This window comes from Anaerobiospirillum sp. NML120511 (assembly GCF_023050955.1).
In the GTDB taxonomy this organism is placed as follows: domain Bacteria; phylum Pseudomonadota; class Gammaproteobacteria; order Enterobacterales; family Succinivibrionaceae; genus Anaerobiospirillum.
The window spans coordinates 1-50,886 of sequence record NZ_JALKIK010000036.1; the positions used below are offsets into that span (position 1 = coordinate 1).

Here is a 50,886-nt window from a genome sequence, read left to right on the forward strand (position 1 = left end):
CCACTGTATGCAGTAGCCTCTTTATCAGATTTCTTGACCAAGTGTCAGGGTTATGAGCTTAAACCTTTAGCACAATGCAGCTCATTTAAACTTGAACAGATTTTTAACAGGTCTGATTTATGCTTTGCCGAGTCAGCATGATTTATGTGATCTGGATCAAGGCGTGTGTTTCCCCTATCCATGCAATAGATGCTGCCATGAATGCAATTATCTGCAAAGAGTGCAACATACGGGTGAGTCATTGGATGCAGGGATGTATAAGGGTAAGTGACCATTGACCAGGTGGTTATTGAATGGGGTTCATGCAACATTTGCTGCAAGGAATGCAATTCGTTGCAAAATATGCAACCCCAATTGCGAACATTGGCTGCGTACCTGTTGCAAGGGAGGAGCAGTTAATCTGGCGATAATTGAACATCATCCATGCAACGATTGCTGCAAGAAATGAAATTTTCTGCAAAACATTGTAAATCCTGGGAGCTGTCACCACGGCATACAACACGGCGTTCACTTAGGTGGTCCCGATCCTTCTTGCTGGCATCTGCTGATTCATGATGTTCAAGGCCAATCATTACTCACCAGCCACTCATCTCAGCATGCTCTTACCAGGCCTCAGGCTGTACCAGCCCTCAATGTCCAGTCATACCACTGCAGAGCAATCCGTACACGAAGTAGCCTGAGCAGCTAATGCACACAACTTACAGCCTCTGTATGGCAATCTGAACCTGTAGCTCAGATGGCATCATTGGCTATGTGGGTAATGGATCCTGAGGATCTGGCTGCTTACATGGCATGCACTCCTGGCGGGGATCTGCAGATTACTGCACCTGTACTTCTATGGCGTTGCCCATTGATATGAAGTACATCGGTAGCTTGCATCCCAACAGCCTAAATGGCTACACGAGCACTACCGTAACCCGGTGTCTATGCACTTATGCACGGCAGCATGGTAAATTAATTTGCCCTTAGTCAGTTGCCTGTCAGCTTTAATGCCGTGCTGTACTGTTGAACCTGAAGCCTGGAATCTTATGCTGAAAAGCACCTGAAAATCCAGCCAAAAGATACTTTCTAAAAGTTTTATTAATAATCAAAAGCCACTCCCCACATCCAGCTCAACAGTACAAACTCTCAAGTGCCCTGTCTAATTGCTGCTAACCAGATGTTGTAATGGCAGCCAAATGAGCAACTGCCTGTATCGACATCATATCGTGCCCTTAGTCCTGCCCAAAGCCACCTGAAAAGCCCCTTTCTCAGCCTTATCCGGGCTCATAAGCATAGGCGGAAATCTTTGTCGTTTAGGGCCGTGGGATTAACGTATTCCTCATAAGAGGCCTGTTTCCATCTGCCCGTGGCAGAAAAGCCCATGTCCTAAGCCGCACCATTCACCCTCACCTGACTGCCATTTAGGCCTTCTTGCTTAACCTGCAAAACAGTAAAGCGGCAAATCACAAATTCACTAACGTGTCTGTACAGATTTACTGGTTTGAAAATACTTTACAAAGTGTTATGAATTTTCCACTTGTTCTCAGCCGTATTGCGTCTTTCTCCAGAGACACTTCTCATACTTCATCCAGTAAACGGTTGGTCCTGAAGAATAATATGAATCATGGAAGGGACTTATTGCTGTGGCTGGCTGTATGAATGTGGGGACTTTGGAGGGACTTATCAGGCAGGCTGCATTGCGGGCAACATTGCAGTTGTCACTAAGAATTAGGCCGGACAGGTGCTGCCTTGGCAGCAGGGATGTGTTTGAACTCTCTGCCACATGAAGCAGCAAGCCCTCGTATCTGATGCAGATACGAGGGCTTGAGATTACTGGTGATTTTTGCTGTTTTGAACTGTGGTTGCTGTGGCTGCTGGCATGCTGGCCTGCGGTTTTAGCGGTTGGTAGCGTTGAGGGCAGGACGCAGGAGGCGGGCTTCGGCTGTTTCGGTGTATTTGCCCTCTACACGGTCAATAAGGCGGTTAATAGCCAGCTCGGCTGCCTTGACCAGAGGATGGGTAATGCTGGCTACCTGATATGGCAGGATGCTCAGCCATGCCGGGTTATCAAAGGTAAAGATACGAAGATCCTTATTGATTTCAATGCCCTGGTCATAGCAGGCCTGCAGTATACCGGCAGCAATGGAGTGGTTGGCTGCAATAAATCCGTCTATTGGCTGGCTGGCACGGCAGCTTTCCGGAGTGGCACTGGTTGGCAGCAGGATATCGCTGCAGTCATCGGCAAGAGAGGCAGTTGTTTTTGATTTGCGTGACTTGCCTGAGCCTTTGCGGCCACCTGCTGCCGGGGCAGCAGCATCGGCAGATGCTGAGGCTGAGGCTGAAGTGCCTTTGCCATTGCTCTGGGCAGCTGAGCTGCTGTCTTTTGATCTTATGACTCCAGTGCAGGTGTTAATAAGGCTGCTGGTCAGACGGCGGGCATCATTGATAAGGCCGTCGGCATTGACGTCCTTGATGAAAAAGGAGCTGTACTCAATATCATCATAGGCACACTGGGTCAGGGCCAGATGACGTGATTTAAATGAGGAGATACGGTCGATATTGCCAAATACTACGGCAAGATGACGACAGCCCTGGTCACGCAGGTAACTGGTGGCCATCTGCATAGCGGCAGTATCATCCATGCGGAACTCATCATTGATGTTGGTAGAGGTACTGCGGTCGAGCTCTACTACAGGGATATTGTTGATGGCAGGCAGCAGTGAGGCTGTAGCCGATGAAGGAATAATGACTACACCACAGGCATTGAGCACAAGCAGACGTTCAAAAGACTCACGCTCCTTGACCGGGCTTTCATCTGTGGAGAGCAGTACCGGAAAGTAGCCACGCTTGTAGGCTGTGTCCTGCATGATATTGGCTGCCTGTGCAATGAGAATGTCGCACAGATCATTGACCACAATACCAATGGTGCGGGACTGCTGCTTGCGCAGATTGCGGGCTGAGATATTAGGGTGATAGCCAACTTTCCTTGTGTACTCCAGAATCTTCTGTCTTGTTTTAGGTGAGACCTTTTCCGGAGCCGATAAGGCACGGGAGACAGTTGATGGAGCTACTTTCAGGGCTCTGGCTATGTCGGTAATAGACTCTGGCATACTGTGTCTCTCCAGATTAATGCAAACCTTTGTTGTGGCTGCAAAGTTGATTAAACAGGTATTCCTGCACTGCCATTTTCATTATTGCAGGGCAAATTACTGACAATTTGCTGCAATATGTATACAGCTTACAGCACTTTTGCAGCAACTAGTACTAAAAAAGGGGGATTGAGCCAATTTTGCCACCGGTGTCACGTATTAAGACATTTACAGCCCTAATCTCGGGCCATAATGCCCCAGATGACCACACCACCACAGCAAAGACCATGTGGCCATGCCCGGAGCCATAAGATCATCAGCAAGCTGGGCGCTGCAACAATTCAGTCATTCCCCACATCCGCACAGCAAAGCAGCGGCATAGTAACTCACACCCCACACAGGCAAGGTAGTGCAACTGCACAGGTCCACCATACCACACACAGGTAGTGCAACTGCACAGGTCCGCCACACCACACACAGGTACTGTAGGGCAATAGACATCTCAGCCTCACCCCATACTGGCACAGAAGTGCAATTGCAAAGCTTAGTAACACCCCACATTGGCACAGTAGGGTAACAGCTCAGCTTCACTAAACCCCACATCAGCACAGCAAAGCAGCGGCATAGTCAGCCACACTCCACACTGGCATAGTCAGCCACACTCCACACTGGCATAGTCAGCCACACTCCACACTGGCATAGTCAGCCACACTTCACACTGGCACATTAGTGCAATGAATACTGCTTGCCCACCACAAGAGCCCTCCGGGTCAAAGGCCATCTTCACCCGAAAAGCACCTTCTGATACTGCTGCCCTTGAGCCATGCAATGCACTGCCGCAGCTTTTATTGAAAAGCTATTTTCAGCAGCTGCCCCATGGTCTCTAAGCGGCGATTTTCAGCCCAACCATCGGCTCAAAAGACGGCCATTACCACTTATCTCAGTACAGTTGCCGTGCTCTGCCTTAAAGGCAAATACTCAGTCCCAGCACTGCAATAGTCTGACTGCCAGTCATCTAACCAATAAATCATCACCACTGTCATCCATTTCACCCATTAGCTTGCCGTATGAATACATATCTGGCTGCAGACCTGCAAGACCATCAGCAAGCAAGTCAGCAAGCTGAATGTATGCTTTCTGCTTTCTTACTTTCATGGCAGTCTCCAGGTCTGACCTTTGTGGTGGAAATGAGCTTGTTTTCCCGATAAACACGGTATTTGAGCAGCATGGAAGACTTGCCCCATCTGAGCTCATGAAGTCACTGAGTTGCGTAAGCCACTCGAGCTGCTCAAGCTGTTTGAGCGTCTATGTCCACCGTCTCAACCAGTCTCAGTCGTGCTAACCCATGCTCAAAGTAGTCCCTTTTGACCCCAGGCCGCTGCAGTGCCTGCGGCTCTGCAGCGGCAATAGCAAAGGCATCTAACCAAACTCCCTTTATCATTTAGGCCAGTGCTGGGCATGACCAGAGTACCCAGCTGCAAAAGCAGGCAAGTCAATCACCGCACCGCAGCAAGCCAGTCTCTCTGGAGCCATGTATAGGTCCCTGTCTGCACAGGCCTCTGTGAGCTTCGTTCATGGCAAAGATTCCTGTCCTTATGATCATGCTGCTTCACTGGCTTTTGCCTGTGGCTGGTCCTTTGACCTGATGCTGTCCTGTAATGCTGCCTTTGCAAAAACTTTAGCTGTGCCCTTGCTCAGCCAGATGAGGTTGATACGTGCTGCCTGAAACAGCACGTATCGTCATCTGCCCCAGAGGCCAAAGCTACAGCCACAGTTTCAGGACCAGCTGCGGCACCTGCACGTGCACCTTTATCTTCATGATGAGGCTGCAGCTACTGTGATTGCATCCTTTGAACAGTGGCTGTGGTACATGCATCTTCTTTCTCAGGCAGTGCTGCGAACCTTATCCGTTCTAATCAGCTGGGCAACGGCAGCGTATCCAGCACCATCACCCTCTGGGAAGTGTCTGCGTAAATGTGCAACTGTGCTGCAGCATGGGCCATGGGATTGGCAATGGCATTTGCAATGGCTTGATCACGGCTCAGTCCATAGCTCTTATGGCTTAAACAGTGGCTGAATTTGCTTAGAGAGCCTGACAGATGGTGGTATTGCGGGCCGTTTTTCGGGCTGCCGTTCAGTGGCAGAGGCCGTGGTGATGGAATGTTGGGATGTTGGGCGGCGGGGTTGTTTGGTGGGGAGATGTGGGGTGTGGCCGGGTACGGACTTTTGGGTGACAAATACGATACTTATGCTGATAGCAACGTTACCAGTATTTTGGGGCTGTTAGGGGATAAAAAGTTGGGGTCTTGCTGTTGTTGAGGTGTGAAAATCTTTGCAAAAGGTGGTAGGGGTGTTTTTGGTTGTTTTATAAATGGCTTATATAAGCCTGTTTTGGTGGGGTGTGCCAGGATCAGGAAATTTTTTGAAAAATGTGATCTCGATGCGGTTTCATGCAATCGTTTGCATAGTCAATTCTCTAAGTGAGATGTAAATCTCATTTTTCAGGGGCGGCTGTTTATACAATTACCTTTGGTGCTGTGTACAGCATCAACCTGGCCAATAAATGAGGGCTGTGCTATGGAAAATGCCACTAATCCACAGACTGCTGCAGGGCAGAAAGAGACAGTAGTAAAGCTGTCACGTATCTGTAAGTCATTCAATGGCGTACCTGCTCTGGTTGATGTTGATTTTGAGCTGCGCAAGGGTGAAGTTCTGGCTTTGCTCGGAGAAAACGGCGCAGGCAAATCAACTCTGATGAAGATATTAAGCGGTATTTATACCCGTGACAGCGGCGATATGGAGATCTTCGGTAAGAGCATCAGGGCTCAGACTGGTGATCTGGCCCGTGAACAGGGTATTGCCATCATCCATCAGGAACTTAACATGTGTCAGCACCTTACAGTTGCTGAGAACATTTTCCTTGGCCGTGAGAAAGCATCAGCAGGTGGTTTCTGGCTGCGTCAGAGTGAAATGAACAATGCTGCCCGTGAAGTTCTTGACCACCTCAATGTAGATTTCCCTCCTACTGCCATCACCTCAACCCTTTCTGTTGCCAAACAGCAGATTGTGGAAATTGCCAAGGCCCTGTCCTGCAATGCCCGCATTCTGATTATGGATGAGCCTACCTCTGCTCTTACTTCCAATGAAATTTCCGATCTGTTCGATATGATCAGACGTCTCAAGAGCGAAGGCGTATCCATTGTCTATATCTCCCACCGTCTTGAAGAGCTCAAGCACATAGTAGACCGTGTCTCCATCATGCGTGATGGTCACTACATCACCTCCATGGATTTTGGCGAGAACAAAATGGATCAGATCATTGCCCATATGGTGGGCCGTGAGATTACTGACCGTTTCCCTCGTGTGGAGTGTGAGGCCGGTGAAGTGCTCTTTGAGGTTAAGAACCTCAATGCCGGACGTATGGTACGTGACGTCAACCTCAAGGTACGCCGTGGCGAGATTCTTGGTATAGCAGGTCTGATGGGCGCAGGTCGTACTGAGACTACCAGGGCCATTTTCGGTGTGGATCCTAAGGAGTCCGGTGAGATTATCGTCAATGGTCGGGAAGTAAAGATTAATAATGTGGCCGATGCCATTAAGGCCGGTATTGTGCTGGCTCCTGAGGACCGTAAGCGTGACGGTCTGTGCACCAAGCTGCCAATTAGAGAAAACATTGGTCTGCCAAATCTCGACTGGATGTCATCAGCTCTGGGGCTTGTTATCCGCAAGGCCGAGAAAGAAGCTGTAGACAAGGAAGTAAGAGATCTGGCCATCAAGGTTTCCAATGTAGAAAACGATGCCGCGTCACTGTCAGGTGGTAACCAGCAGAAAGTGGTTATCGGCAAGTGGCTGGCACGTGACTCTAAGGTTGTAATTTTCGACGAGCCTACCCGTGGTGTTGACGTGGCTGCCAAGGTCGAAATTTACAACATCATGAATCAGCTCAAGCAGCAGGGTGTAGCCGTTATGTTCGTCTCATCGGAGCTGCCTGAGGTTATGGGTATTGCCGATCGCATTATCGTGATGTGTGATGGCAGAGTAACAGGTGAGCTGATGGCCCGTGAGGCCACTCAGGAGCAGATCATGAAGCTGGCTACTACCTTTGAAAACAAGCTGGCCTCTGATCAGGAATCCAGAGACGCATCATAGGCTGCAGCGCAGCAAATCCATCAGTAAAGCGGCATGAGCCTCAGGTGCATGCCAGATGATTAACCGCCACCTGCAAATAATACATTTCAGCGCAAATCAGACCTGCGACAGCGGCCCATGGCCGCAGTCGCAGCAGCTGCCGTAAGCAGTAGCTGCAGTAAGCAGTGGCAACGGCCACTGCAGCGGCAGCATCAGTTGTGCAGCAGACATGGCCTCACAGGGCTGGGCTGCTGCAGGGAAGACATCAAAAGGTAAGCCCCTTTCCCAGGGGCTGTCAGCTATCAGGGCCGTTCATGCCAGACGGCTGTCGTGGCTCAATGTGGCTCAGCAGGCAAGGCCTGCAGGCAAGCAGGCCTGTAGACCATATCCAGCAGCCGGCAGCCTGGTGTAGGCTGGCTGCAGCTGGGCCTCATGCTCAGAGCCGGCAGTTGCCGGCTCAGTCGAGCCTGTTTCCAGCAAGCCAGGCTGGCATACAGCAGTCTTGCAGGCTTTTGTGTATGCTGCAGCTGTCTGCACATGCAAAGGGCCGGGGTGTCATGCAGGCGATGGAAGTAATGGAGTCCATGAGCTGTATGGCAGCATGGCAGCATGCATTGCTCTGATGTACCTGATGTCATGGATATCATCGATGTCCCTGATATCAGGTACTCTGTTCTTACCTCAGAAGCGCTGTGAGGCAGTTTGCTGCCTCAGACAATTGAATATACTCTGCTCGTGTTTGCTTATTCAGGGATACTATTATGGAAAACCAGAGCTTCATTGCCCGTATTTTTGCCATTCGTGGCATGGGTCAGGTTGTTACCGTAGGCCTGGGCCTTGTCATTTTATGTCTGGCCTTCTCCTATCTGAATCCTTACTTTGCCACCAGCCGTAATGCTGCCAATCTGCTCCGTCAGATTGCTCCAATCCTTCTTATCGGTATTGCTCAGTCCTATGTGCTGATCACAGGTCAGATTGACCTGTCCATCGGCTCGGTAGTGGGCATGTCCTGTATGATTTCAGCCACCCTTATGACCAGGGGATTTGACCCATGGATGGCCTCAGCTATTGCTCTGGCCTGCTGTATGGCTGTAGGTCTGGTCAACGGTATCCTGGTATCCAAATGCAAGGTGGCAGCCTTTATTGCCACGCTGGGAACCATGACCATAGCCCGTGGTATTGCCCAGATCGTCAATAACAACTTCAATACCGATTCCATTGGCGATGGTGCCGAAGTCTTCCGTAATTTCTTCTACTATGGCAAGACCATGGGTATCTACAACACTATCTGGATTGCCCTGATCTTATGGTGTGTCTTTGCCTTCCTGCTCTCCAGAACCCGTACCGGTCGTCACATTTATGCCGTAGGTTCCAATATGGAAGCTGCCCGTCTGTCAGGTGTATCCGTTCCACGTACCATTACCACTGCCTACCTTATCTCCAGCTTCTGTGCCGGTGTCGTAGGTCTGATTACCTGTGCTACTGCCGGTATGGGCACCATGGACTCAGGCAATATGTATGAGCTCTATGCCGTTGCTGCATCCGTAATCGGCGGTGTCTCCACCTTTGGTGGTCAGGGTCTGCTGCTGGGTACCGTAATCGGTGCTGGTATCTGGGGTGTGCTCCAGAACGGCCTGCAGTTTGCCGGTGCTCCACTGGCTATCCGTAATATCGTAATCGGCATTATTGTGGTAGTATCAGTATTGCTTGATGTAATGCTTCGTTCCGGCAGCATCAAGAACTTTACCAGGAACTTCAAGTTCCTCCATCCTGTTAAATAATTACCGTGCCCCTAAGGGCACAAAGTGAAAGAGCCTGCCTCTGTCGGCAGGCACCTAAAAAGGTAAACACAGGGGCCCTGCAGCCTGCCTCACATCCAGTGCGGTGCTGCAGGGCCGCAAAATGCCGTCACGCAGCCCGCAACTGGCATGCGCGACAGCAGGACACCAGTCCAACAGGTCACCAGGTCAGCCAGACCGAAAAATTGCCAGATCCTGGCTCATGCCAGATCATGGCCCATGACAGTCTCCTTGTCCATGTCAGTACCAGTGCCGCCATGTACTTCCCATACATGCGCAGCATGCACCAGGAACAGGCACCCTGACATTCAGGTACAAGGGCATTCAGTCACCTGCATCCCAGGCAGTGACGTGCTTAGTGACCAGTCGCTCACAATGCACCGTAGCGGCTACCTGCAGCTCACCTTGCACCGCGATGTTGTGCTGTGCAGATCGCCGTGACGTAAGGTGCCATAATATGCAGGTCAGCTCCGATAACAAGGCCAGGCAATTATGCACAGCTTCCCACTGTGCAGTGTATGACCGGACGCAACTTGCTGCAGCCATATCTGTGCATGGCTCAGCCTCTCCACATTCAGCCCCGCAGTTTGCTGCGCAACCTGCAACGTCAGGGAGGTCAGAGCGCGAGGACGCCAGTCGTCCCTTCGTGTGTACTGGCCTGAAATACTATAATGAAAGCATCAGCACAAGCATGAGTGAATGTCTGAATGAATACAGACAGGCATGAGCACATTCCTGAGTACATGCCTGCACTGAATCCATGAGCGACATGTCCAGCCTGCTGCTGAGGGCGTGACCACGCCCCCATATGGCAGACAGGCCAGCCTGCATGCCAGCCATGGCCAGCCATGACTGGCATGCACTGCGTGCCCGGAGTACCGGCATGACCATCAGACATATGGTGTCCCGGCATGATCATCAGGCATATGATGCCCCGGTATGACCATCAGGCATATGGTGGCCCGGCATGGCCATCAGGCATATGGTGCCCCGGCATGACCATCAGGCATATAGTGCCCCGGCATTACCATCAGGCATATGATGCCCCGGCATGGCCGGCAGGCATATGGTGCCCCGGTATGGTGGTGCTGACAGTGTCCCTTTGCTTACCTGTGAAAAAGAATTTATCTGATCCTTGCGCCTGCCGGGCGCGGCTGCGGAATTATTTGCACCCGCAGCTGTGAGCGCCTGGTCTGCAGAACAGTCAGGAGTATCCTGAACGTGGCGCAGGAGGATCATATAAATGGCCTGAGCGTGCCACGAGGTGCGGTTACGCTCTGAGCAAACTCTTAGATATATTCAGGAGCTTTTACTATGAAACTTTCTCGTCTCGTATGCGGTCTCTTTGCAGCAGCTGCCTTAACCTCCTCTTCCATGGCCATGGCCGAAGATTACAACGTATTCTTAATCACCATGGACCAGAACGATCAGCACTGGGTTCGTGTTAACGCCGGTGCCGCCAAGGCAGCCGAAGAACTGGGCAATGTAAAGCTGCAGTGGAATGCTCCAGATCTCAAGGACGACGCCAAGCAGATCGAGGTTGTTAACAATGCCGTTGCCGCAGGCGCTGACGTAATTCTTCTCGCCGCCAATGGTCCTACAGCTGTTACCGCTGCCTTAAAGGAAGCTGACGCTCAGGGCGTAAAGATCATCTATGTTGACTCCCCAGCTGACTTCCCTGGCTTAAAGACCTTTGCTACCGACAACAAGGCTGCCGGCAAGACCGCCGGCGAGAAGCTCATTGAGACCTTAAAGGCCAATGGCATTGAAAAGGGCCGTATCGGTATCGTAGGTGTTAATGCTGCTACCAACTCTACTGTTAACCGTGAGCTGGGCTTCCGTGAGGCCTTCAAGGGCACTGACTTTGAGGTGCTGCCAACCCAGTACTCTGACGGTGACACCGCCAAGGCTAAGGACATCGCTGCCAACTACTTCAACCAGGGCTGCGTAGGCATATTCGGCACCAACGAGGGTTCATCTGTAGGCGCCGGTAATGCCGTTAAGGAGTTCGGTGAGGGCGTTTACGCTGTAGGCTTTGACAAGTCCAACATGATTCTCTCCCTGGTAAGAGGCGGTCAGTTAAGCGCCGTTATGGCTCAGAACCCTGAGGTCATGGGCTATGAGGGTGTTAAGGCTGCCGTTGACGCCATGCAGGGCAAGGATCTCGGTGAGAAGTACGTTGACACCGGCGTTTCCGTAATCACCAAGAAGAACATGGCTGACTTCCTCTAATCTCTGATTAAAGGCAACAATCAAAAAAGTCTGCTACTCAACCTGCCAGCCACCTCAGGCCCCTCCTGAGGCGACTGACATGCACAGGGCCGCACATCGCAAGATGCGCGGCCCTGTAGCTATATCGCCCCAGACAGAAGAACAGATCAGGCCCGGCCCGGTCCCGTCCGGCACGGCCAGGTCGGCCAGCTCTGTCCCGGACCGGTCAGGCCAGTCATGTCCCGGACCGGTCAGGGGGTGTTTCTTTAGATTCTGCTTGGGAGGAGCAGTATAAGTCGTGACAGGCACGGTAACTGACTTCAGTGGAGCTGCAGATGGGTACAGGGGACAGTTCAGTAGATTACTTTTTCATCATGGCAAGACTACATGGCTGACAGATCTTGATCAGGTGTCTTGTCTCGGTAGCAGTCCCTGTGAGGCTCAAAGATTTGCTCCATGAGTATGAACCCTGCACTTAGTTTCTGTGGCTTCAAGATGAGATACATTAGAAAGCACTCAGGCACAACAGGTGTCGCTTGCATATAAGCTCAATGGTATTGATCAAGGGGCTATAACATATGTCTGGTCACAGGTTCATGTCAGCTGCTTATTAAGCTGCGTCAAAATGAAGTTATACGATACAGCCATCATAATTTCGAAAAAATCCTGCAGCTCATTTGCAAATCTGTTCATAGGTATATTTATCCCAACGTAAAAGGCGGTTTTGGAAATCCAAAAACCGCCTAAAATATTTTGTAAAGCATCTAACCGGTATTATGTTCTTGCTTGGGACTCATTCCTTACACATGAGCTTGCCTATCATATGCAGGAAATCTGTCGTGGCATTGAACTCAGTTCCAGGCTATATGCTTTATAAATTGTTTTGGTTTTTCGTCTGTGTGCAACGATCTGATAACAGCTTTCCTGAGTAATGGTTCCCAGGAAATTGTGATTTGGCATCACCACCAGACGCCGGGGCTGCTGCCCCGGCTACGGTGACAATGAATATCACAAACTGTTATTAGAATACGTAGCGTACAGTTGCGTTAGCACCGAACTCCTTGACGTTGGAAGAACCTGTGTAGTTCAGGCCAACACCCAGGCCGAGGTTGCCAGACTTGGCTGCTACGCCGATGGCAGTGCCATAGGTGAAGCTGTCCATAAACTCAGTCTTAACGTCGGTTGCCAGGTTTTCTACGCCAGTCCAGTGAACAGTACCATCAGCAGTGTCGTCACCAAAGTTACCGGTTAAGGTAAGGTCGAATGCTGGCTTAACTGTCCAGGTGTCCATGACGTATTCCTTGGCGATGGATACACCGACAGGGATAGAGAAGACATTGGCAGCTGATGTGGCAAAAGATGCTACTTCAGTTGAGTCAAGATCTACGGTGTAGTCATCCATGTCAATACGGGTGAAACGCAGACCGGCGTGTGGGGTAACCTCAACACCACCGAGGTCCATGGCGTACTGACCGGTTACACCAAGTGACATTGTGGTAGTGTCAAATGAGGAGCTCAGCTTACCGGAACTGCCACCAGCCTCTACGTCAGAGTCAACAGTGGTGTATGAGAGGTCAGCAACAATAGACAGAGCGTCCATGCTGTAGCCGGCATACAGAGCACCACCGAAGTAGTTGAACTCATTGGTTACAGCAGATGCTGCACCCTGACCATCAGCATCACCAGAGCCAATGTTGATCATGGCACCGGCGCGCAGACCGTTACCTAATGAGTAGTCACCACCAAGAGCAACGCCAAAGATGCTTACATCTGAGCCGTAATCAACACCCTCTGCACCGAAGCCGTCAGAGTCGGCAGAGCGGTAAACAGGGGTTACCCACATGCCAGTGCCCTGACCATTGTCAGCATAAGTAAGGGATGCGGCAGCATTGCCCATACCAAAGCGACCGGATACGGCGTCAGAGGTGGTGGAGGTTGCAGTCAGGGCTGCCTGAGAGGCACCACCGAAAGCACCCAGACGTGCAGCATTTTCAACTTCACGGCCGGAGTGGCTGTTGATGGCTACGTAGTCAAGCAGAGCGTTGCCAGCCTTGTAGTAGACAGTCTCAGTAGTGTCCTGACCCATATCTACATAGAAGAGCTGATCCAGAACGTCCTTCTTGGTAACTTCGGTGTCATCAGCAGCATTAAGGATCTTGCCACCAACATACTTGTACTCACTGGCAATGCCATTGTGCAGAGCATCAATTGGGGCATCAACATCAGTGCTGTCCCAGTTGTGGTTCTTAGCAGCATAGGTGAAGAGGGTCTGACGTACTGGCTCAGAGGCATCAGAGAACATGGTCTTGACAGCTTCCTTGTTGATCTCAAGATCAACAGAGCCAACAGTGCCGGTCTTAAGAACGGACTGCAGCAGACCATTTACGGTCTCAACAACCAGCTTGCCGTCAACACCGCCTTCGCCCTTACCCACAGTCAGATCAACATCAGTGCCGGTTACTGCACCCTGTGGATCAGCCTGGCCATTGTCCTTGAACAGGTTGACTGAGTTGTAAACACTCCAGCCAGCGCCGGTCAGCAGAATCTTGGCACCGTCCTCGGCGTAGATGGTGGCCTTATCGTCGTTAAACTCTACGGCATAACGGCCATCATCGTTTACAGATGCAGTGCGGCTTACAGCCAGAGCTGAGTTGGCACCAATATAGACATTGTTGCCAGTCTTGGCCTGGTAAGCTGTTGCGTCTGCATCAGTTCCTGCAGACAGCTTGGCAAAGTTCTCATGGCCAATCTTGGCGTCAACAGTAAGATGGTCGCCGGAGTCCATGGTCAGAGACTTGTTGATGTAAGCAATAGCGCCAGTCTTGTCAGCAGACAGGGAGCCGTTTTCATCGAGTAAAGAGGCAAAGTCGTACTGAACCTGGCTCTGTGCATTGGCTGTATCAACACCGAGAGCAACGATGGAGTTTTGCAGTACTGCCAGATCACCGTTAAGCTTGCCGGCACGTACCTTCTCATCAGCCTGATTGAGATCCTTGAACTGCTTGACAGCAACCAGGGAGGCCTTCTGACCATAGGCTGGGTCAACAATCATAATGCCGCCGCCCAGGTTGAGAGTATCAACCAGTAAGGTGGCACCGGCACCATTTGGCAGCTCTTTGGAGACATCAGAGCCTACCAGCAGCTCGCTGTCAGCAGCACCAAGGGTCAGAGAGGTGGCAGCAGTGGTACCTGCAGCAATATGACCATCCTTGGCTAAGGTGGCATCACCAATCTTGTTATTCTTACCTGAGAGAGTTACAGCATCGCTGAAAGCAGCCTTAGTCAGGTTAAGGTCACCGCTCAGAACGGCAACATCATTAAATGAAGCATCCTCAGCATTGATGCGGCCGGCAAAGTCGATCTTCTTAACGCCTGCACCATCGCCGTTCACAACCAGCTTCCTGGCAGTTAAGGAGGCAGTGGCAGCGTTGGCGGCATCAGAGGTCAGGAACTTAACAGTGGTGTCACCAGAGGTAACAGTAAGGTCCTTGCTCAGGTCCAGGGTGTCAACATTAACGCCCTTGGCCACGGTGGTAGAACCATTGATTACCAGAGAGGCAGAGCTGCCATCAACTTTGTCGAGCACAGTGGCACCGGCATCAGAGTTAACAGTCAGCTTGGCATTCTCACCCAGGGTGATCTTGCCGGCCTTACCGCCATTGTTCAGCTCCAGGTTAGTGTTCTTGTCAGCCTTAAGACCGAGAACTTCACCAGCGCCGTTAACAGCAAATACCTTCTCGCCATTTACAGTAACAGCGTTGTTCAGAGAGGTATTGTAGTTAACGCTAAGCTGAGCACCGGCCATGGCATCCTCGGACTTGACTGAGCCCCAGTGACCGGTAATGGTCTCTGATGAGTCAACCTTGGTCAGCTGAGCCTGCATGTACTCTTCATTGGTGATGTTTGGCAGAACATCCTTGAAGCCTGCGGCATTGCCCTTCCACTCTACGGTACATGGCTGACCCTCTGCTGCTGGTGGGGTAACAGTCAGACCTGAGACAGAGCCCAGACCAAGGTTAAGAACACCGGCAAAAGCACCGCTGAAAATCTCGGACTTTAATGACTCAATACCTTCCTTCTTAAAGGCTACGCCCTTATCGAAGTTGAAGTTGATCTTGGAACCGGCAGCAGTGGCATTGATAGAGCCAGAGGCAATAACATCGTCATTGACAGAGATTGCCTCAATAGCGTCCATCTTACCTGTGGTGATGCTGAATACACCCTTCTCAGTGCCAGCAGCGTCATAGAAGCTGTTGGAGATGTTGGAACCAAAGTTCAGGGTACCAGTAGCACCGACAGTTACGGAGTTGGCAGCCAGCTTCAGGCCGTTGATATTGCCCTCAGCAGGATCAACATTGCTGGTACCATTAATGGTAAGGGTACCATCTACGGTTACGCCCTTGGCAGCGTCAAAGTCACTGACAGTTAAAGTGCCAGTCTGCTTGACCTTAGCAGTGCCATCAACAAGCTTAAATTTCTTGGCAGTTAAGGAAGCAGCAACAGGGTTGCCGTCAGCACCAAGGGTGGTAACTTCGTTTCCAACAGTGATACCGCCACTTGTAAGAGTGATATCTCCTGCACCCCAAGAGCCAGCCTGGACGTCTAACTTGCCCTTGTTAAGAGTTAATGCAGCACCTACAGATCCGGTAGTTGTGGTGGTTATATTGGCGCCATCAACAACAGTAAGGTCGCCAAGCTTTAATACGGAACCGTCTTCTAAATTAATACCGGTGCCAGTACCAACAGCAAGTTCCTCAGTAACAACGAAGTTACCAGAGCCCAGCTTGGTGGCTGCATTTGCAGCGCCATCAAGAGTCAGAACGCCGGTCTCAATGGTGCCGAGGTTAGAACCAGTTCCTGCTGTAACGGCAGTGCCAGCGCCGGTAATCTTGATGCTGTCGGCAGTCAGCTTGGAGCCTGCAGCGGTGAAAGCAATAGATCCTACTGCAGCAGAAGTAACTAACTTGCTCTGAGCAATTTCAAGATCGCCATTGATGTCTAAAGCACCACCTGAAATGTCTGTTTTGACCTTGCTTGCAGAGGCAGTGAGCTTGCTGACAAGATCAGTGTTCAGAACAATGGTACCGCCCTTCTTGGCACTCAGAGTGCTTTCCTGAGATGAATCCAGGGTCAGCTTATCGGCTGTTAAGGCAGAGAGGTCCAGAGTCGCTGATAATGGGCTGTTATTCTCAGCACCAACAGTTACGGTGCCACTGGTAAGATCCAGGGATGAGCCGGCATTAAACTTAAGGGAAGCAGCAGTAGACTTGGTAGCCACGCCAGAGCCTACTGTAAGGGCGCCTGCTTTAGCTCCGCTGCCAACAGCAACGGCAACATCAGCTGTCCATGAGCCATTTTTGATATTAAGAGCACCATTTTCACCAAGGACCAGCTTAGAATCAGTGTTGGTACCTGCGCTTATGGTGCCTGTGTGAGCCAGCAGCTTGGCAGTCTTTTCAGTGTCCTTGAGCTTGGCAAAACCCTCAGAGGCATTGATAGTGTCAACTGAGGCAGCGCCAAGATCCATACCACCCTTGAGTACCAGGTTGGCATCAACAGTCAGACCGTTGTTTGCCTTTAACTTGGTATTTGTCAGTTCAAGGGCTGCACCATCAGCCTTGGTAAAGGTAGCAGTATCTACAGTAACGTTACCACTGGCTGCAAGGTCAGCATTTGCCTTGTAGGAGCCGGCCTTAATATTGGCATTTCCTGCAAGTCCGATGGTGCCAGCAGATGCTGTTCCACCAAAAGCCAGACCGCCTGCAGTCATATCAAGCTCGGCAGTGCCAAGGTCAAGAGTACCGGCATTGATGGTCAGCTTGGAACCGGCTGCTGCTTTGGTAAGAGTAGCAGCATCGGTCTTTAAGGTGGTGCCCGTACCGGAGATAGTGAAGTCACCGCCACCCTTAACAGTTGCACCTGAACCAAGAACTACAGTACCGCCGCCGTCAACAAGAACCTTGTTCTTGATATCAAGAGTACCACCAGTAATGGACAGCTCTTTCTTAACGCCGGTTACAGCAGTATTGCTGAACTTGAAGTCAACTTCACCCTTGGAAGCAGTATCGATAGTGCCGCCTGCAATAGAGCCGGATACCAGGTTGATGGTGATCTTGGAGTTGTCGGTCTCTGGCTTATCACCATCAGTAGCAGTAATCTTGCCGCCGTTAATAGTCAGTACAGCAGCATTGATTGTTGATTCAACAGTATTTGCTCCTGAAGCTGGCTTAGCAGTGACGATGGAGCCGTCAGAGTTTAAGGTAAGACTGGTGTTTGATGACAGAGCGCCAGCAGTAATAGTTTTACCCAGAGTAGCAGCTTTACCAATTTCTACCTTGCTGTCAGCAGTTTCAGAGTCTCCATTGCCGATTAAAATTGTAGTTGCGCCTAAAATTGCAGTATTACTACCTCCTGAGCCAGTAACTTTAACTGAGCCTTTTTTTACGTCCAGCCCCAATAAAGTCAGGCTTACTGGCTTTGCTGCAGAAGTAGTAACTTTCAGCGCAGCATTCTCACCTTCAACGATGATTGTGCCCTTATCTGCAGTTACAGTAGATCCTGAGTTAGCAGTTGTTGTGATCGAGTGATCTCCACTGGTAAGCTTTAAGAAAAACTCGTTGGTGTTAGTAGCAGTGTCAACACCAGACAGTGCAGTTTGCTTGGAATTATCGGCTTTCTTGTAGCCAGACAGGTCAGCCCACTTTTGGGCATCAGTTATGGCGTTTGTAACCAGATCAAAAGTAGGCTCAGTTGCGCCAGGTGCAGCCTGAGCAGCACCAGCAGCCATACCGGCGGTCAGGACAACGGCAGAAGCAATGCCCTTAAAGTAGGCGTTTTTGTAGATTGCACGATATTGAGCCATCAGGAACTTGATGGCGTTGTTAGAAAGTTTCATCTGTTTTGTAATGAAATTTGAAGTGTGTTCTGTCTCGTGCTTCCTGATAGGCTTGCGGATCTTAAGGCCCGGCCTCATCAGGAAGGAGCCGCTTCACTTCAGGGGCGGCTCGGTGCCAGCTTATTCTTTGCCTGTGATGACAAGGAATTGCTGGCTGTTTGCTGTTCTCATGGACATAAATGCCGATGAGCTCTTCTGGATAAGCTGGTCATGGCCGGTGTACTGTCAGCGTATGACCAGTTGTCAGCTGTATACTCACCTTTGTACTGCAGTGCTTTTTTAGTGATATGAGCGCTGGCATAAGCTGCCAGTGGCTTTTTGGTTCAGCGATCATCCTGCAGCGCTCTGTTGGGCTATATTCCGGACACAATACGGGACGTATACAAGTCCTTTTTGAGTCTATGGAATGGCTTTGAGAGGAGAGGTGAACAACCTTATGAGATACGGTCATGGCAGCCGCCGCAGGCATGCGTGATTGAGCATGCTGTTTGCTGTATGGATATCCTCACGTTCTGCAACAGCAGACGTAATAAAGGGTAACCATTGCAAGGTGGCTGCTATTTGAGGGATGCTCGTGCCATGGAAAATGGCAGATTTTATGACAGACCGGTCATGCGGTTAGATTCGAAGCAAGTGTCACAAGTTAATGGTACTTTTGCTGGAATCAGTGCATGACTTAAGGCTGGAACTGAACAGGTGGGGAAGCGGTACTGAGTCGGTAATACCCGCGGTGACTGTACTGCAAATCATAAGGATAATGTGGCAGCACAGCGATGTCATGGCGACATCGTAACAACTACATATTAGGGCATCAAAAGGCTTACAATGTAAGGTTAAAGCTGATATTTCAGCCGTTATGTAATGCCTGTTTGGCCCAGGTATCCAGGACGGAAAGAAAGGGACAGAACATTAACACAGGCACTCGAAAGTGGCCAGAAATGGCTTATATATCGAATGCGTGGGCGTGTTCAAGGACGCTGGCACCGCCAATTTCGCGAAAAAAAAAAAAAAGCATATTATATGCCAACTAACAGTTCCTTTGAAAAATTTTTTATTCTTAAAGGCAATAAATGTTAGTTATATGCTTTTTCAGCGCCTTTAAGTTTCTTTTATTCCTCAGGATAGTTTGTATTGACCATGCCGTCAATAGCGGGCGGTTTCGGTGCATTCTGAGCCTAACTTATAGAGCGCTTGTGCCTGTATCATAATTTGCAAGTATGTCAAAAGTTGTTTGTGCAAACAATGGATCATGGCCTGTGCTGCACTCTGCAGTATTGCAAGCCTCTGGCTCGAATGGAGTGTGAGTCTTGGGTAACATGCTTGTGCGCATTACGGCAACACCCGGGCACTGAGGTTACGCGATAAGGTCATCATAATCTCGAGGAAATCCAGCAGTCCAATTGCCAATCTGTTCATAGGTATATTTATCCCAACGTAAAAGGCGGTTTTCGGAAATCCGGAAACCGCCTAAATTATTTTGTAAAGCATCTAACCAGTGTTCTGTTAATGCTTAGGACTCATTCCTTACACATGAGCTTGCCTATCATATGCAGGAAATCTGTCATGGCATTGAACTCAGTTCTAGGCTATATGCTTTATAAATTGTTTTGGTTTTTCGTCTGTGTGCAACGCTCTGATAACAGCTTTCCTGAGTAATGGTTCCCAGGAAATTGTGATTTGGCATCACCACCAGACGCCGGGGCTGCTGCCCCGGCTACGGTGACAATGAATATCACAAACTGTTATTAGAATACGTAACGTACGTTAGCGTTAGCACCAAACTCCTTAACATTGGAGGAACCGGTGTAGTTCAGACCAAAGCCTAAGCCCATGTTGCCAGACTTGGCGGCCACGCCCATGGAAGCACCATAGGTGAAGCTGTCAACGAACTCGTTCTTGGTGGCAACGTCCCAGTTGGTTACGTTGGTCCAGGTTACGGTGCCGTCAGCAGTGTCATCGCAGAAGTTGCCGGTTAAGGTCAGGTCAAAGGCAGGCTTTACGCTCCAGTTGTCCATTGCATACTCCTTGGAGATGGTTACACCTACAGGGATGGAGAATACATTGGCAGATGAAGTAGCAAAGTTGCCTACATCACCAAATTCAGCGCTGGTAATGACGTAATCGTCCATGTCGATGCGGGTAAAGCGCAGACCGGCATGAGGGGCTACATCAACACCGCCGAAGTTCATGGCATACTGACCGGTTACGCCGGCAGACAGGGTGGTGGTATCAAATGATGAAGATACCTGACCAGCTTCAGTATTAGCCTCAACATCGGAGTCAACAGTGGTGTAGGAGAGGTCAGCTACGATGGACAGAGCATCCATGGAGTAACCGGCATACAGAGCACCGCCGAAGTAGTTGAAGTCATTGGTTACAGCGGAGGCAGCACCCTGACCATCAGCATCACCAGAGCCGATATTCAGCATGGCACCAACACGCATACCATTGCCTAAGGAGTAGTCACCACCGAGGGCAACACCAAAGAGGCTTACGTCAGCACCATACTCCAGACCGTCAGCACCAAAGCCGTCGGAATCGGCAGAACGGTATACAGGAGTTACCCACATACCGGTACCCTGACCATTGTCAGCATAGGTGAGGGCAGCAGCTGCGTTACCCATACCAAAGAGACCGGCAACGGCATCAGAGGTAGTGGAGGTTGCAGTCAGGGCAGCCTGAGGAGCGCCACCGAATACACCCATACGGGCAGCCTGGTCAGCGGCCAGACCTGAAGTGTTGCGTGCTACCTTCTCAAGGAAAGCGTTGGAAGCCTTGCTGTAGACAACGCCATCAACAGCGGTAAAGCCAGTGATTGGGTTTTCAGACTGGAACTCCTGAGGAGCAGTTGCACTGAATGTTAATGCACCAGTCTTAGGGTCAACAGTAAAGAGACTCTGATCTGCAACAACATTGCCCAGAAGCTCGACACGCTCAGCTACAGCTGCACCAGTGTCTGGATCGGTGCTGTAAGCCTGCTGCCAGTTTCTGGTCTGAGCTGCATAACCAACGAGGAACTCCTTCATTGGAACAGATGCAGCCTGGTAAGCACCACTGGTCTTTGTCAGATCAAGACGCAGGGTCTGCTCAGTTACAGCAGAACCGGCGGCCAGATCAAAGTACATCAGACCATTAAGGGTCTCAACACGGATGTCGTCCTTGCCAGCTTCACCAAGAACCATAACGGTACCTGCAGTTGGATTGGCACCAGTTGTGGAGGCGGTAAAGAGGTTGAAAGTACGGGTGTTGAGGAAGCCGTCACCATCCAGAACAATCTTGCCCTGCTTAACATCCTTGGATGCAGCACGTGGAGCATAGATATTTGCAGTGGTATCACCTGAGGCCAGCTCGAAGTGAACAGCAGCGCCGTCCTTGAGTGCCTGATCGCTTACAGCCAGAATTGCGCCATTACCCATGTACAGGTCAGCTACATCGGTTCCAGATGCAGCACCATATGCATTGCTGTATGCGCCATTTTCTGCCTTGGCAATTTCACTCTGGATGTACTCTGAGCTGTTCTGGCCATCGAGTACGATCTGACCACCTGAGGCAAGGGTCATCTTGCCATTGATGTACAGAGCATTTGCAGTATCGCCCTTAACAAGTGAGCCATTATTCTGGTATGCAGAGATAAAGTTCTGCATCTTTTCTACGGTAGCACCGGCACCTGCCATCAGAGCAGCATTCTTGCCCAGTACAACAGTACCATTTACAGTACCTGCATCCTTAACATCTGCAGCACGTACTGCAGTGCCGAAGTAATCAACAGCAGCTACAGAGGTGTTCTGGCCGTACTCAGGGTCTACCAGCAGAGTGCCACCGCTTAGGTTAAGAGCAGCTGTCTGGAGGTAACCTGTTGAGCCAGGGACAACTACCTTGCCGTCCTGAACAATGTCGTCTGCACCAACAGCAAGTAATGCATCACCGCCCTTGAGGGAGAGTGCACCCTTTACTACCAGGGAGGCACCAGACTGTACCTTGACGTCGTCGGAGGTAACACTCTTGCCAAAGGTAGAGGAGCCATTCTGCAGCTCGAGAGTACCAATATCAGCGTTGTCAGCAAAGCTGTTGGAGGCGCCCATCAGTAAAGCAGTGCCGGAAACGTTAGTCTCACCTGCTGCTACATTGACATTGCCACCAAATACAGAGCCGCCAGTTGCAGCAGTAAGATTCAGACCACCGGCAGTGATGTTCAGCTCGGTGTTATCGTGGGTAAGAACGGTACCGGCCTTAACACCCTCAGCAACATTAACAACACCTGAGCCAACCTCAAGCTTGGTCATATCGCCCTTGCCGTCGACCTTGGCAATATTGGTTGCAGTGTTACCACCGGAAACCAGAAGGATGGTGTCGCGGCCAATATCAGCGGAGCTGTTGCTCAGAGTTACTGAACCAGCATTGCCACCATTGTTCAGGCCCAGGGTACCACCGGCCTTAACAGCAATAGTTACCAGCTTGCCAGTGTCCTCAGCATAGGCAAAGCCCTTGCCCTTGCAGTCATTGAGGGTGGCTACGCCTACATTGACTTTCTGATTACCAGCCTGAGCCTCAATATTACCTACATTGCCATTAATGGTGTTGCTGGCATTGGCACCGGTAACAGTAGCAGTAGCGAGGTCGGCCATTACGAAGTCAGTGAAGTCACTGAACTGACCAAGGGTCTCAGCAGTGATCTTGCCGTCGGTTACGGATACACCATCGATCTTGGCATTGCCAAGTGAGATGAAGCCATCACCAAGAGCCTTTTCTGACTTGGTGAACTCCTTACGCAGGGCCTTGAGCTGATCCAGAGTAAAGGTGTCTGCTTCGGTAAACTGCAGTTTCAGAGTACCAAACTTTGTCATGGAGAACTGAGCAGCATCACCTGAGGTAATGTCAAAGGCATTGCCTGAGGCATCAGTCTTATAAGCAACGGAGATGGTGCCGCTGGCATCGGTAACAAAGCGCTCATCAGCAAGAGCCTTGAGTGCCTCTGAACCGATTGTGAATGATGCATTTGGACCAGCAACATCAACCTTGCCAGCGATCTTCAGGCCGTAACCATTTACTGTGTCGTCAGCACCATCTAAACCTGGAGTGATGTCCTCTTTACCAGCAACAGTCATTGCACCGTTTACGGTGATGTCACCAGAGGTCTGAGTATAGGTTGTCAGGTTCAGTGAGGCATCGGTACCAACGGTTAAGCCACCGTTAGCTACAGTCATGTCTTTGGCAGTGAAGGCGCCATTAGTATCGATCTTAAATTTTGCGCCGTCAGCAAGGGCTACACTGGTAGCAACAGAACCCCATGGGCCTACAGATACGTTGAATGTAGAGCCGCTTGCCAGGTTGATCTTGTTGAAAGCGATTGAGCCGCCGTCAATATGATTAGTACCACCGAGGGTCATGGTGGAGCCGCTGGCAAGGTGCAGACCTACTGCCTGAGTGGTTTCAAGAGCCTCGAGTACGGTGTAGTTACCGGAGCCGACATAGACGTCGTTATAAGCGCCATCTTTCTCGTTCTCAAGAGTTAAGGTGCCTACTGAGATACTGCCGCTGGCGCCAATATCAAGAGCTGCACCACTGGCAAGACCACTTACTGCCAGACCATCAGCAGACAGGGTGCCCTTAGTAAGAAGGATGCCACCCTTATCCATACCACTGCCGCCGATCTTGCTCTTATCAAGAGAAAGCTCTCCTGACACAATCAGGCTACCGCCGCCACTTACTTTGAACTGGGTGCCGCTGGCACTTGCTGTAACAGTATCAAGCATAGCCTGGGCATCGGAAGCCTTAATCTTTACGATACCGGCATTGGCCTCAATAACTGGAAGCTTAGATGTACCAGTTGCTTTAGCAACAGTTGCACCGGTCAGGTCTAAGGTTGCTTTTGCTCCTGAAGCTACCAGCTTGGTGCCTGCTGCATCGGCAAGAGTCAGGTTGCCGCTGGCCTTAAGGACAGAGTCAGCGCTGCCTGAACCATCTACAGTAATGGAGCCGCCACTGACAGTGATATCACCTGAATTGGTAATGTTACCGCCCTTAACGGTGATAGAACCGGACACATTGACAGCACCAGTGATAGAACCGTCCTGAGCAGTAGTACCGTCAGCAGAAACGCTGGTTAAAGTCAGCTTGTCCTGCAGGGTATAAACGCTTTCGCCAGTTTTGTTTACGAACTCAACATTAGGAGCCTCTGCGCTACTGAAGCCAAGCTTGCCGCCAGCATTGTCAAATGAGGAACTGCCGAGTGTCAGGGTCTTATTGGCAACGATAACTACATTGCCTGAACCATTACCGGAAAGTGGAGCGGATACAAGAACATTTTCAGACTTAATCTTAGCGCCAGATGCAGCAGAGAGCTTGCCGTCTGCAGCTGCATTAACAATCTCAGTGCCGCCAAGGTCTACAGCAGTACTGTCGGCTGTAACAAAAACCAGAGATCCTGATCCTTTCAGATCCAGCTGACCCTTCTCTCCAAGGTAGCCATCAAGAGTCTTCTTATAAAGAGACAGAGTGCCATTAGCACCTGAGCCTACGACTATAGAGCCGCTACCTGAGCTCTTGCTGGTGATGGATACACCTTCGCCTAAAGAAAGATTGCCTTTAATGGATAATTTTGCTGCGTCTGATTGTGCGCCAGTAACTGTAATGGTACCAGAAGCGATACCTAAAGTGCCCTCATCAACGTCGGCAGTAGCCTCGTCATCCTTCAGCTCTAATACTGCATTCATGCCGGCGCCAGAGGCTATGGTAATGTCAACAGTTGCATCCTTACCCCATGTTCCGATGGTGCCGCCTGATCCGCTAACTTTAATAGCGCCTCCAGTTGCAACGAGGTTACCAATAACCTTTGCAGTAGCTGCACCTGAGCCATTAAGAGTTATGGAACCTGATGGGCCAAGGTTAATTGTTGAGTTGTTAGAACCTAATGAAGCGGCACCGGACTTGGTGGCATCACCAATTGTGACAGATGCGCCGCCTGATACCTCGCTCTTAATATTGATGGTTTTAGCTGATACTGTTGCAGTACCACTCTTTCCATCACCAATAATCTTGAGAGCACCCTTAGATATGTCAATAAGACCAATAGAGGCGCTGATAGAACCTGAGCCAGATGCGGAAAAGGAGAATGCAGTAGTTTTGTTGGCATCTAATACCAGCGAGCCATCACCAGTGAAGCTCAATGCACCGCCTGATGCCTGGAAAGCGCCACTGTTGCTTCCAGATGAAGAAAGCTTGGCATTCCAAGGCTTGAGAGTTCCGTTACCGGAAATGGTTGACTTGATATAAAGGTCACCTGAGGCATCCTCAAGTGAGGTAAAATTACTTTTCAGCTCTGTAGGAGCAGCCTGAGCCTGACCAGCAGCCAGACCGGCGGTCAGGACTACAGCAGAGGCGATGCCCTTAAAGTAGGCGTTCTTGTAGATTGCACGATATTGAGCCATCAGAAACTTGATGGCGTTGTTAGAAAGTTTCATCTGTTTTGTAATGAAATTTGAAGTGTGTTCTGTCTCGCGCTTCCTGATGAGCCGGAGTGCCTTAAGGCCCGCCCTTATCAGGAAGGAGCCGCTTCACTTCACGGCGGCTCGGTGCCAGCTGATTCCTTGCCTGTGATGACAAGGAATTGCTGGCTGTTTGCTGTTCTCATGGCCATAAATGCCTAAGAGCTCTTCTGGATAAGCTGGTCATGGCTGGTGTACTGTCAGCGTATGACCAGTTGTAAGCTGTATACTCACCTTTGTACCGCAATGCTTTTTTAGTGATATGAGAGCTGGCATAAGCTGCCAGTGGCTTTTCGGTTCAGCGAGCATCCTGCAGCGCTCTGTTGGGCCATATTCCGGACACAATACGGGACGTAGAAAAGTCCTTTTTGAGTTGATGGAGTGGCTTTGAGAGGTGAGGTGATATGCCTTTGAGGGACGGTCTTGTCAGCCTGTTTGGTCACGCTCAGAGAGCATGAAATACTGAGGTGCAGGTAGCCCACATACTGCAAAGCAGACATGGTTCGGGTTACCATTCCTGTTGGCTGTTGACGGATTGAATGCTCGTGCCGAAAGAAAACGGCAGAGATTTTGGAAGACCGGTCATGCGGTGAGGTTCGAAGCAAGTGTCACAAGTTAATGGTACTTTTGCTCGAAATAATGCATGACTTAAGGCTGGAACTGAACAGGTGGGGAAGCGGTACTGAGTCGGTAAGACTCGCGGTGACTATACTGCAAATCATAAGGATAATGTGGCAGCACAGCGATGTCATGGCGACATCGTAACAACTACATATAAGGGCATCAAAAGGCTTACAATGAAAGATTAAAGCTGATATTTCAGCCGTTATGTAATGCCTGTTTGGCCCAGGTATCCAGGACGGAAAGAAATGGACAGAACATTAACACAGGCACTCGAAAGTGGCCAGAAATGGCTTATATATCGAATGCATGGGCGTGTTCAAGGACGCTGGCACCGCCAATTTCGCGAAAAAAAAAAAAAAAAGCATATTATATGCCAACTAACAGTTCCTTTGAAAAATTTTTTATTCTTAAAGGCAATAAATGTCAATTATATGCTTTTTTAGCGCCTGTAAGTTTCTTTTATTCCTCAGGATAGTTTGTATTGACTCTGCCGTCAATAGCGGGCGGTTTCGGTGCATTCTGAGCCTAACTTATAGAGCGCTTGTGCCTGTATCATAATTTGCAAGTATGTCAAAAATTGTTTATGCAAACAATGGATCATGGCCTGTGCTGCACTCTGCAGTATTGCAATCCTCTGGCTCGTATGGAGTGTGAGTCATGGGTAACAAGCGTGTGTGCGGTATGGCAAAAGCGGGGCACTTAGGTCACGCGATAAGGCCATCATAATCTCGAGCAAATCCAGCAGTCCAATTGCCAATCTGTTCATAGGTATATTTATCCCAACGTAAAAGGCGGTTTTCGGAAATCCGGAAACCGCCTTAAATATTTTGTAAAGCATCTGGCCGGTATTATGTTCTTGCTTGGGACTCATTCCTTACACATGAGCTTGCCTATCATGTGCAGGGTGTTTGTCCGGGCATGAACATGATATTGGCTTAAATGCTTTATAAATTCTTTTGAGTGTGTATACGCATGCAACGCTCTGATAACAGTCTTCCTGAGTAATGGTTCCCAGGAAATCGTGATGTGACATCACCACCAGACGCCGGGGCTGCTGCCCCGGCTACGGTGACAATGAATATCACAAACTGTTATTAGAATACGTAACGTACGTTAGCGTTAACACCGAACTCCTTGACGTTGGAGGCACCGGTGTAGTTAACACCCAGACCCATACCGAAGTTGCCGGTCTGTGCAGCAACGCCAATGGCGGTGCTGTAGGTGAAGGTGTCAACGAACTCTGACTTGATGTCAGTGCTCAGGTTGGAGATGCCTTCCCAGTCAACGGTACCGGAGGTCTCGTCATCACCAAAGTTGCCGGTTAAGGTCAGGTCAAATGCTGGCTTGACGCTCCAGGCATCGAAGGTGTACTCCTTCTCAACGGTTACACCGACTGGTACGGAGAAGACGTTCATGGAGTTGGAGCTGTACTGAGCGAATACGTCTGTGCCGTTACCTACAGAGTAGTCGTCCTGGTCGATGCGGGTGAAACGTAAACCAGCGTGTGGAGTTACGTTAACACCGCCGAAGTCCATTGCGTACTTGCCGGTTACACCCAGAGACAGAGCGGAGCTGTCAATGGAGGCAGCCAGAGTGCCAAGACCGGTCTGACCCTCAACAGAGTTGTCAACGGTTGTCCAGGAAACATCAGCTACAACGGAGGCAGCACCCATGGTGTAACCCATGTAAGCACCAAAGCCGTAGTAGTCGAAGTCGTTCTTGACGTTGGAGCCAAGACCCTGACCGTCAGCATCACCGGAACCTACATTGAACATGACACCGGCACTTACATTCTCCATTACGGAGACATCAGCACCAACGGCTACGCCGTAGAGGTTCATGTCAGTACCATAGTCAACGCCATCAGCACCAAAGCTGTCGGAGTCAGCGGTCTTGTAGACAGGGGTTACCCACATGCCTGAACCCTGACCGTTAGCGGCGAAGGTAACAGTACCGTTAACGCCTACACCCATGCGGGCAGCAATGGCGTCAGAGGTGGTGTTACCGGCACGCAGAGCAGCCTGAGCTACGCCACCGAAGTCAGCCAGACGGGCAGCGGTTTCAGCGTCAACACCAGCGGTAGTGCCATCCATGATGCGGTTGAACAGCTCGTTGGATGGGGTGTAGTAAAGAACACCATTCTCATCACGGTTCATACCGACAGCAGCAGCCTTGACGGATCCATCAGGATTGATAATACCGGCATCGGTAAGCTGCTTGGCCAGCTCCTTATCCTTGGATAAATCAACTACTGCGCCATCCATATTGGTCAGCTGGCCCTTCTTGTTAACCATGAAGCCGGTCATCTCACCGCGTACTGGGATGTCGTTCTTTACATCAGCATCGCTGCCGTTGATGGTCTTCATACCGTAGGTAATCAGAGTATCACGTACAGGAGCGGACAGATTGCCAAACAGCTTGCGGGCATTGGTCTCGCTGAACTGCAGGCTGATCTTGTCGAGCAGGTTGCTTGTAGCATTCAGCTCAGTGCTGAACAGACCATTTACAGTCTCAACTTCAAGGACCTGGTCGCTGTCATCAAAGAACTCCAGGTTTACCTTGGCTCCTTCAACTGCGGCAGTACCATTACTCTTGGTAATACCGAAGAGCTGAATGTCCTTGTATGGGCTGAAGCCGTTACCAGCAAGCAGAACCTTGGCATTCTTATCAGCAGCAACAGTTGCGGTAGCATTAGCTGGGGTAGTAGCGCCATCCTCGAAGAAGGTAATGGCGGTCTTACCATTCTCTACTGCTGCATAGTCAACAGCCAGAGCTGTGTTTTCACCAATTGTGATTGTATCAGCGAAGAGGTTGCTTACAGTAGCTGTTGGATTATTCAGAGCATCAAGCTCCTGTTCTAAACTGTTATCAGACCTGCTGCCATCAATAACGATCTTGTCGCCGGAACCAAGCTTGATGCTGTTGGCTACGTATACGATAGAACCCAGCTGCTCCTGATTGAGGGAGCCGTCAGCACTATCAAGGTACTTGGCAAAGGTAGCCTTTACTGCATCAACGTTCTCGTTACCCAGGGAAACGATAGAGTTCTGCAGAGCCAGAATCTGACCCTTTACCTGTCCAGAATGAGTACCCTTGGTGGTATCAGCATCAGTCAGGTTCTTAACAGCAGCAATGGAAGCGCCCTGATCGTAGTCTGGATCAACAACGATGAAGCCACCATTGAGTTCCAGGTTCTTAACGCTCAGGTAAGCGTTAGAAGGAGCAACCACATCAGATGGATTGGCTGGTGCTGGGGGCTGCTCAGGAGTGCCTGCTGTACCAACACGGATGGACTGGTTGGTGCCGTTCTTGAGGGTTAAGGTATCAGCCTTTAAGGTAGCGCCGTCGATAACATTAAGAGTGTCACCTACATCAACCTTGCCTGCAACTTCGGTGTCACCAAGAATGGTTGCATCGGCATTGAAGTTCACGTCAACAAACTTGTTGCCATCAGCATTGAGCTCAGCCAGGTTCTTGAAGGTTGCGACAGAGCCGGAGCCGGTTACCTCAATGGTACCGAGGGCATCAACAGCCTTTTCAGCAGTAAAGGCGCCAGTGGTTACCTTAAGAGCGCTGCCCTTGGCGGTATCCAGAGTGCCCTTGGCAGTTAAGGTACCAACAGAGGCAGTGCCGCTGAGCTTGAGAGCACCAGCGAAAGAAGCATCACCAGTAACATTTACGACACCGTCAATGATGTTCTCATTGGTATTGCTTGCTGCATTCAAGGAACCGGCATTTAAGACAGAGCCCTTGGCGCTGTCGAGGAAGCCTACATTAGCAGCACCAGTTACATTGGCAGTACCTGCAGTAACCAGAAGCTCAGAGGTGTTCTTGCCTGCAACATCACCCTTTACAGTGATGGTGCCGCCCTGACCGGCGTTGAGCTTGAGTACAGAGCCGTTAGCAAGGCTTACCTTGCCAACCTCACCTGAGTTGTTCAGAGTTAAGGTGCCGTTCTTGACGCTCAGGCCAACTACATTCTTACCAGTTGAATCAGAGGCAAACAGTCCATTGTTCTTGTTTGCACCGCTTAAGCTGGATGAAGTGGTGATACCAATCTGAGTATCGGTAGAGCCGGCAGCCTGCTGCAGAGAGCCGAAGTTACCACGTACATCTTCAGAGATGTTGGTTACGATAACATCAGCCAGGTCCTTGTTAACAACGTCTGAGTTGACGTCAGCAAAGCCCTTGATATCATTCCATGCAACCTTGCCATCTACAACAACGCCACCCTCACCGGTAACACCGTTAATGGTGGCATTGCCAAGGTCCAGAACACCGGCAGTTAAAGAGCCAGAAGCAACACCAAAGATGTCACGCAGCTTTACAAGGTCAGCAGAGGCAAGGGAAACACCGGAGTCAAAGCTGAACTTAACAGTACCGCCCTGCCTGAGGTCGATGGAGCTGGAAGTAAAGCCCTTAAGGTCAGCGGTGTTGAGCTTCCAGGCTTCGCCGTCGGCAGTCAGCATGGAGCTTACAGCAGTGCTGCCAAACTCGAGGTTACCCTTATCAGTAACAACAACATTCTTGTTGCCTGATACCAGGTCAACGCCCTTCTTTTCAGTATCGGCGGAATCACCTCTTACAGTCATGCTGCCGGTGATGCTTAATGAGCCGCCGGAAACAGTGAGCTTGTTGGTAGAGGCAGTTGCACCCTCACTGATAGTGATAATAGTAGAACCAGAGTTGACCAGCTCCTTAACCTGTAAGGAGGCATTCTTCTCTACAGTAATCTTACCGGCTGTACCAGTAAGCTTGTTGACGCTCAGACCGGCAGCTGCAGGAGCAATATCTTCAGCCTTGACCTTCTTGCCGCCAATTACCAGAGAACCGCTCTTGTTCTCAATATCAACATCACCAGACCAGGTGCCACCGGCAACAGACATGGTGCCTGAAGCTGATCCTTCGCCAATGGTAATAGCAGAGGTGATCTCACCACCATCATCGGCAGCTGAACCCAGTGTCAGAACGGAACCGGACAGTACAACAGGGGCAACGGTAGTGCCGTCTGCCTTTACTGCACCTAAAGAGCTCATGGCAACGTAGTTACCTGATGCAACTTTCACATCATCGCTCTTGAAAGTCAGGGAGTCAGCCTGGATGGTGCCGGTACCAAGGTCAGCAGAGGTGCCAGACAGAACTAATGAGCCTTTTACAGCAAGCTTACCGCCGTTCAGGTTGAAGCCCTTAGCACTAACACCTTCTTTCTTGGTGGTAGCAGCATCAAGAACCAGCTCGCCTGCAGAGGCATCAACCTCTACCAGACCGTTGTTCTTGATGGTAAATAAACCGCCTTTGGTTTCATTGCTTATGAGACTGGTAACATCAGTGCCCTTGAGCTTTAATGTTCCTGCGTCAACACCAATTGCGATGGTCTTATCACTTTTGCCAACACCAGTTACTGTAGCGCCGGTTAAGTTGAGGGTTGCACCAGAACCACTAACAGTAATCTTGCTATTGTCTGCAGCCTGAGCCTTGAAGTTACCAGTTACAGTAAGGGATGTGGTCTTGCCTGCAGCTGCAGTTACAGCCAGGGTACCACCCTTAACATCGATGCCATCAGCAGCAGTGTAGGCACCCTGCTCAACAGTCAGAGCTCCACCAGAGACGAGTACGTTGCCGGTAATGGCGGTTGAATCAGTCTTTGAAGTAGCGAGCTTTACTTTGTTAGCAAGAGTAAAAGCGCCACTTGACTTCATAGTGAGGGACTCTGCAGTTGCCTCACCAAAACCAAGGGTAGTAGTACCGTTGTAGGAGTCTGAGCCCAGAGTTAAGCTTTGAGCCTTGAGAAGGGTGTTGGCTGAATCGTTAGCAGCGGAGCCGTCCTTGGTAATTGCTTTGGAAACCAGCATATCGGCGGCATAAATTGAGCCCGAGCCTGAGAAACCAATCTTCTGGTCTGTAGCTGAGCCGGACATCTGGAACTCACTTACATCTACCTGAGTGGTGTCTGTAAGAATAATTGCTCCTGAAGCTCCGAGATTTACTTGTCCCTTGGCATTCTCAAGCACTTTCTTGAGCTGATCCTTACTTACTTTGAGAACTGCAGCACTTGTAGATCCAGATCCTACAGTGACAGTAGCTCCGCTGGCGCCAGTAAGAGTAAACTTAACGTCTTTGCCAAACTCTAAAGTACCGCTCTTAATGGTAAGACCGGCGGTACCTGAGGTTGAGTCCATACCATATGAGCCAGATGTAATCTGCAGCAGGCCTTCATTTACTTCCTTAGTTGTAGCGTCGTCAGCAATGGTGATCTTGGTAGCAGTGCCATCGGTCTTTGCACCGACGATGTTGATATTGGCATTGGCGCCTAAGCCGTAGGCATTGAGGTCAGAGGTCTTATTGGTAAACTTGAACTCACCACCGCTGGCAGCAGAGATGTTACCTAATACAGCACCACTCTGGCCAACCTCAATGACAGCGCCATCCTCCATCTGGAATGCAGTGCTCTTATCACCAAGAGTTGCTCCTGATGTATCGCCAGTTACCTTGATGATACCCTCAGCACCAACCTTGATTACGTCACCAATTAAAGCAGCAGTGTTAGCGCCTGATGCAGCAACACTCAGTGTGCCTTTGTTTACGTCAACAGTAGCGATATCAATGGTAATAGGAGCAGCGTCAGCAGCCTTGATGTTGAAAGCATCTGTAGTCTTGCCATGCTTGATTGTAAGAGTGCCATTACCTTTTAAAGTGACGGCACCTGTCTTACTTGTAATGCTGTTTGCAGCATTACCACTGACACCATTTGAGTACAGGTGGGCGTTCCAGCTGCCACCACCTGAAACAGTAACTGCCCATGCTGCACTTGCTACATCAAGGTCATAATGCTTGTCGGCTGTTCCGATGCTTGTTGCAAAAGCGCCAGATGCAAGCTTTTCGTGGGCTGGGGCAGCGTCAGCAGCCTGAGCCTGGCCAGCTGCCAGACCGGTGGTCAGGACTACGGCAGAGGCAATGCCCTTGAAGTAGGCGTTCTTGTAGATTGCACGATATTGGGCCATCAGGAACTTGATGGCGTTGTTTGAAAGTTTCATCTAGTTTTTTTTTGAAAAGTTTGATGAAGTGGGGGTTCTGGCCTGGTGCGTGTTGCTGTGCCTCTGACTCGTATTAAGTGCTTTTTTTCTGGGTCCGGCTGGCAGAGTGAGCCGGTAAGAGTTCAGAGGGGATTACAGAAACTTATGACCACTTCACTTCGTTGGTGGTCAGGTGCAGATCACTGCAGGCAACGAAGTGTTCCGTTGCCGTGTTTGCAGTGCAGAGGAGACAGGATGGTGCGGCGCATTGATGCTCGGCCAGGGGGCGGGGCAGCTTTTTATTCAATGCGTCGGTACAGGAATCGTCAGGCAGAGTTGACGTGTGTTCAGAGGGGCACCATACCTGGTGCTGGACTTAAGGCTGTCACGGCTTGCGCTGTGGCTGCCGGCGCAGTTGAAAGGATATTGTCAGGATGTTGCTCAGTCTGCGTGCCGACACGGACCGTTTTGTACTGGCTGAGCCAGTTGAGGTCGTGTGGCTTGATAAGCAGGGAAATACCTGGCAGTGATTCAGATAAGCCGGTGTTGTCTTTACCCTGAGTCAGGGGTACTAAGTCTGTAGACAGGGGGATGAACCAGAAGGGAGGAAGAAGTGAGTTCAGACAGCGCCTTTGCCTGTACCTGTTCAAAGGTCAGGTGTGCTTGATACTGTTCGCTTACATTTGCATTAAAACCTGGTGTCATAAATGCAAAAGTATGTCTGGCGTGCTTTTTTGGTGAAAAACACCAAAAGGCAAGTCAGACTGCGAAATTTCAACTACAATATGAGCCTGATTGCTCTCATCATTTGCGCATGTGTATAAAGAATAAATTACGCATGAGTGCGAATTTCGGCTCTTGTCCAGAGCGGAGGGACAGGACAGAACTGGTAGGCTGGTAAACAAGTATTTTTGCCAAAATGGCTTAAATATCAGGTTTACGAGACGTGAAATTCAAAGACGCGGCCATCGCCAAATTTTGCGAAAAAAAAAAAAAAAAAAGCATACTTAATGCCAACTTACAGTTCATACAAAAATTCGCTCCGCGAATTTTTAAAAGTGTCAATAAGTTGCGCGTCGGTTGGAGCTGTTCATTGCTCTTCGTTTCGGGCATTTTTACTGTCATTCAGCGACAGTGAAGTTATGCTAAAAGTACCATTGAGTGTGACACTTTCTTCCAGGTGTGCCTGTCTTCCTTGCCGCTTTATCTCTTGATTCCCTCCTCTATAGCAGCCTCCTGCTCTCTGCTGCAAATGTCATTAATGCAGCACTTTGTATCTCAGTCTTGCAGACCATTACATTCTTATTTCTTTCCTTTTGAACTCAGCTATGGCCAATGCCTGCATGGCTGCCTTGCAGTTTGCCTGCAAGCGGTCTGGTAGGAGGCTCTTTGTGCCAATTGCCATGGTGATGGGAGGTTCTGTCTGGGCAGGCTGGTTCAGCGGCGGTTAATGCTGGGCGGGCAAAGATCATTGCGACCTTAAACATCCAAGGAAAGGAAAGGATATGCCGATGAATGCCGAGGCATTCGGCAATTACGTTTGCAGCAACTACAGAAATCTCAATTTCATGTGGACTGGGCAGTGTGCTCATTACCGTGACCTTCCTGTCATGGCTGAGGTGCTGGGCAGGCTCAAGGATGGTCTTGATGAGGTCTCATGTGAGTGCATAGATCTGCGTGAGCGACTGGTGGAGCTTGCTCGTGCCGACAGTGGCATCCTGGTAAAGGAAAGCTATGCCTGGACAAATGTTGACCGTGCTCTGCTGGAGAACTACAGACAGAAAATGGAAGCGGACAACCCTCCTTTCCTCAGGCAGGTATTTCAGGACTGGTGCTCGAGCTTTACCAGCCTTTATGGTCTGTACGACCTACCAGCTGGCATGCTGGCCTACCTGAATGGCAGGGACATTATCGATGCTGGCGGTTTTGTGGACGATACCCTGCTGCTGTTCAAGGCACTGTTTGGCAACTCAAAGCTGCACAGCTTTGAGCCTGGTGACCTGAGCTACAAGCAGCTGAGTGCCATGCTGGCTGACGATATTAAGGCAGGTAATATCCTTGCTCATAAGAAGGGACTTGGTGAAAAGCCAGGTAACATCAGACTGAGCAGGACCAGTAGTACTGCAGATGCTACTGCCACCATGGCCATTGACTGCCATAAGGGTGATGACTTCTATGAGGATGGTGAGGTTATTACCCTTGATGATTACGTCAGGGAGCTCAACCTTGATGTGGGCCTTATTAAGGTAGATGTTGAGGGCTTGGAGACTGAGATTATCAGGGGCGCTCTGGAGACCATCAAAAAGAGTCACCCAGTAATGGTACTGGCTTTCTACCACACCCCGAAGAGTTCTATGAGCTCAAGGGCTATATTGAGATCCTCAACCTGGGCTACCGTTTCCAGGTACGTCGCAGTTCCATCTGACTGCCCCTTACCGACTTGGTGCTGATTGCATACTAAGCTGCCAGCAGAAGGCATGCGCGCATGTGAGTAGGTGACTAAGCATGAGAAATGGCATGAGCCGGGCTCTGGATATGGGGATGGGCTGCAATTAGGCTCTGTGTTTGCCAGAGCAAGGACACTATCCCTGGTATGAGCACAATCATGGACTAACCATGTACGGCAAGCCGTGGCTATGAAGCATCCCTGATGCCCTGATGGCATAGTGGAGAGGTGAGGTCCTTGTGGCTGCAACCTGTTTCACTGTAGGGATTTTTTTAATGCGAAGGCAGCTCCTGCATGTCAGGGGCTTCCCTCAGCATTTTGGGACAGGGCGGATTGACCGAACAGTTATGACCATGACGGTCGGGAAGTTCGGCCGTTCGGCAGTCCGGCGGCAATGCGGTCTGATGTCTTGACTGCCGGCATGGCGGCTCTGTAACAGTTCCTGGCGGCTTAGCATCTCTGTGCTGTCTTATTTCACCAGTCGACTGTAGCCAAGTAGCGACCTGTGGCTGTTTGCCTCTATGTAGTATGTAGTAAAGAACGTTTGAGCTCTGGCAGAGAGAATGGCTGCGGCGGGGTATGGGGTGGCCTGTGCAAGGTGGCAGGGGCCGGGAGGAGTAGCTGGTATTTTAGGGGCTGGATGGTCAGTGTGACGGGAGTAAATATGGTTGGCGGCTTTGTCCAGTGATTTATGCAAAGGTTTGCTGTTTTGGGATCAAGTGCACAAAGCTTATAAAAATCGTGTTCTTTCGCATCATTTTCCAATGAAATTTGACAATGTCAGAGCGTTTTGGGGTATTATTAATGCAAACATTTGCATTGACGGAGACGCGGCCTTAACGGGCTTTTATAAGCGGCTCCTCCTAAATTTGCTGTGTTTGCTGTGATAACAGGGTAATGATGACTGCAATGGTCATGTATAGCGCTGCATAAGGATCACGGCGTAATGGATTTAGCATTTCTGCCAGGCAGAATAGGTGGTTTTAATGAAGCGTTCCTTTATCAATAAGATTGTTGACGATGCTATTGAGTTCTCAAAGTCATTAAACATGACCCTGCCAAAGTTCGCCTACATTTCAGCTGATGACTGGAAGAAGGCCGACCAGGAGTCCTGGGTTGAGGTATTTGACCTCGAGCTTGGCTGGGATGTTACTGATTACGGCTCAGACGATTTCTACAAGTCCGGCACCTGCCTGTTCACCCTGCGTAACGGCTCAGTAACCGACCCACGTTACGACAAGCCATATGCCGAAAAGATGATGATCATCGAAGATGGTCAGGTTCTTCCTTACCACTTCCACACCTTCAAGATGGAAGACATCTTGAACCGTGGCGGCGGTGAGCTGTGCATCAAGTGCTACTGGGCCACTGAAGATAACCACCTGGACACAGAGCGTCCTGTTGAGCTGTGTGTCGATTCCCAGAAGATTGTATTCAAGCCAGGCGAGGTTATTCGTCTGCTGCCAGGTTCAGGTGTAACCCTGCCTCCACGCATGTACCACTCTTTCTGGGCTGAAAACGGCAAGGTAATGAGCTGGGAAGTTTCCAAGGTCAATGACGACCATAATGACAACCACTATCTCAAGGGCTGCCCACGCTTCTCCGAGATTGAAGAAGACGTCCCAATGAAGTGGTGTCTGTGCAACGAGTACGACAAGGTACGCAAGTAATTAACTTGGCTCATTGAGCACAAAAGTTTTCTAGACATACTGATGAAGGCTTGCCAGGATAAGGTAAGCCTTTCTTTTTTCATGCACCGGCCCAAACCAGGTCATTCTTTCAACCTGAGTTGCAGAACAGGCCGGGTCGGGCAGACCGGTCCAGGTCCGACCGGGCAAGGTCGGCCAGGGGCATGACATGCAATTAACGGACAGGCATGGCCTTGTAATGCCATGACCTGACAGCAACGGACTTGTCCTGCTGCGACATGCTGTGAACAGCCATGCCGTCCACTGACAAGCTTATCCATCCCTGTCGTGCCATGTTCAGACAAGCGACCTTATGGTATGAGTCAGTCTCTGACATGATGATGGTAGCGCTTTGGACTCAGACGGATATGCAGGCTTATCCAGCATTGTCCGAGGCCTGGTGAGTGATGAACCGGATACAGGCCACATGAGTCTGAGTTTGAGGCTTAGTCACAGACAAAGCATGAGACTTGTCTATCTGTGTCCGCGTCAGATATGAGTATGCAGACATGGACTGACAATACTGTGTCCGGGTTAATGATGGTCACGTATACGGATTCAGAGGCCTGATGCCCTGTGCCCCATAAAGCAAAGCCCAGGACCGAGCGGCGCATCAGCAGCTCGTCATGTCATATGCCAGAGGTCAGCTGTCATCTGACTAAGCAATGACAGTATCAGTCTATGCTCCTCACAGTCTGAAGTGCTGGCATGGTTGCGTGAGCCTTATTTCGGCTCTGAACCTGAACATGAGTCTTAGCCTTAGCATGGAGCAGGGCGTGAGCCTGATATTAATCCTTAGACTTTGGGCGGGGCCTGGACTGGCGTTAATGCAGGTCTGAGGAAGATTCTTAGAGCATGGCAGATGCTGGCATGACTTAAGTACTGAAAGCCCATTTGGGCATGGGCCAGCATGAATGCTGGACTGTAAGCCAGTCTGGATATGTGAGCATGTATCTTCATTCATGGGCATAGGTATGGTCAAGGGCATTGGCATGTTGATGGTCACGGGCACCAGCATGGGCATGGTCACGGCATGTGAAAGGAAGTTTCAGATGATTTATCAGCGGGAGGTCAGACATTGAACAGCCAATTTACTCTGGGTGTAGATCTTGGTGGCACCAAAACCGAGATTATTGCCCTGGATACCAGCGGTAAAGAGTGTTTCCGCAAGCGTACTGCCACAGTTAAGGGATCTTACCCTGACACCATCAAGACTATCTCCTCACTGGTATTTGCAGCTCAGGAACAGAGTGGTGGTTCATGCCCTCTTGGTATTGCCATACCTGGTACTGTGTCTTTAAAGACAGGGGTAATCAAGAATGCCAATTCATGGTGGCTCAATGGTCATGACCTCAAAGCTGACCTTGCTGCCGTGCTTGGTCATGACGAGATTTACCTTGAGAACGATGCCAACTGCTTTGCACTGTCTGAAGCTGTAGACGGATCAGGAAAGGATGGAGACATGGTATGGGGCATTATCCTGGGCACTGGGTCAGGCTCAGGCCTTATCCACAATAAGAAAATCTGGAGGGGCCGTAACCTGCTTGGTGGTGAGTGGGGACATAACTCCCTGCCATGGATTACCAGTGAAGAGGCTGCAGCATGGACTGATGTCAAATGCTTCTGTGGCCAGAAGAACTGTATTGAGACCTTTGTGTCCGGCACCGGCCTTGAGCGTGACTATGCCAAGCGTACTGACAGCTTTGACCCGGAGGCCATGGTTTACCCTCATAACAGTGAGTACATCATTGAGAAGATGCGTGAGGGTGATGACACAGCAAAGGCCAGCTTTGCAGCCTATGTCAGCCGTCTTGCCCGTTCCATTGCCAATTACGCCAATTTCTTTGACCCTGATGTGATTGTCCTGGGCGGTGGCATGTCTAATATCGACGACCTCTACGAGCTGCTGCCTGAAAAGATTAAAGAGTACATTTTCGGCGGTGAGTTTGATACCCCGGTGGTAAAGGCACTCTACGGCGGCAGCTCAGGCGTACGCGGCGCAGCATGGCTGCCAGCCATGCATCGCAGCTGACAGAGAGCTACCCAGCCCTATACGGCATCCTTGCCACGCATACTCACGCCCATGCTGCGGAATAGGGACGAAAGACAGCCGTGGCATATATGCTCCGGCAGGAGCATGAGACAGCTCTGGCCAGTTATCCTGCAAGCCCTGCGCATCATGCTGCCCATTCAGGGTATGCCGGCCATGAACAGCCTTGCAGTACTGACAGCCCATCTCATGGGGCTTATGCCATGTGATACAGGCTCAGCTGTGTACAAGTAATGGACAGGGCCTGTCGCAGTCATGCAGGCACTGTAGAGCTTCAGAGGATGGCTGTGGTCAGGGGACTTTCCCGGACTCTGTTGATGCCCCTGTTCCATGAGCCTGACGGCGGCACTGGCCTTTGCTTTGAGCATGGGCTGGCAGAGCATGGCACGGTAATGGTCCTTTGCCTGACCCGGGCCGGCCTGACCTGCGTGCGACGCCTAATGCCTGACTGCGGCAATGGCCTTTGATTTGAGCAGTGGCTGGCGGAGCATGGCACTGTAAGTGCCTTTTGCCTGACCCGGACCGGCCTGACCTGTCGTTCAGCTCCTAAGTCCTGACTACGGCCATGATACTTGCTTTGACCTGGGGATGAGCCGTGCATGGTCCCGTAAAGGCACTTTGCCTTTTGCCCTGAGCATCTGCTCCGCCTGCAGCTGCAGCCCATGTGGGCTTACTATGGCCATGGTTTATGTTCAGAACCGTGGCTGGCAATGGACTGGCAATGGGCTTGCCTTAAGCATGGCTTGATCATGGCTCTGGGCATGACAACTGGGGTGGGCTGGGTGGCTTTTTGCCGCTGAGAGTTGGGGCTGGTAAGAATTTCTTCACATGGTGTCATGGACACTGGACAATGGACAGTTGACACTGGCTTGGTTACTGGAGAACTGATGTATGAGCAATCCTGTATTACTGAAATCACCTGAGGGCAGGCTTGAGGCTGTTGTGGATCTCAATGGCGGCATGCTTGCTCAGATTTATCTGTGTGCCGGTGGTCAGCGCAAGGCGCTGCTGCATAAGGCTCCATGGCTCAAGGATGATTATTACTCATCACCTGCAAGTCTCATGGACCATCTGTCAGGTGAGTGGGCCTGTGTGCCTTTTGGCTTTGTAACTGAAGACTGCTCTCTGTTTTCAGCCTCTGCCCCTCATGGTCTGCCATGCCACAGCACCTGGCAGCTCAAGCAGGTTAATTCCTATGGTAACAGTGCTCTGCTGACTTATGACTATCCTGAGGGCAATGACCTTGCTCATATTGAGAGAATTATTACCCTGAGGGATGACAGTGTCGTGCTGTCCTTCACCGTAACCTCCCGCAAGGACTGTGCTGCTCCAATGGGTGTACATCCGGTATTCCCAACTGAGGGTGAGGAAAACGTACTGGAGCTGTCCATTGATGGTGACGGCATTGTCTATGGCATTGAGTGTGAGGCCGGTATCAGCCGTCTGGTGCCTGGTGCCAGATTTGATGCCCTGAACCGTCTGCCTTTACAGGAAAAATATCATGGCGCTGATGGCAATACCGAGGTCATGGACGGTACCTGTCTGCCTAAGCCTTATCACACCGAAGAAATTGTTCAGATGCTTCACCCTCAGGGACAGGCTGTGCTGACCTACCCAAACAAGGGAGTACGTCTTACCCTCAACTGGGATAAGGAAGTCATTCCAACCTGTCTGCTGTGGATGAGCAATTACGGCCGCAAGTATGAGCCATGGAACGGTACTAACTGCTGTCTGGGCATTGAGCCTATAGCCGGTGCCTGGGACCTTGCCGCTCAGTCAGTTGCTGAGCACAATGCCGTCAAAGACGCAGGTGTCCCAACAACAGTGCCCCTCAAGGCAGGCCAGGGCCTGACTTTCAACTATTCCATTGCCGTTGAAGAGCTGTAAGCAGAAGGCATCAGCAGACCTGCTGGATTTAGCAGGCCAGCCGGTCATATGCCCTCAGATCGCAGCCCCATTGTCCAGTCATTCAGTCATCCAGACAGCCTGACGACCTGCCACCAGGACAGCATGCAGACATGGCAGAAGATCTTTGACTTTTGCTGAAAGCGAGAAGGCCCTGACGTAAGTCAGGGCCTTCTGGTATCGGGCAGGTCAGCTCAACAGAACAGCCGCAGCTCATCCACAGCTCATCCGTAGCCTGAGGCCAGGCATGTGTCTGCGTTATGGCTGCATGCATGGCAGCTACCTCCAGATGTCTGGCCGCGCTCCTTGCTCATGCATGCCGTGAGTTCCGGTCAGGGAGTAGTGTTCAGGGCCGTGATCGGCCGGGCAATCAGAGCATGCTCAATGAATGGCCAGGCTGTGCATGACCATGCTGCGCTACTGAGCTGTGCTGCTCTGCGCAAGGCTGAGTAGATCCTGCAGGACTGAGTCCGTAAGAGCAGGCGACAGCCTGCGCTGTGCTGAGCCAGGCCAGCCGGGCAGGCCCTGCTGTGCTGAGTCCATCAGTGCAGGCCGTGCCGTGATGGTCACATCTGGCCGGGCAGGCCCTGCTGTGATGGCCACATCTGGCCTGGCAGTCCAGGCCAGGCTTGAGGGCTGGTCTGATCATGGCGTCTGATTATTGGGCGGGCTGCTTTGTCGGGGCAGCTGCTATGAGCAGATGCGGGCTACCTCTGCTATGGCGCGGCTCAGGTCTTTGTTGGTGGTGAAGCGTCCCAGAGAGAAGCGCAGGGTAGACAGAGCTGCATCGTCGCTCAGGCCGATTTCAGTGAGCACATAGTTTGGCAGCATCTGGCTTGAAGAGCAGGCTGAGCCTGTTGAGCAGGCAATTTTGGAGAATTTGGAAACAATGTTCCTGCCTGCAGCTCCATTAAAGGTTATGGAAATGATGTGGGGCAGGTGAGGGGTAGTGCCCTCTTCGTTATAGCCATTGATGGTGATGTCGGCACTGGCCTTGAGCTCAGGGAGCAGATCGTCATGCATCTTGACCAGCTTCTGGAAGACCTCATCACGCTCATTTTTCATGATTTCAAAGGCTGCACCCATGCCGGCAATCTGATGAGTGGCCAGAGTGCCGCCACGAAGACCCTTTTCATGGCCGCCACCGACAATGATAGGGTCGAGCTCGATATTGTGAGCTTTTTTGATGTACAGGGCTCCAATGCCCTTAGGGCCGTAGATCTTCTCAGGAGTAAGGGTAGCCATGGAGACATTGCCATCATCGAGCTTAAGATCAATAAGGCCATTGGTCTGAGCACAGTCGCTATGGAAAGCAATATTGTGCTCACGACAGAGTTTTGCAATGCTCTCAATGTCGTTAATGGAGCCCAGTACGCTGTTGGCATGTCCTATGGACACAAGGAAGGTGTCCTCACTGATAGCCTGAGCAACCATTTGAGCGCTTACTGTGCCATCAGTGCGTGGTTTGATGTAAGTGACCTTAAAGCCATGGTGCTCCAGCTGCTCACAGCACTCAAGCACTGACTTGTGCTCAATGGAGGTGGTCACGATATGACGACGGCTGTCATTGATGCGGTACTGGGCATAGCTGATGCCCTTGATGGCCAGATTATTGGACTCAGTAGCACCTGAGGTAAAGATAATCTCAAGAGGTGAGCAGCCTACAGACTGAGCAATCTGATCACGGGCTTTTTCGATAATTTCAGCTGCAATCCAGCCAAATTTATGGGTTTTGGAGGCACTGTTGCCAAACTGGCAGTCACCTGAGATAACCTCAATCATGGCTGCAGCTACTCTCTCATCCATTGGAGTGGAGGCGGCATTATCAAGGTAAACAGGAAGCTCAGCAGATGCTGACTGATTTGATTTGCTCACGTTAGACTGTCTCTCTGGTTGATAGGACAAATTTGACCGGGCTCCGGCTCCATAACAAGTCCCAGGCCGCAGGTCTCGAGGCCTCCCGGCCTCAAGGTCTCGAGCCCATCGAGGCTCCTGCCCCCACGCATGCCACTGCTATGCATGCATATGGATAAATGTACAGGACATGATGGTGCCTTAGTGCTCATGCACTATGCCAGATATCCTTAGTATTCACGGGGCTGGTACCTGGCTGAGCTGGTGCCTGTCAGGGCAGGTACCTTGCTGTACCGTGGCATTGAGGTTACCAGGCCGGGCAGGTGCCATGCTGTACCCGGGCAGGGGATGGCGCCTGGTTGTGCTGGAGCATGGCTGGGATGGCCCCCGGCTGGGCTGGAGCCATGCTGGTATGGCTCCCGGCTGTGCCAGTGGCTATTCTTCTTTGATGTGCTCAATGGCCATTTCGATGACCTTAAAGACGTGGTCATCGCACAGGCCGTAGTAATTCTTTACGCCGTCTCTTTTGACTGTTACCAGTTTACGCATGCGCAGTATGGCCAGCTGGTGGGAGACTGCCGAGACGGACATATTGGTCTTACTGGCAATGTCACCTACCGACAGCTGTTTGTGCTGGAGCAGCAGGTAGACGATATTGAGGCGGCTTGGGTCAGACAGGGCCTTGAAGAAGGCTGAAAGTACCTCAATGTCATCACTGGACATGAGCTCGCCATTGGCAAGAGCCAGTTCATGGGCATGATTGACACTCTTGCCTGCGCAGCAGCCGCAGCTGCACGATGACTTGCTCTCACTGCTGTCTTTTGGAGAGTCCGAATCCGGCGCATCCTGCTTATACTGCGTCTCCTGCGCCATAAGGTCAGTCTCAGCGCTGGCCTTTTTACTTTTGCGGCCGGCAGTGGCGTTTTTGCCTCTGGAAGTTCGTGAACTGTTTGTGGTCATCTGGCCCCCGGAATAAACATCATGCTGTCTGCAGACAGCAGTGCACAGTATAGCGCTTAATCACCTGAACTTCAGACAAAGATTGAGCTGAAAATGCGCCCATAATGTGCTCAAAAGCTCAGAAACAGGCCTTAATTTACCCACTGCCGTGCTGTCGTTGTATTATACGCATTCTTATGACTCCCGCTGGCCGCCCTTTTGCACCCATCATGGCCAGCACGGCCTGCAAACACCCATAAGACCAGGGCATGCAAGCGACCAGGCATACAGCCCAGGGCAACCCATGAGACCATAAGGCATGGATGTAGACCATGCCTCTGAATCAGGGACCCAGGCCGTGGACTTTTAATCCGGCTCATTGCCTGGATCGGTACAGGCCTGCCATGCATGATGCGTACGGCAGATGTGTCCGGCCCGGCCCTGTCTGACCGGACTGACCGGGCTCGCTGCAGGCCGGCCATGCATGAGTTTACGACAGGGCTGCCCGGCCCAGGCTTGAATTGTCTGGGCAGGATGCCGTGCCATGCTGTGGCATGGCATGGCAAGACCTGTCTGGCCGGGCTTTATGTGCAGTCGTTACTTGCAGCTACCGTCTGCCCGCTTACCTTTATCCATTGTTGAGGTTGTAAATATGAGCAAATCCCAAAATATCAGCCGCCCTGTGTTCAGGTACTGTATCGTTAATCTGAAAAAACTCAGGAATAATGTCAGCTGCCTGGTTACAGTTACCTCTAATGGCATAAAGCGTTACAGAGGTCGTATCCTGTCCATGGGTATACCCGGCATTACTACCTCTGATGCCAGACTGACAGATATTCCTGACAGTTCAGCAAATTCAGCGGTTGTTAATATATCACTTGACCTTATTGGCAGCAGTGAGGGAGGCGAATATCTCAAGGGGCTCTTTAAGGACCTGCGTCGAGTGATGATCGACGGTGCCATGGTCAAGGTCAATATCAGCTACCCGAACCCATATACCATTGCCTCAATCAAGGATAAGCTCGATGCAGCCTTTGCGCTTATGGGAGTAAAGTGCACCTCCGGGATCGATGCTGATCTGGAGTTTGCCAGAATGTTTCCTGTATCAGTCAGGCAAGTGCCAGAAAGCTTCAGAAACAAAGGCTTTGCCAGTCCTGAGCAGCTGCTCGAGGCTTTGCTTGGTATTGATAACGCTCTCAACAGCATACAGTGCATCCTGATCTTCAACAGGGATAAGCAGTTCCGCTATGCTCTGGCCAATCCTTCTCTTGTCACATCTGGCGCTAAGTCGTTTATGAGCACCGGTGATGCTGTTTTTGTCATGAGCGTCTATGATCCTGGTGAAGAGTCAATGTATGCCTCACGCAATATTATCAATGTGGGCTTTATTGAGCCTTTTGAAAGTGAGGTAGCCGCCACCTTTTTCAATATGCTTGGTCAGAAGCACGAAACCTTTACCGTAGCCAATATCGGCGCCAATCTGGGCTGGTATTCAATCCTTGCTGCCCGTACCTCAGCTGGAGTAAAGGTAGATGCCTTTGAACCTGCTCCCCAGAGCCTGAGGCTGCTCAGAAATACCATTGCCATAAATGATCTTGCTCATATTATTGCTGTCCATGACGTAGCCCTGTCCGATGAGAAAGGCTCAGTAGACTTCTATGTTTATGAATCCAATGCTGGTGGCAACAGCGTAGTTCATTTTGCTGAGGGCAATGACAAGGACTATGGCCGCTACGAAAAGATTACTGTTCCTTGCGACACTCTGGACAGTACTTACCTGAGCATGGATAAGAAGGACTGGCCTGAGATCATCATCATGGATGCCGAGGGCCATGAGCAGAAGATCCTTGATGGTGCCCGTGAGCTCTTTGAAAATGGCTTCAGACCAGTCATGCTCGTTGAGTTCTCACCGGCTCTGCTCCACCTGCGTGGTGAGTGCCGCTACCATTACGAGCTGGTCGAGAAATACAACTACCAGGTATTTGCCATGACTGACGGCAAAATAGCTCCGATGACAACAGAAGAGCTGCGCAAATTCTACGACCAGCTCAGTGTCAACAACCCGGACTCAGCCCACCTTGACCTGCTCTTCCTGCCACTGGACAAGTACACAACCAGCTCAGGTGACATCCAGCTCAAATAACCCCATGGCCATCCCGCCAGCCAGGCTTGCAGCCCGCCTGTCGAGCCAGGCTTACTGCAAGTCCAGCCAGATTGACCCGGCCTGCGGATGGCCCTGGCTCTGGCTCTGGCCAGACCGTACAGGCCAGGCTCCGGCCGGCCACATCTGCCATCCAGCGGTATGGCTATGGCCCCGCTGTCTGCCCGGTACAGTTCCCGGTGAATGCTGGCGACTGCCTCCAGCCTGCAGCCCTGCAGGAACTCAGTCAGCAGAACTGCTACTACCCATCTGACTGCACGCATCAGCCCTGCAGTCACTTTTAATGCCTTGCAGGCACGCTGACGGAAATGCAGTAAGGCAGGAGTGACGGCAGCCAGGTAAACAGGAACGCACGCATACAGGCAGGAGGGATGAGGGCAGGCATATAAACAGGAACACATGCAGGCAGATAGACCGGTATGCTTGCTTGCAGATAGTCTTCCTGACGTTGAAAAGTGAAGTTACTGGCTGGCACGGCCTGACCTTGCCTGGCAACAAAGTGCTTATTCAGATTTATATCTCAGGACTGGGGTCAGTCCTTTGTAACTAATATCGAAGTATTTGAATTATGATTTGTCTGAACTTTGGTGATGAAACCTTTACCCTCAAGGGCTTCAAAAATACACCATCAATGATTGAAAATGGCTTAAACAAGCCATTTTTAATGGGGGGGGGGTAAAACACTTTCCAAAATAGAAAGTGACTCAGTCTGCTCAGCCCGTTTTGTCTACAGCCTCGAGAGACTGCAATTTGAGGACTCTTTTACCTTCATTGATTTCATTTCTGAGCTCTGGCGTATCTGTGCTCATGGTGCTTTGATTGAAATCAGAGCCGCTGCACCGGATAACCCAATGACTGAGGCCGATCCGGGCATAGTACGCAGCATCAGTGGTGGAACTTTTGAGTTCTGGGATGCCCAGAAACGCAAGGCTATAGCTCAGAATGAGGCAGCCAGATTAAGCTGTAAGGAGCTTGATGCCCGTGGCATCAACTTCCGCATGCTAAGTCAGAAGTGTCATCTGACCCCGGAGCTCAGCAGCCGGATCGCAGGCATGACCTTTGAGGATGCTGGTAAGCTCAACGCTTTTCTTATGGCCAATAAGGAGGGCATAGCCAGCAATTCTTTCTATCTGGTTTGCCTGAAAAAGCCTGATGAGCACTTTGGTCTGGTTAATCTGCCTGATGCTGTCAAAGCGCTGCAGATGCGTGATGAAAGTGAGCTCAATAAAGCTCTGCCTGAGGGCACCCGTTGGCGTGGTGACATGGGCCCTTACATCATGCGCACCTTTGACCCTGGTATTTTCCATGGCTATGTAGCTCAGTCTATTGCTGTGAGTGGCTGCTGGGAGCCTTCAGAGACTGTTATCGCCTCCAACATCATCAAGATGATTGCTGATCAGAAAGACCACTTCAAGATGGCCAATATTGGTGGCAATATCGGATGGTACAGCGTACTGGCTGCCAAGCTGACAGGCAGGGTAAGTGTTGATGTATTTGAGCCAACTCCGGCAACCCTGGAGCTGCTGCGTGACAATATCAGAATCAATCAGCTGGACAACCAGGTAAAGGTCCATGCTGTGGCCCTGACTGACAAGAAGGGTGAGGTAGAGTTTCACATCAACCATAACAACGATGCCGGCAATTCCATCAACCACATCGAGCAGATTGAACGCTTTGACAACACCACTTTTGAGACTGTCACCGTACCAGCTGACTCGCTTGACAACATCTACGCAAAGGAAGACAAAGATCAGTGGCCTGACTTTATCCTCATTGATGTTGAGGGCCATGAGCAATTCGTCTTCAACGGTGCTCAGAAGATGTTTGAGCAGGGCTTCCGCCCTCTGATTATGGCCGAGTTCTGTCCTTTCATGATGGAGGCCACAGGCAATGTCACCTGGTGGCATGATCTGATAAGCAAATGGGGCTACAGGGCCTATGCTGTAATCAATCAGGATCGTCCTGGCCTGGGAGCAACCACCATAGAGGAGCTCAAGACCGTATATGAGCGGCTGCGCACCGTACCTGAAGATGCCGAAGTCAACTTCCTCAACCTGGTCTACCTCCCTGATACCATGGAAGAACGCAACGGCTACTTCCATTACAAAAAGTAACATCCAGCCATGGCCACAGCTCTGAGCCCGGCCAAAGCCTGCCTGCATTAGCCTCCAGCCTTACACATCAGAAGGTCATGCACATAACGGGGGCCGCTCCCGATACGCAAGACGCCATAATGGCAATGCAGCAGCCGTGGCAATACTGGCAATTCAGGTCAGCTTGTCTGACAACCATGCCTGCCTGCGTGCACGCATGCAGCCAAGCAGGCCAATCGGCCTGCAGACATGGTACTGGCAGGCTTGGCCGGTCAGTCCAGCTGTGCATTACTCAATGGACAACAGCAGGAGCAGATGCAGGGCCACAGGAATAGACTGGCCGGTATCTGCCTTGAAATTGCCAATGACCTGGTCAATGACCATGAACAGGACCATGCCTGAGGCTCTGATGCGTCGCTCATGCCCTTGCTCATACCAGAAGCCTGATGCTTTGCCATGCCTCTTGCTACATGGTCTGACGCGCTGCCATTGCCATGGCCCGCTGCTGAGGTGTTGCCCTGGTCGATAGCACATCTCCTGTGGCGTTGAATTGCCACGGTTATCGATTAGTATTACTGCAGGAAAGATTTATCTTTTGTAGCCTGACTTCTTGTCAGGCCGAACACGGAAAATATCATGTCTGTACTCGACTCTCTGAATTTTGCAGAAAAGGTTCTGCAAATCGCTCTGCACACCAACTCTTCCAAGTTTGTAACCCACAAGAACAAGCTGGAAATCGTTATGTCCTGGCTGTGTGATGAGCAGAGCAAGGTTCATTTCCAGAATGAGCTGTCCTATCTGATGCTCAAGACCATTAATCGTGAGCTTGCTGATCAGGTATCACCATTTACCAAGGAGCAGTGGGATACAGAAATCGTTGCCCGCTGGGATGAGTTCGTAAAGTCCCCACAGTGCCCTAAGATGGCCTGCAAGGAAGAGGAGCTGGGCTATCTGGCCACCATGCTCATGACCACCTATGTGGCCGAGCAGTACCGCTATGGTGATCTGGTCAAGGTCAACAAGGGTGATGTCTTTATCGACTGTGGAGCCTGCTTTGGTGATACTGCTCTGTGGGCATACCACAATGGAGCCAGCAAGGTTTACAGCTTTGAGCCAAGTCCATACAACTACCAGGTTCTGGTAGAGAACTTCAAGGCCAATGGCCACGATACCGCCACTGCCATTAACCTTGCTGTAGGTGACAAGGAGTGCAAGATTCCTTTTGCTGCCGCTCCTGGTATGGCTGGTGCCTCCTATGCCACAGCTGATGGCAATATCGAGGTTGACTGCATTGTTCTGGACGACTGGATTGAGAAGAACAAGATCAAGCCAGACTTCCTCAAGTACGACATTGAAGGCGCCGAGCTTGAAGCTCTCAAGGGCTCTGTAAAGACCATCCAGAAGTACAGGCCACGCATGTGTGTCTGCCTCTATCACAAGATTGAACACATGTGGGAGCTGCCAATCTTCATCAAGAGCATCAACCCTGATTACGAGTTCTACTGCCGCAAGAACAGCTACCACAACGAGTTCGTGCTCTACTGCGTCGACCGCTCCGCCACCACAAAAGCAAAGAAGTAGGCACCTGCCTGGCAGCCCAGCCCAGCCAAGCCACGGTATATGCCCAATAGCATATGCCATGGCTTGAGCCAGCTCCAGAACGAGCTCGGTCATATTGTCTTAACAGGCAATGCAGCAGGCTGACTAACTGACAGGCCAAACCTGAATCAAGTTTCAGTGTTGCGGGAAGAATACGTTGAGCCCCGTTTCCACATGGTGGGAACGGGGCTCAACGCACTAATAGTTTTATATTATTATATTGATAAACACAAACGTGATAATGTGATTGAATTGAATTTAACTCAATTCAATTCAATCAAGATCTGACAAATGAAATGGTCGTACGTAATCTACTGGAACATAACAGCAGAAATCATCATAGGCACTTTATAATAAATTTTAGAAAGTGACTTAGTTTGCAACATAAGATGCCCGGTCATGTTCAAAATCAGTTATTGATGACATTATTATAGATTTGCATGAATCGATATAGATAAATGTGAAAAAGGCAGCTTCCTGACGAGCAGGGGCTGCCCTTATTTATTGGGGTACTGCAAACGTTGTCATTGTCCTGAGGGCTTGCTGTCATCTCTACGAGCTTGCCTATCGTAAAGCTGACTGCAGCTTATCAGGGCAGGTCCAACTGTTATGCAGTACATAATATTCGTGCCGTACTAACAGTGCAGCATGTCTGCACAGGCAGCCCGTTGCGGGCTGCCCTCAGGCCTGCACAGCGTGCTGTGCTGGCCTGATTAACTGCAGAACAATGTTACTGCATCATTAGAATACGTAGCGTACGTTAGCAGAAGCACCGAACTCCTTGATGTTGGAAGAACCAGTGTAGTTCAGACCAACACCAACGCCCAGGTTACCGGACTTGGCGGCTACGCCCATGGCAGCACCATAGGTGAAGCTGTCAACGAACTCGGACTTGGTAGCAACGCTCCAGTTGGTTACGTCAGTCC

The 50,886-nt window shown here is 50.7% G+C and carries 18 protein-coding genes; 10 read left to right on the top strand and 8 right to left on the bottom strand.

Annotated elements, in window-relative coordinates; translation table 11 throughout:
• Positions 1-1,877 precede the first annotated feature (1,877 nt).
• The gene (locus MXE39_RS09705) at positions 1,878-3,092 is read right to left on the bottom strand and encodes a LacI family DNA-binding transcriptional regulator (RefSeq protein WP_246978468.1); all 1,215 of its coding nucleotides are present in this window, start codon (positions 3,090-3,092) and stop codon (positions 1,878-1,880) included.
• A gap of 990 nt (positions 3,093-4,082) precedes the next feature.
• Entirely contained in the window at positions 4,083-4,226 is a 144-nt protein-coding gene (locus tag MXE39_RS09710; protein WP_246978470.1) for a hypothetical protein, read from the bottom strand.
• Positions 4,227-5,648: 1,422 nt separating this feature from the next.
• Between MXE39_RS09710 and MXE39_RS09715 the strand changes: the two genes are divergently transcribed.
• From MXE39_RS09715 to MXE39_RS09725, 3 genes are all read left to right on the top strand, one after another.
• Positions 5,649-7,220, top strand: coding sequence for a sugar ABC transporter ATP-binding protein (locus tag MXE39_RS09715; protein WP_246978472.1), 1,572 nt, complete (start codon positions 5,649-5,651; stop codon positions 7,218-7,220).
• A gap of 740 nt (positions 7,221-7,960) precedes the next feature.
• Positions 7,961-8,980: an ABC transporter permease gene (locus MXE39_RS09720; protein ID WP_246978474.1), complete on the top strand. Its 1,020-nt coding sequence runs from the start codon at positions 7,961-7,963 to the stop codon at positions 8,978-8,980.
• 1,332 nt (positions 8,981-10,312) lie between these two features.
• Positions 10,313-11,230 carry an ABC transporter substrate-binding protein gene (locus tag MXE39_RS09725; RefSeq protein WP_246978475.1) on the top strand — a complete coding sequence of 306 codons (918 nt, stop codon included), beginning with the start codon at positions 10,313-10,315 and terminating at the stop codon, positions 11,228-11,230.
• Between the two features lie 1,000 nt (positions 11,231-12,230).
• On the opposite strand, the gene MXE39_RS09730 is transcribed toward MXE39_RS09725, so the two are convergent.
• The 3 genes from MXE39_RS09730 to MXE39_RS09740 all read right to left on the bottom strand — a co-directional run bounded on the left by MXE39_RS09730 (position 12,231) and on the right by MXE39_RS09740 (position 33,246).
• Entirely contained in the window at positions 12,231-18,104 is a 5,874-nt protein-coding gene (locus MXE39_RS09730) for an autotransporter domain-containing protein (RefSeq protein WP_246978477.1), read from the bottom strand.
• Positions 18,105-19,849: 1,745 nt separating this feature from the next.
• Positions 19,850-25,564, bottom strand: coding sequence for an autotransporter domain-containing protein (locus tag MXE39_RS09735; RefSeq protein ID WP_246978479.1), 5,715 nt, complete (start codon positions 25,562-25,564; stop codon positions 19,850-19,852).
• Between the two features lie 1,742 nt (positions 25,565-27,306).
• Positions 27,307-33,246, bottom strand: a complete 5,940-nt coding sequence (locus MXE39_RS09740; RefSeq protein ID WP_246978482.1) for an autotransporter domain-containing protein — start codon at positions 33,244-33,246, stop codon at positions 27,307-27,309.
• A 1,484-nt stretch (positions 33,247-34,730) separates the two neighbouring features.
• On the opposite strand from MXE39_RS09740, the gene MXE39_RS09745 reads away from it, so the two are divergent.
• The 4 genes from MXE39_RS09745 (at position 34,731) to MXE39_RS09760 (ending at position 41,296) form a co-directional block, all read left to right on the top strand.
• On the top strand, positions 34,731-35,675 hold the full coding sequence (locus MXE39_RS09745; protein WP_246978484.1) for an FkbM family methyltransferase: 945 nt from the start codon (positions 34,731-34,733) through the stop codon (positions 35,673-35,675).
• A gap of 982 nt (positions 35,676-36,657) precedes the next feature.
• The gene (locus tag MXE39_RS09750; RefSeq protein WP_246978486.1) at positions 36,658-37,341 is read left to right on the top strand and encodes a D-lyxose/D-mannose family sugar isomerase; all 684 of its coding nucleotides are present in this window, start codon (positions 36,658-36,660) and stop codon (positions 37,339-37,341) included.
• 1,096 nt (positions 37,342-38,437) lie between these two features.
• Positions 38,438-39,391: an ROK family protein gene (locus MXE39_RS09755; protein WP_246978488.1), complete on the top strand. Its 954-nt coding sequence runs from the start codon at positions 38,438-38,440 to the stop codon at positions 39,389-39,391.
• Between the two features lie 909 nt (positions 39,392-40,300).
• Positions 40,301-41,296 carry a hypothetical protein gene (locus MXE39_RS09760; RefSeq protein ID WP_246978490.1) on the top strand — a complete coding sequence of 332 codons (996 nt, stop codon included), beginning with the start codon at positions 40,301-40,303 and terminating at the stop codon, positions 41,294-41,296.
• Between the two features lie 708 nt (positions 41,297-42,004).
• Here MXE39_RS09760 and MXE39_RS09765 read toward each other — a convergent pair.
• Entirely contained in the window at positions 42,005-43,189 is a 1,185-nt protein-coding gene (locus MXE39_RS09765) for a cysteine desulfurase family protein (RefSeq protein ID WP_246978492.1), read from the bottom strand.
• Positions 43,190-43,603: 414 nt separating this feature from the next.
• On the bottom strand, positions 43,604-44,128 hold the full coding sequence (locus MXE39_RS09770) for a metalloregulator ArsR/SmtB family transcription factor (RefSeq protein WP_247074025.1): 525 nt from the start codon (positions 44,126-44,128) through the stop codon (positions 43,604-43,606).
• Positions 44,129-44,759: 631 nt separating this feature from the next.
• Here MXE39_RS09770 and MXE39_RS09775 point away from each other — a divergent pair.
• The 3 genes from MXE39_RS09775 to MXE39_RS09785 all read left to right on the top strand — a co-directional run bounded on the left by MXE39_RS09775 (position 44,760) and on the right by MXE39_RS09785 (position 49,942).
• Positions 44,760-46,250 (top strand): FkbM family methyltransferase, encoded by a 1,491-nt coding sequence (locus MXE39_RS09775; protein ID WP_246978495.1) that lies wholly within the window; start codon positions 44,760-44,762, stop codon positions 46,248-46,250.
• A gap of 833 nt (positions 46,251-47,083) precedes the next feature.
• Positions 47,084-48,382 (top strand): FkbM family methyltransferase, encoded by a 1,299-nt coding sequence (locus tag MXE39_RS09780; RefSeq protein ID WP_246978497.1) that lies wholly within the window; start codon positions 47,084-47,086, stop codon positions 48,380-48,382.
• Positions 48,383-48,997: 615 nt separating this feature from the next.
• Complete coding sequence (locus tag MXE39_RS09785; RefSeq protein ID WP_246978499.1) at positions 48,998-49,942, top strand: FkbM family methyltransferase; 945 nt, start codon at positions 48,998-49,000, stop codon at positions 49,940-49,942.
• A gap of 759 nt (positions 49,943-50,701) precedes the next feature.
• Here the strand turns inward: MXE39_RS09785 and MXE39_RS09790 are convergent.
• The coding region (locus MXE39_RS09790; protein ID WP_246978501.1) for a hypothetical protein at positions 50,702-50,886 on the bottom strand (185 nt) is incomplete at its 5' end.

What these genes read in the sequence shown, in the direction of transcription:
- MXE39_RS09770 (WP_247074025.1), bottom strand. Translation starts at nt 44,128, where the DNA reads ATGACCACAAACAGTTCACGAACTTCCAGAGGCAAAAACGCCACTGCC.
- MXE39_RS09745 (WP_246978484.1), top strand. Translation starts at nt 34,731, where the DNA reads ATGCCGATGAATGCCGAGGCATTCGGCAATTACGTTTGCAGCAACTAC.
- MXE39_RS09715 (WP_246978472.1), top strand. Translation starts at nt 5,649, where the DNA reads ATGGAAAATGCCACTAATCCACAGACTGCTGCAGGGCAGAAAGAGACA.
- MXE39_RS09720 (WP_246978474.1), top strand. Translation starts at nt 7,961, where the DNA reads ATGGAAAACCAGAGCTTCATTGCCCGTATTTTTGCCATTCGTGGCATG.
- MXE39_RS09740 (WP_246978482.1), bottom strand. Translation starts at nt 33,246, where the DNA reads ATGAAACTTTCAAACAACGCCATCAAGTTCCTGATGGCCCAATATCGT.
- MXE39_RS09735 (WP_246978479.1), bottom strand. Translation starts at nt 25,564, where the DNA reads ATGAAACTTTCTAACAACGCCATCAAGTTTCTGATGGCTCAATATCGT.
- MXE39_RS09750 (WP_246978486.1), top strand. Translation starts at nt 36,658, where the DNA reads ATGAAGCGTTCCTTTATCAATAAGATTGTTGACGATGCTATTGAGTTC.
- MXE39_RS09725 (WP_246978475.1), top strand. Translation starts at nt 10,313, where the DNA reads ATGAAACTTTCTCGTCTCGTATGCGGTCTCTTTGCAGCAGCTGCCTTA.
- MXE39_RS09785 (WP_246978499.1), top strand. Translation starts at nt 48,998, where the DNA reads ATGTCTGTACTCGACTCTCTGAATTTTGCAGAAAAGGTTCTGCAAATC.
- MXE39_RS09775 (WP_246978495.1), top strand. Translation starts at nt 44,760, where the DNA reads ATGAGCAAATCCCAAAATATCAGCCGCCCTGTGTTCAGGTACTGTATC.
- MXE39_RS09710 (WP_246978470.1), bottom strand. Translation starts at nt 4,226, where the DNA reads ATGAAAGTAAGAAAGCAGAAAGCATACATTCAGCTTGCTGACTTGCTT.
- MXE39_RS09705 (WP_246978468.1), bottom strand. Translation starts at nt 3,092, where the DNA reads ATGCCAGAGTCTATTACCGACATAGCCAGAGCCCTGAAAGTAGCTCCA.
- MXE39_RS09760 (WP_246978490.1), top strand. Translation starts at nt 40,301, where the DNA reads ATGAGCAATCCTGTATTACTGAAATCACCTGAGGGCAGGCTTGAGGCT.
- MXE39_RS09730 (WP_246978477.1), bottom strand. Translation starts at nt 18,104, where the DNA reads ATGAAACTTTCTAACAACGCCATCAAGTTCCTGATGGCTCAATATCGT.